This window comes from Candidatus Zixiibacteriota bacterium (assembly GCA_016933955.1).
Classification (GTDB): domain Bacteria; phylum Zixibacteria; class MSB-5A5; order GN15; family PGXB01; genus JAFGTT01.
In genome coordinates this window covers 57,672-115,342 of the sequence record JAFGTT010000018.1, presented here as the reverse complement: position 1 = coordinate 115,342, position 57,671 = coordinate 57,672, and the positions used below count along the sequence as shown (strand labels likewise).

48 protein-coding genes and 1 tRNA gene (1 of these 49 only partly in view) are annotated in these 57,671 nt (G+C 50.0%); 9 read left to right on the top strand and 40 right to left on the bottom strand.

What is annotated here, in order from left to right; genetic code table 11:
* The 3 genes from hprK to JXQ28_06630 form a co-directional block, all read right to left on the bottom strand.
* Nucleotides 1-308 carry the start of an HPr(Ser) kinase/phosphatase gene (hprK, locus tag JXQ28_06640; protein ID MBN2277406.1) on the bottom strand. Its footprint begins 661 nt before the window's first position, so 308 of the gene's 969 nt are visible here — the first part of the coding sequence; the start codon lies at nucleotides 306-308; its stop codon lies beyond the left edge, outside the window.
* 145 nt (nucleotides 309-453) lie between these two features.
* A complete protein-coding gene (locus JXQ28_06635; protein MBN2277405.1) occupies nucleotides 454-1,428 on the bottom strand; it encodes a PDZ domain-containing protein in 975 nt (324 codons plus the stop codon).
* A 141-nt stretch (nucleotides 1,429-1,569) separates the two neighbouring features.
* Nucleotides 1,570-2,358 (bottom strand): hypothetical protein, encoded by a 789-nt coding sequence (locus JXQ28_06630; protein ID MBN2277404.1) that lies wholly within the window; start codon nucleotides 2,356-2,358, stop codon nucleotides 1,570-1,572.
* 231 nt (nucleotides 2,359-2,589) lie between these two features.
* Here JXQ28_06630 and JXQ28_06625 point away from each other — a divergent pair.
* Nucleotides 2,590-2,665, top strand: a tRNA-Asn gene (locus JXQ28_06625).
* Nucleotides 2,666-2,773: 108 nt separating this feature from the next.
* On the top strand, nucleotides 2,774-3,691 hold the full coding sequence (locus JXQ28_06620; protein ID MBN2277403.1) for an abortive infection family protein: 918 nt from the start codon (nucleotides 2,774-2,776) through the stop codon (nucleotides 3,689-3,691).
* Nucleotides 3,692-3,997: 306 nt separating this feature from the next.
* Here the strand turns inward: JXQ28_06620 and JXQ28_06615 are convergent, their stop codons facing one another.
* The 3 genes from JXQ28_06615 to JXQ28_06605 all read right to left on the bottom strand — a co-directional run bounded on the left by JXQ28_06615 (nucleotide 3,998) and on the right by JXQ28_06605 (nucleotide 8,606).
* Nucleotides 3,998-5,191, bottom strand: coding sequence for an ATP-binding protein (locus tag JXQ28_06615; GenBank protein MBN2277402.1), 1,194 nt, complete (start codon nucleotides 5,189-5,191; stop codon nucleotides 3,998-4,000).
* Nucleotides 5,192-5,799: 608 nt separating this feature from the next.
* Entirely contained in the window at nucleotides 5,800-6,513 is a 714-nt protein-coding gene (locus JXQ28_06610; protein MBN2277401.1) for an anaerobic ribonucleoside-triphosphate reductase activating protein, read from the bottom strand.
* A complete protein-coding gene (locus JXQ28_06605; GenBank protein ID MBN2277400.1) occupies nucleotides 6,510-8,606 on the bottom strand; it encodes a ribonucleoside triphosphate reductase in 2,097 nt (698 codons plus the stop codon). Before JXQ28_06605 ends, JXQ28_06610 begins: the two co-directional genes overlap by 4 nt.
* Before the next feature lie 795 nt (nucleotides 8,607-9,401).
* On the opposite strand from JXQ28_06605, the gene JXQ28_06600 reads away from it, so the two are divergent.
* Both JXQ28_06600 and JXQ28_06595 read left to right on the top strand, forming a co-directional pair.
* Complete coding sequence (locus JXQ28_06600; protein ID MBN2277399.1) at nucleotides 9,402-9,752, top strand: hypothetical protein; 351 nt, start codon at nucleotides 9,402-9,404, stop codon at nucleotides 9,750-9,752.
* A 201-nt stretch (nucleotides 9,753-9,953) separates the two neighbouring features.
* The gene (locus JXQ28_06595; GenBank protein MBN2277398.1) at nucleotides 9,954-11,651 is read left to right on the top strand and encodes a cation:proton antiporter; all 1,698 of its coding nucleotides are present in this window, start codon (nucleotides 9,954-9,956) and stop codon (nucleotides 11,649-11,651) included.
* Nucleotides 11,652-11,769: 118 nt separating this feature from the next.
* Here the strand turns inward: JXQ28_06595 and JXQ28_06590 are convergent, their stop codons facing one another.
* From JXQ28_06590 to JXQ28_06465, 26 genes are all read right to left on the bottom strand, one after another.
* Nucleotides 11,770-12,429, bottom strand: a complete 660-nt coding sequence (locus tag JXQ28_06590; protein MBN2277397.1) for a hypothetical protein — start codon at nucleotides 12,427-12,429, stop codon at nucleotides 11,770-11,772.
* 390 nt (nucleotides 12,430-12,819) lie between these two features.
* The gene (locus tag JXQ28_06585; protein MBN2277396.1) at nucleotides 12,820-13,212 is read right to left on the bottom strand and encodes a NifB/NifX family molybdenum-iron cluster-binding protein; all 393 of its coding nucleotides are present in this window, start codon (nucleotides 13,210-13,212) and stop codon (nucleotides 12,820-12,822) included.
* 18 nt (nucleotides 13,213-13,230) lie between these two features.
* The gene (locus JXQ28_06580) at nucleotides 13,231-14,157 is read right to left on the bottom strand and encodes a 4Fe-4S binding protein (protein MBN2277395.1); all 927 of its coding nucleotides are present in this window, start codon (nucleotides 14,155-14,157) and stop codon (nucleotides 13,231-13,233) included.
* Nucleotides 14,132-15,016, bottom strand: coding sequence for an ATP-binding protein (locus tag JXQ28_06575; protein MBN2277394.1), 885 nt, complete (start codon nucleotides 15,014-15,016; stop codon nucleotides 14,132-14,134). The genes JXQ28_06580 and JXQ28_06575 overlap by 26 nt, the downstream gene beginning before the upstream one ends.
* Before the next feature lie 6 nt (nucleotides 15,017-15,022).
* Complete coding sequence (locus JXQ28_06570; protein MBN2277393.1) at nucleotides 15,023-15,268, bottom strand: hypothetical protein; 246 nt, start codon at nucleotides 15,266-15,268, stop codon at nucleotides 15,023-15,025.
* Nucleotides 15,268-15,654, bottom strand: coding sequence for a DUF5320 domain-containing protein (locus tag JXQ28_06565; GenBank protein MBN2277392.1), 387 nt, complete (start codon nucleotides 15,652-15,654; stop codon nucleotides 15,268-15,270). Before JXQ28_06565 ends, JXQ28_06570 begins: the two co-directional genes overlap by 1 nt.
* Nucleotides 15,655-15,703: 49 nt before the next feature.
* Nucleotides 15,704-16,066, bottom strand: a complete 363-nt coding sequence (locus tag JXQ28_06560; protein MBN2277391.1) for a NifB/NifX family molybdenum-iron cluster-binding protein — start codon at nucleotides 16,064-16,066, stop codon at nucleotides 15,704-15,706.
* A gap of 10 nt (nucleotides 16,067-16,076) precedes the next feature.
* On the bottom strand, nucleotides 16,077-16,490 hold the full coding sequence (locus JXQ28_06555; GenBank protein ID MBN2277390.1) for a hypothetical protein: 414 nt from the start codon (nucleotides 16,488-16,490) through the stop codon (nucleotides 16,077-16,079).
* 156 nt (nucleotides 16,491-16,646) lie between these two features.
* Nucleotides 16,647-17,987: a sigma 54-interacting transcriptional regulator gene (locus tag JXQ28_06550; protein MBN2277389.1), complete on the bottom strand. Its 1,341-nt coding sequence runs from the start codon at nucleotides 17,985-17,987 to the stop codon at nucleotides 16,647-16,649.
* 151 nt (nucleotides 17,988-18,138) lie between these two features.
* Nucleotides 18,139-18,810, bottom strand: coding sequence for a porin family protein (locus JXQ28_06545; protein MBN2277388.1), 672 nt, complete (start codon nucleotides 18,808-18,810; stop codon nucleotides 18,139-18,141).
* A gap of 239 nt (nucleotides 18,811-19,049) precedes the next feature.
* Nucleotides 19,050-20,378 (bottom strand): TolC family protein, encoded by a 1,329-nt coding sequence (locus tag JXQ28_06540; protein ID MBN2277387.1) that lies wholly within the window; start codon nucleotides 20,376-20,378, stop codon nucleotides 19,050-19,052.
* A gap of 4 nt (nucleotides 20,379-20,382) precedes the next feature.
* Nucleotides 20,383-23,496, bottom strand: coding sequence for an efflux RND transporter permease subunit (locus JXQ28_06535; protein MBN2277386.1), 3,114 nt, complete (start codon nucleotides 23,494-23,496; stop codon nucleotides 20,383-20,385).
* A gap of 55 nt (nucleotides 23,497-23,551) precedes the next feature.
* A complete protein-coding gene (locus JXQ28_06530; GenBank protein MBN2277385.1) occupies nucleotides 23,552-24,604 on the bottom strand; it encodes an efflux RND transporter periplasmic adaptor subunit in 1,053 nt (350 codons plus the stop codon).
* An 80-nt stretch (nucleotides 24,605-24,684) separates the two neighbouring features.
* Nucleotides 24,685-25,116 carry a MarR family transcriptional regulator gene (locus tag JXQ28_06525; GenBank protein ID MBN2277384.1) on the bottom strand — a complete coding sequence of 144 codons (432 nt, stop codon included), beginning with the start codon at nucleotides 25,114-25,116 and terminating at the stop codon, nucleotides 24,685-24,687.
* 226 nt (nucleotides 25,117-25,342) lie between these two features.
* The gene (locus tag JXQ28_06520) at nucleotides 25,343-25,723 is read right to left on the bottom strand and encodes a response regulator (protein MBN2277383.1); all 381 of its coding nucleotides are present in this window, start codon (nucleotides 25,721-25,723) and stop codon (nucleotides 25,343-25,345) included.
* 42 nt (nucleotides 25,724-25,765) lie between these two features.
* Nucleotides 25,766-26,284 carry a response regulator gene (locus JXQ28_06515; protein ID MBN2277382.1) on the bottom strand — a complete coding sequence of 173 codons (519 nt, stop codon included), beginning with the start codon at nucleotides 26,282-26,284 and terminating at the stop codon, nucleotides 25,766-25,768.
* Between the two features lie 22 nt (nucleotides 26,285-26,306).
* Nucleotides 26,307-27,764 (bottom strand): PAS domain-containing protein, encoded by a 1,458-nt coding sequence (locus tag JXQ28_06510; protein MBN2277381.1) that lies wholly within the window; start codon nucleotides 27,762-27,764, stop codon nucleotides 26,307-26,309.
* Between the two features lies 1 nt (nucleotide 27,765).
* On the bottom strand, nucleotides 27,766-28,176 hold the full coding sequence (locus JXQ28_06505) for a response regulator (GenBank protein ID MBN2277380.1): 411 nt from the start codon (nucleotides 28,174-28,176) through the stop codon (nucleotides 27,766-27,768).
* A 16-nt stretch (nucleotides 28,177-28,192) separates the two neighbouring features.
* Complete coding sequence (gene hybB / locus JXQ28_06500) at nucleotides 28,193-30,049, bottom strand: Ni/Fe-hydrogenase cytochrome b subunit (protein ID MBN2277379.1); 1,857 nt, start codon at nucleotides 30,047-30,049, stop codon at nucleotides 28,193-28,195.
* Nucleotides 30,042-30,806 carry a 4Fe-4S dicluster domain-containing protein gene (locus JXQ28_06495; protein ID MBN2277378.1) on the bottom strand — a complete coding sequence of 255 codons (765 nt, stop codon included), beginning with the start codon at nucleotides 30,804-30,806 and terminating at the stop codon, nucleotides 30,042-30,044. Before JXQ28_06495 ends, hybB begins: the two co-directional genes overlap by 8 nt.
* Nucleotides 30,803-31,507: a hypothetical protein gene (locus JXQ28_06490; protein MBN2277377.1), complete on the bottom strand. Its 705-nt coding sequence runs from the start codon at nucleotides 31,505-31,507 to the stop codon at nucleotides 30,803-30,805. The genes JXQ28_06495 and JXQ28_06490 overlap by 4 nt, the downstream gene beginning before the upstream one ends.
* A gap of 2 nt (nucleotides 31,508-31,509) precedes the next feature.
* Nucleotides 31,510-32,982: a (Fe-S)-binding protein gene (locus JXQ28_06485; protein MBN2277376.1), complete on the bottom strand. Its 1,473-nt coding sequence runs from the start codon at nucleotides 32,980-32,982 to the stop codon at nucleotides 31,510-31,512.
* 63 nt (nucleotides 32,983-33,045) lie between these two features.
* Nucleotides 33,046-33,813, bottom strand: coding sequence for a hypothetical protein (locus JXQ28_06480; protein ID MBN2277375.1), 768 nt, complete (start codon nucleotides 33,811-33,813; stop codon nucleotides 33,046-33,048).
* A 173-nt stretch (nucleotides 33,814-33,986) separates the two neighbouring features.
* Nucleotides 33,987-35,339 carry a sigma 54-interacting transcriptional regulator gene (locus tag JXQ28_06475; GenBank protein ID MBN2277374.1) on the bottom strand — a complete coding sequence of 451 codons (1,353 nt, stop codon included), beginning with the start codon at nucleotides 35,337-35,339 and terminating at the stop codon, nucleotides 33,987-33,989.
* Nucleotides 35,340-35,502: 163 nt separating this feature from the next.
* Entirely contained in the window at nucleotides 35,503-37,296 is a 1,794-nt protein-coding gene (gene bamA / locus JXQ28_06470; GenBank protein MBN2277373.1) for an outer membrane protein assembly factor BamA, read from the bottom strand.
* Nucleotides 37,293-41,366, bottom strand: coding sequence for a translocation/assembly module TamB domain-containing protein (locus tag JXQ28_06465; GenBank protein MBN2277372.1), 4,074 nt, complete (start codon nucleotides 41,364-41,366; stop codon nucleotides 37,293-37,295). The genes bamA and JXQ28_06465 overlap by 4 nt, the downstream gene beginning before the upstream one ends.
* Before the next feature lie 679 nt (nucleotides 41,367-42,045).
* On the opposite strand from JXQ28_06465, the gene JXQ28_06460 reads away from it, so the two are divergent.
* The 3 genes from JXQ28_06460 to JXQ28_06450 are packed head-to-tail and all read left to right on the top strand — an operon-like array spanning nucleotide 42,046 to nucleotide 45,637.
* On the top strand, nucleotides 42,046-42,996 hold the full coding sequence (locus JXQ28_06460) for a cytochrome c3 family protein (GenBank protein MBN2277371.1): 951 nt from the start codon (nucleotides 42,046-42,048) through the stop codon (nucleotides 42,994-42,996).
* A gap of 10 nt (nucleotides 42,997-43,006) precedes the next feature.
* Entirely contained in the window at nucleotides 43,007-44,563 is a 1,557-nt protein-coding gene (locus JXQ28_06455) for a hypothetical protein (protein MBN2277370.1), read from the top strand.
* A 12-nt stretch (nucleotides 44,564-44,575) separates the two neighbouring features.
* The gene (locus JXQ28_06450) at nucleotides 44,576-45,637 is read left to right on the top strand and encodes a hypothetical protein (protein MBN2277369.1); all 1,062 of its coding nucleotides are present in this window, start codon (nucleotides 44,576-44,578) and stop codon (nucleotides 45,635-45,637) included.
* A gap of 96 nt (nucleotides 45,638-45,733) precedes the next feature.
* On the opposite strand, the gene JXQ28_06445 is transcribed toward JXQ28_06450, so the two are convergent.
* From JXQ28_06445 to JXQ28_06435, 3 genes are all read right to left on the bottom strand, one after another.
* Nucleotides 45,734-46,132 carry a hypothetical protein gene (locus JXQ28_06445; protein ID MBN2277368.1) on the bottom strand — a complete coding sequence of 133 codons (399 nt, stop codon included), beginning with the start codon at nucleotides 46,130-46,132 and terminating at the stop codon, nucleotides 45,734-45,736.
* Between the two features lie 78 nt (nucleotides 46,133-46,210).
* On the bottom strand, nucleotides 46,211-47,920 hold the full coding sequence (locus tag JXQ28_06440; protein ID MBN2277367.1) for a hypothetical protein: 1,710 nt from the start codon (nucleotides 47,918-47,920) through the stop codon (nucleotides 46,211-46,213).
* A gap of 11 nt (nucleotides 47,921-47,931) precedes the next feature.
* Nucleotides 47,932-48,900, bottom strand: a complete 969-nt coding sequence (locus tag JXQ28_06435; GenBank protein MBN2277366.1) for a DmsE family decaheme c-type cytochrome — start codon at nucleotides 48,898-48,900, stop codon at nucleotides 47,932-47,934.
* A gap of 570 nt (nucleotides 48,901-49,470) precedes the next feature.
* On the opposite strand from JXQ28_06435, the gene JXQ28_06430 reads away from it, so the two are divergent.
* The gene (locus JXQ28_06430; GenBank protein MBN2277365.1) at nucleotides 49,471-49,986 is read left to right on the top strand and encodes a cytochrome c3 family protein; all 516 of its coding nucleotides are present in this window, start codon (nucleotides 49,471-49,473) and stop codon (nucleotides 49,984-49,986) included.
* Nucleotides 49,987-50,128: 142 nt separating this feature from the next.
* Complete coding sequence (locus JXQ28_06425) at nucleotides 50,129-51,616, top strand: hydroxylamine oxidase (protein MBN2277364.1); 1,488 nt, start codon at nucleotides 50,129-50,131, stop codon at nucleotides 51,614-51,616.
* 41 nt (nucleotides 51,617-51,657) lie between these two features.
* On the opposite strand, the gene JXQ28_06420 is transcribed toward JXQ28_06425, so the two are convergent.
* The 5 genes from JXQ28_06420 to JXQ28_06400 all read right to left on the bottom strand — a co-directional run bounded on the left by JXQ28_06420 (nucleotide 51,658) and on the right by JXQ28_06400 (nucleotide 57,668).
* Complete coding sequence (locus JXQ28_06420) at nucleotides 51,658-53,169, bottom strand: NapC/NirT family cytochrome c (GenBank protein MBN2277363.1); 1,512 nt, start codon at nucleotides 53,167-53,169, stop codon at nucleotides 51,658-51,660.
* Nucleotides 53,166-53,807: a cytochrome c3 family protein gene (locus JXQ28_06415; protein MBN2277362.1), complete on the bottom strand. Its 642-nt coding sequence runs from the start codon at nucleotides 53,805-53,807 to the stop codon at nucleotides 53,166-53,168. Before JXQ28_06415 ends, JXQ28_06420 begins: the two co-directional genes overlap by 4 nt.
* Before the next feature lie 11 nt (nucleotides 53,808-53,818).
* Nucleotides 53,819-55,669, bottom strand: coding sequence for a cytochrome c3 family protein (locus JXQ28_06410; protein ID MBN2277361.1), 1,851 nt, complete (start codon nucleotides 55,667-55,669; stop codon nucleotides 53,819-53,821).
* Between the two features lie 366 nt (nucleotides 55,670-56,035).
* Nucleotides 56,036-57,358 (bottom strand): DUF4397 domain-containing protein, encoded by a 1,323-nt coding sequence (locus JXQ28_06405; GenBank protein MBN2277360.1) that lies wholly within the window; start codon nucleotides 57,356-57,358, stop codon nucleotides 56,036-56,038.
* An 88-nt stretch (nucleotides 57,359-57,446) separates the two neighbouring features.
* Nucleotides 57,447-57,668 carry a DUF378 domain-containing protein gene (locus JXQ28_06400; GenBank protein ID MBN2277359.1) on the bottom strand — a complete coding sequence of 74 codons (222 nt, stop codon included), beginning with the start codon at nucleotides 57,666-57,668 and terminating at the stop codon, nucleotides 57,447-57,449.
* Nucleotides 57,669-57,671: the final 3 nt, after the last annotated feature.

Sequence of the window (57,671 nt, the reverse complement as noted above, 5' to 3'; positions counted from 1 at the left end):
AGAAAATCGATCGGCGGGGTGATCCCCTTGGCGATTATCACCATCGGGATATTACTGCCGAAAATCCGCTCGCCGGTTTCGATCAGATGATTATGATCCAGTTGATTGATAAAAGTCATTTCGGTTTCACCCAGAATCTGGGTCCGCTGGCTGGGATAACGATCCATAAAACCGGTCAAAGCCAGGCCCGGGCGGTGGATTTCGGCATTGGGAATTTTTCTCTTCAGACCGGCCTCGGAATTAAGCAGGGTCAAATCAAAGAAATCTTTGCGGTCTTTGTACAGCTTTTCGACAGTAAGTTCCGACATATCGACTCCTTGGGTTCACCGTGCAATTAAAATAAACCCCGGTGATCATTTTTGCAAATAAAAAAACCCGGCGGAATTACCGCCGGGGTTGAGGTAGAGAGAGATTGGATTGCTAAACCAAAGGAAGAAATTTATTGGTCTTGTTTTAGTCCATTTTTTCCTGCATTTCTTTCATTTGTTCCCGAAGCTGATCCAACTGTTCCCGGAGTTGCTCCATCTGCTCCTTGAAATCACGGGAATCGAACAAATCATTATCGGTGTTGCCGCGAAAGAGCCCTTTCATACGGGGCATGAACAGAAAATCCTGATCGAATCCGGGGAGACCGTCCAGGCGGCCCAACGAATGGCCGGCGGGAGATTCATCGACTTCGAGACTGAATTCCTGCTCCTTCTTGTCCCGCAGAACGGTCAGCTTGATTTTGTCGCCTTTCTCTTTTTCCCAGACCGCCTGCTGAACATCGGACAATTCCCCGACCAGGTTGCCGTCGATTTTGACAATAACATCACCGGCTTTAAGACCGGCCTTTTCAGCCGGAGATTCCGGGATTACTTCGGCAATCAATGCCCCGGTCCCATCGCCAACCCCGAAATATTCGGCCAGTTGCGGGCCGAGATCCTGCAGATTGACCCCGATATAGGTATCGGCCATGGAGGAATTTGAAAATTTATAGGATTTGCTATATGTCTTGGGCAGATTGTTTAATCCGTACCATTGATACAGCTGATCGGCTTTATCCTGATCGAGGCGCCTCCCCAAAACGATTTCCACTTGTTTTTCCTTTCCCTTCCGGAAGATATCCAGGGTCACCTTGTCGCCATCCTTGTGCTGTTTCATGGCCGCAATCAGCTGGTCGGCATCAGCCAGTTTTTCGCCGTCAAAGCTAAGAATGATATCGCCCTGTTTCAGCCCGGCCTTATCGGCGGGCGAATCGGGTATAAGCATTTTAATCACAACCCCGTGGTCGGTGTCGAGATTGAAGGCTTCTTTTAGATTATTATCTATGGTCTGGGTATAAATTCCCAGCCAGGCTCCGGGGTTTTCCGTGGCCAGAGCGGCCGATGAAAACAGCGGCAGGGCCAAGAAAAAGGCCAGCAAAATAATCAGTTTGTTGTTCCTCATAGGTTTATCCTTTCCATTAATCATTGCCGCAAATCTTATTCACAATTTTCTACTCAAAAGGAAAAGAGGATGTTCCAAATCTTTTTTTGAGAAGGATTCAGAGAGATGGATTATGATCGGGGAAATAATGAGCCGGATTGGTTAACGGCCGGGATAATAATTAATCCTGATACCGATTCGGGCGGAACGGGTATAGGGTGATGGGGTCCGTTGTCCCCTGAGGTTTAAAACCAGGGTCAAGTTCTGTTTCAGGGGCATCAGGATATCCATTTGCCCGAAAAAACCATCAGAGGAACCGCCGGCCCGAAGATAAAACGATGGCGTCCCCTCGACACCATCGGGATTGCTGTATTCTTCGCCCGGAAGATAGCTTCCGGTAAAGAAATTCACCATTCCGTAATATTCATCCACCTGGACAAGCTCACGGTCCTGGTAATAATTCCCTCCGATTCCCAACGACAGCGATTTCATCACCGGTACCAGGGCCGATCCGCTTATAACATATTGGTGGTTATCAACATGGCGGTCGGGCACGCGCCCTCCGTACCCCAGTGAAAAAACCGGGAGACCAATAACCCCATCGGGATTGGCATGTCCGCGTGTCACCAGCGGATTTCCCGGATAAACTTTCAAAGCCACAAAATAATGATGAAATACAGAATCGACATTTTCCAATTGATATCCGGCCATAACGGTCAGGAGGTTTGCGGCGGGAATGGCCAGATCAAGACCGAATTGAAAGCGATCGGTATGGGGAACATTATTTTCGGCCGCAACCGAGGTGAAGGCCGCCTCGAATGAACCATTAATCTGCCCCACCAAACCGTCGGGATGCTTCTCGGCGGCTTCAACTCCAAGGGGCAAGAAAATAGACACCATTAGAGAGAGAACAACAAGAAGATATCGTTGAGGTTTTTTGAATCTGATCATAAGCATCCCTGCAGGTCTATCCGTGATTAATAAAATATACGGCCCTCAGATAATCAAGAGGCGGACTTAATTTTAATGGTAAATATGAGGGTTTGAAGAATGCTGAGCGGTGTTCAATTCGATTATTTCGGCTTGACAAAGGCGGAAAAATGTTTATAATAGTTGCCTGAATTTGCCTGCTAAGGGCAGGTTTATTCGGGGATTTTGACGATATAGAGTGGAAAGATACACTCCCCTGTAGCTCAGTTGGTAGAGCAGCTGACTGTTAATCAGCGGGTCGCAGGTTCGAGTCCTGCCGGGGGAGCCAAATTTACAGCTACGAACTTCCTGAAGCTCGTTGGTTAACTGTAAAGCCAGTGGAAACAGGAGGTGTGAAGCGGCCGTTCCCCCTGACTTGTTTGAGGATTACGATTCGGTGGATATTTCCGAACTCACTCGTCGCAATATCTTTGGTGCCCTTCGGGCTAGCAATGTCGTTTGGTCTGGCCGATTATCAGAGACTGACTTCCTCTTGCGGCTTTACGATCTTGACAACCTACCTTCTCAAGACCACCGGTTTGAATCCGCCGCAGATGATATCTGGCAGCATTGTGAAAATAACCCGGGCGATTGGCCCATTGATTGGGTATATGACGATTCACGCTTTGACCTCCTGAATGCCCCCGACGAGGTATTTCTGCGATTCCTTTGCGAGATGATCCATCCTATCGTGCGAACCGACAACAAGGAAGTCCAGAATCTGCTCGGGATTTTCAATAAAAATCTGGCCGTCGACGGATGGGAGATCGCTGCCCGTACTCAGTTATCCGGCATGCCGGTATTCGCCGCACGACACCGAATAGTAAAGGGTAATCCCGCGTTGGGGACCGCCATACAGCTTGTTAAAGTACCGGATGCCGGGTACGTGACACAGCAAATTACGCGGATGGAGGCGGCCGTCGAATCGGACCCGGAACTTGCGATAGGAACAGCGAAGGAACTCGTAGAAACCATCTGCAAAACTATACTCTGCGAATGTGGAGAGAAAGTGTCCAATAGCGCTAACCTTCCGCAACTGGTGAAGATGGTGCGTGAGAGACTCGAACTCCTCCCTCAAGACATACCGGATAGAGCAAAAGGCGTTGACACTATCAGGCGGTTGCTTAGCAATCTTGGGACGGTGGCTCAAAATCTGGCAGAACTCCGCGGTCTATATGGCTCCGGGCACGGAAAACAGGCGAGAGTCAAAGGTCTGCAACCAAGACATGCTCGGTTGGCAGTCAACGCAGCGAGTACACTCGCCGTGTTCCTCTTTGAAACCTACCAAGAGCGTCACCACAGACATCTACACTGATTCTCCATTCCGAAACGTTCCTTCCGGGGTTCGAAACAAACTGGTCCCTTTGCGTCCGATACCCCTGAATATCCTCTCCTGATTCTCCGTTTATCCGTTTCCAGATTCCCACTGGTTAACAGGTCGATGGCCTCAGGCGAACCCGCCTCGACGGTTCTCGAAAACCTCCGGTAGGTATCTGTCGCATGCCTTCACGAATTCATACTGCCAGATATTCATACGCACGGTTCCTCCAGTTCCCGGGTGAAACCAGCCAGTTTCTCTGCTGGTGACCTCTGACAATACCTGAGGGTAATGGGCCGGAAATCAAGAGTCCCCATTCTCTCCTGGTGAAGTCAGGGTCTCCCAGATGTCATCAACAGAGAACGGATTGAAAGTGAGAGTGCCTCTGACTTTGAACCGTTGCTCCCCGTTATAAAGAACCGCGCCGGCATTAACATGTTTGAGGCCCAGGTTTCGGAATCGCTCCAGAGCTTTCACAAAGTCCACGGAGAAGGTCCCGGCCGATTTGATCTCCACCGGCGTGAGCTGACCCTTCTCCCTGATGAGCAGGTCTACCTCATTGCCATACGTATCGCGATAAAAATATAGCTCTGGCCTTATTCCTTTGTTGAGAGCGCCCTTGGCGACGTCCGCGATCACGAGGTTCTCATACAGATTGCCGCGTAAGGGATCGCGAGATGCCTGTTCCTCAGTGTGAATACCCAGTAGAAATGCGGCCAAACCAACATCCGTGAAATATATCTTGGGGGATTTCACTACACGCTTCCGGATGTTTTCAAAGAATGGCGGCAATTCAAACACGACATACGACGCCTTCAGCACACTTATCCAGTTCTTGATGGTTGTGCCGGATACGCCGACATCGTTCGAGAGCGAGGAAAGGTTGACGATCTGTCCCACTCGACCGGCCAACAGGGTGAGGAATTTCTGGAATTGCGCCAAGTCACGCAACTGAATCAACGCACGCACATCGCGCTCGACATAAGTCTGCAGGTAACCGTTGTAGAACCGTCGCGGCTCGAGCCTTTCTTCGTGAAGCCGAGGATAACATCCCCGGACTATCAACTCGAAAGGTGTCCACTTCGATTTGTAGTTGCGGAGTTCGCTGAGTGAGAAAGGCCACAATGTCAGCATGGCGGTTCGGCCCGCCAGCGACTGGCTGATCGCCTCGTGCAAGTGCGGCTGGTGACTTCCTGTAAGAATGAACCGGCCCGACTGCCTGGACTTGTCGACGATTTCCTGGAGATATGAGAGCAGGGCCGGAAGCCGCTGTATTTCATCCAGGATACCGCCATTTTCCATCTGGCCAAGAAATCCCCTGGGGTCGGCTTCGGCCGCGGTTCGGACGTCCGGGTTTTCCAGGGAGGAGTATGGCTTGTCCGGAAATGTCATTTGAACAAGGGTGGTCTTGCCTGATTGGCGGGGTCCCACGACGGTCACCACGGGATACTCAGCAACGGACTGAACCAGTTCTTTTGTGATATTTCGAGTAATCATGGCATGATAATACTCAATTGTCGTGTAAATCGCAAGTTAAACTTTTGATTTTCACGATATCACTCAACAGATATCGGGATTTCAGGCATTTCAAATACAAAATTGCGGGATTCTGTCTTCATGTAACCTGACTCCATGCCTGCTCATTCGATCCGACACCTCGGCCAGCGCGCCGGACGATTGAAAACCACAGAAGTCGCTACGTCTTAATGGGATAAGCGATGCTGAGGGAACCGGAATTGAAGTCATTTCTTGCCCTATTCGAGTGACCTCTCGCCACATACTGCTGATATGCTGTTGATATTAGAGAGCTTGCAGTTAACGGCGGGAGAATGAGAGCACATGAAAGCCGTCATGTCCGTCGTTGCGTTCGGGGAGCTTTTTAATTTTCCAAAAAAATAGGCAGGAGCGCAGGGCTCCTGCCCTACCTAAATTTACTAAAATCGAATTAATTCTAGATATGCAGTTTATTTACAAATTCTTGAGTATTTTTCAGTAAATCCTCTGTTGGCGCATGAAATAGCGTTCTATATTCTTCCAAAAAGGGGGCTTTTTATTGTACTGGACGAAATATTTTCATAAATGCAAGCTCATTCAACAGATTCCTGCTATGGATAAAACTGGTCAGCCGTTTTTCTGACACCGCAATATTCCACATATTGTTTCAATTCTCCGGCTATTTCCGCCAGTTCCTCATCGGAATAAGACGGTTCATGATGTAGAGTCTCATCCAGCAGTTTTGTGGAACCAAAGTTCTGCAGGATATACCTTCTCGCACCGCGAATCGAGCGGGCGATTTTGTGGATATCATCCGGACTTATAAAACATCTAACAACGGTCGTCCTGAATTCATAATCAACCTCAGATGACATCACAAGGGCGATGCTTTTTGTCAGCCGTTCCGCCGGAAAGCGCACGCCGACGATTTTTCCATAATCCCGCCAAGGGGCTTTAATATCAATAGCAACATAATCCAGCAGTTTTCTACCAATGGCTTCTTTCAGTATCCCGGGTTGGCTGCCGTTGCTGTCAAGTTTTACCAAATAGCCCATTTCCTTTATCCGGCTCAGCATGCTTAAAAGGTCCGGATGTACGGCAGGTTCCCCGCCGGAGATACATACCGCCTGCAGTAATCCCGAGCGTCGATGCAAAAAATCATAAACATCCCGGAGCGGAATGGCCGGCGAAAATTTTTCGGGTACAACCAGTTCCGGATTGTGACAATAGCGACACCGAAAATTACAGCCTCGGGTGAATACAACGGCGCATATTTTACCGGGGTAGTCTATGAGCGAAAGGCGCTGTAATCCTCCGATGATCATGCGGGTACTTCAGTTCGGTATTGCCGGCGCATGACGAATTCCGCCTGCTTGCCGTCGTTCCACTGGTTTACCGGGCGTAAATATCCCACAATACGGGAATATATCTCGCACGGACTACCGCATCTTTTACAGACCGACACCTCACCGGCCAGATAACCGTGTTGCGGGCAAATACTGAAAGTCGGTGTCAGTGTGAAATACGGTAATTTATATCGTTCACATATGGTTTGCACCAGAACTTTAACCGACTCCGTTTCATTAATTCTCTCCCCGAGGAACAGGTGCATCACGGTGCCTCCGGTGTACTTGGACTGAAGGTCATCCTGCATATCAAGCGCTTCGAAAAAATCATCGGTAAAATCAACCGGAAGGTGGGTTGAGTTGGTATAAAACGGATTGTCGACATTTCGGCCGCATCCATTGGCAAACACTGCTTTCTCGAATTCGGCCTGATCCAGTAACGCCAGCCGGTATGATGTTCCCTCCGCCGGAGTCGCTTCCAGATTGTAGTTATTGCCCGTTTCGTCCTGATAATCCAGGAGCCGATCCCTCATGAAATCCATCACGGTCATGGCAAATGATAGTCCCTGGAGAGCCGCGATATTAACTCCCAGCAGGTTGCGGAGAGCTTCATTCATTCCCACAATCCCGATAGTGGAGAAATGGTTTTGCCAGTAAGCACCGTAATGCTCTTTTATGTTTCGAAGATAAAACTTGGTGTAGGGATAGAGGTCGGCATCCGTGAAACGTTCGAGGGTTTTACGCTTGATTTCCAGGCTTTCTTTTGCCTGATCCATGATCCGCTCGAGTTGATTCAAAAATCGCTCTTTGGACCCGGCTATAAGTCCGAGGCGGGGCAGGTTAATCGTCACAACGCCGATCGAACCGGTCAGCGGATTGGCTCCGAAAAGTCCGCCCCCGCGCTGATATAATTGCCTGTTATCGATTCTCAGCCGGCAACACATCGACCGCGTATCCTCGGGATCCATATCTGAATTGATAAAATTGGAAAAATACGGCAGGCCGTACTTGCCGGTTACCTTCCACAACAGATTGCTGACCTCCCCATCCCAGTTAAAATCCCCGGTAATGTTGTAGGTTGGAATAGGGAAGGTGAAAACCCGGCCGCTTGCATCACCATCCGCCATAACCTCAAGAAAAGCCCTGTTGAACCAATCCATTTCGGTTTGGAATTCGCCATACGTTTCAGACCGTGGTTGTCCACCGATAATAACCGGCTGATTCGCATAATGTTTCGGCGCTTTCAGATCCAGAGTGACATTCGTAAACGGAGTCTGGAAGCCGACACGGGTCGGGACGTTTACATTGAAGAGAAACTCCTGGAGAGCCTGCTTGACTTCGTTGAATGTCAGCTTATCGTAACGGATGAACGGAGCCAGAAGCGTATCGAAATTGCTGAAGGCCTGGGCTCCGGCCGTCTCCCCCTGCAAAGTATAGAAGAAATTGACCACCTGGCCGAGGGCGGCTCGAAAATGCCGGGGAGCTCTGCTCGACACCTTTCCCTCGACCCCTGTAAATCCGTGGATCAAAAGGTCGTAAAGATCCCAGCCGACACAGTATACCGAGAGAATATTCAAATCATGTATATGAAAATCACCTCTCAGGTGCGAAAGCCGAATCGATTCCGGATATATCTTATTCAGCCAATAATTCTTACTGATTTCGCTGGAGATATAATTATTCAGTCCCTGAAGGGAATAGGACATATTGCTGTTTTCTTTAACCTTCCAGTCGGATTGTAAAAGGTATTTCTCGACCAATCCGTTATTTACGGCGTTGGCAATGTTCCTGAGTTGTTTGTGCTGATCACGATAAAGAATATAGGCATTAGCGGTCTTCTTGAAATCCGAATGCAGGAGAACATCCTCGACCAGGTCTTGAATCTGCTCGACCTGAGGAATCCGGCCTCCCAACTGGTGTTCGGCCCTCATCAAAACCATCCTCATCAGGGTGACTGCCTCCCGGTCGCCGAATTCACCCGTGGCTTGCCCGGCCTTGGCCAGAGCGGTGGATATTTTTTCTTCCTGAAAAGGGACTTTCCGTCCGTTTCGTTTGAGAATGTACATAAACATAAGCCTGCTCCAAAAAAAAGCCTGGGTTTGGCCGCCCAAGCCATCGAACAGACTCTGCAGGTGGCTTGTCGCGAGCCGGACGCGGGTCTATACAAGACTAATTGTATGAGGTCGGACTATAACCGTTGCGCGACAGTGAGGGATTTTCACCCTGCTTCATCATACAAACCGCTGGATCAGTTATAATATTTTCCAAACCGCCGCGCAATAAAAAACTGCGCCGGATATCATCTTTTTCTTTTTTTATGATATGGCCATACGAATTTCAAGCTTGGCCGTCGGCATATATGCTTTTCCCCGATAAACCGTTTATTTAAACGGAATATATTTATGACAATCCGTCGAAGGCCAAGTTTGTGGCAAGGCCGGGAGGCTGGCTATTTTCGAGAGCCGCAGAATGGTTGGCAGGCATATTAGAAATATCTGAGATTGATAAACAACGTGTAAACCGAATGAAGATCAATAAGGGGAACAAACGAAGGCCTCTGCCCCTGTTTATTATGTTTCCATTTCTCCATACCGAATGGGCAGAAATGCATGGTTCGCCCGCCATAATTGCCAAGGAATGGTTATTTCAAAAACCATATTAGTTAAGACAAAAGTATGGGAGAAACATTGATAAGATGCGGCTGTTTTTTATTAGCGTGGCTGAGGAGAAAAACGGCGGTTATTTTCCGGGTTGATTTATATGCTTTTTTTGATTTTATTGGTTACGGTAATCTGCCGTTTCGTAATATATTCGTAAAATTGGCGTAAGAGCATCAGCGGATCAAACTTACGAACAAGGAGAAAGTCATGATCGAAAAAGCCGTGTACACTTCGAAATCCACCATGAAAAGTCTCTGGCAGGAGTACCGGATTTATAAGGATCATGTCGAGTTCGCCACCCATGTCGGAGTGGTGTCGATTCCTTTTGATGTGATAGTAAAAGTCGAGGTAAAGGAATCCGATTTAAAAGGCCTCTTAAAAGGTGATCTCCAGCTTAAGGGATTCAAGCCCGCCATAAAACTGGATTGGGCCAACTTCAAGGAACATGTGGTGCTGGACAAGAAAGAAGGATTTTGCAAGCGGTTTCTGTTTACGCCGGAAGATTCCCATGAATTCAAAAAGGTTCTTGAAAAGGAACTCCAGGGATACAAGAAATAGCTGAATATCTGTTGTCATATTATTTCATATTTCCCGATAATGCCGACAATGGGGGGAATTCATCTCTCTCTCCCGTCATTGATATTGACCCCGGTATCAGCCGGGGTTATATTTTGCGCGTAAAAATGTGTCGAAATCTATTCGGGAGTTACGGAGGGTATATCATCGGCAGGCGCATGGCCCTCCCGGAGATAAAGTATTATGCATGAACTGGCCTTTCTCACGGATCTTCTAATAATTCTTGCAGTTGCCGTTATAGTCGTGGTCGTTTTTTATCGACTCAAATTGCCGTCTATAGCCGGATTCATTCTCTCGGGTGTTTTGGTCGGGCCGCGAGGCTTGGGATTGATTCATGATAGCCACCAGGTCGAAATCCTGGCCGAGATCGGGGTGGCCCTGCTACTGTTCGGCATTGGCCTGGAACTGGCCCTTAAAAAACTGCGACGATTATGGAAACTTGCGGTTATCGGAGGTGTTCTCCAGGTCGGACTGACTGCCTCGGCCGCATATCTGATATGTAAAATGTTCGGATTTGAGGGCAATTCGGCGATATTTATCGGTTTTGTCTTGGCCTTATCCAGCACCGCTATCGTATTGAGGGGGCTTCAGCAACGAGGTGAGGTCGATGCCCCGCACGGGCGATTGATACTGGGGATTCTCGTTTTCCAGGATTTCAGTGTGGTCCCGATCATGCTGATTATTCCGTTATTGATTGGTTCCGATTTGGGAGTCGGAACCTTTACCGTTACCCTGGTCAAATCGCTGGGTCTTGTCCTGGCGGTGTTGCTTGCCGCCATTCTGATTGTCCCGCGGGTTCTCAGACTTGTTGCTCGAACCAGACAAAGGCAGTTATTCATCCTCGCGGTTTTCGTTGTCTGCCTGGGCACGGCCTGGCTGGTAACCCGATCCGGGGCGTCACTGGCAATCGGCGCCTTTCTGGCCGGGCTGGTTGTGGCCGGATCCGAATACCGCCAGCAGGCCATGGCCGAAATAATATCTTTCAGAGAGGTTTTCGCCAGCCTGTTTTTCGTATCGGTCGGAATGCTGTTATCACCGAATGCGATTCTTTATAATCTGATCCCTATCCTGACTATCCTGGCGGGTATTTTAATCGGCAAATCCCTGATTGTCTTTTTGACGGCGTTGATAATGCGAATGCCCTTCCGGGTATGTTTGATTGCCGCTTTCGCGCTGGCCCAGGTGGGGGAGTTCTCTTTCGTTTTGCTTTACGCCATTCAAGGAACAGGTCTGGTGTCCGGTGCGGTCGAAAACAACGTGGTTTCGGCCGCGATCTTGTCCATGTTCATTACGCCTTTTGTCATGTCCTACGGACCCCGGCTGACGGCCGGTCTCGGCAGGTTTGCCAGACTTAAAGGAATGGCCGAGATCGATTCTGCCGAGGATGTTTCGGGAGAGGTCTGTAAGATCTGTAATCATATAATCATCGCCGGGTACGGTTTTGCCGGACGGGAGTTATCGCAGGTCCTCAATGACTCGGGGTTACCATACATCATTGTCGATTTGAATATAGAAAATGTCGAGAGAGCATCGAGGGAAACCGGCAAAGCGGTGTTCGGCGATATCACCAGCGAGGATGTCTTAAGTCAACTGGGGATTGAAAATGCCCGTGAGCTGGTTATTCTGATAAACGATCCGGGGGCATCGGAGCTGGCTGTAAGAACGGCCCGCGGACTGGCGCCGAAGTTGCATATAACCGTCAGGACCACCTATTTGCTGGATATCGAAACCCTGCTGGCGGCAGGTGCCGATGATGTTATTCCGGCGGAACGTGAGGCCGCGGTCAGGGTCGTTTCTCAGGTATTGAAACGAAATCGGGTCGATCCCGACAGAATTTCCGGACAAGTATCCGAAATCCGGGATCATTCTGAAACGAACTGAAAAACGATGATTCGCCTGATGGAGAGACCTTCCTGAGGATGGGCATAAACTCGAATCAGCAACCGGGAGCCGGAGGCTGTCGTCATATTTTCAGCGCGGCTCCCGGATTGTTATTAAATCAATGAAGATTCCGGTTGGCGGCGGTATTACCGGTCGTCAATTTTATTCCGGGCGTGTGAACGGCCACGGAGCTGGGCGGATCGGTCAGATCCCAGTTATCGGGATCGGCCGGATCACCGCCGGTATAAACCATACGCCAGTAGAATTCCAGCGGATAATAACCGGACCAGTCGGGTGTCCAGTAATCGATATAGCCATAAATATCATACACGCCGGAGGACTGCCGGGTCAGATCAAGCTGGAAGGATGACAGGTAGAAAACCCAACCGTCATCATACCCGAATTCATCGTAAATAAAATCGATAACCATTGGGTCGGTGTAGTACTGAAGAGCCGCAATAGCCAGATATTCATTGGGACTGTACTGTGTTACCTGGATCGTATCATAATGGTTCTCGATAACGGTTACGGTATCGTGGATATAAGTCACCTGGGTAACGGTATCGATTATCAGAACGGTGTCGGTGGTATTGACGGTTGTCGAATCATGGTTGTACACGGTATCAATCATAAAAACCGTATCGGGAGGCGATTCGACATATTCGATATCATGGATGTACTCGGTCGATTCGACTATTCTTTCCTTATCACAGCCGCTGACCAGCAGAAAGAGTAAGAAACCGGCCAGAAGAACGGCAATAATCAGTGTTTTTTTCATATCATCTCCTTACGGCCCAAAAGGATATTTTTCTCCTGACATCAGCGCAAACGCTGTACCCGGCGGCAGGAAACCGCGGCCACACCATTAACATCTTACAGTTCAGAAAGTTATATGGCGTTTTGGCCTTCTGCCGGGATTAATTCTGGATATTTCCCCGGACAAAATTCTGCAAAAGGACGTCAATAGAAGACCCAAACAAATATTGACTATGTTATTGGGTTCATTGGTAAAAATATGGAGGAATGGGAGAGCGATATGTACGGTGTATATTCAATACGATGAGAATGATTCCGGCAGGCAACCGCTATTGATCCTTATCCCGGCCGAAACCGGAGGAAATCGACAATTTCCTCCGGCTATCAATTGCATTTATTCCCTCAGATTCACTCATGATTCATTCTGATGGGAGCGGCAACGGCCATCTTCGCCATGATGATGCGTCGGATTATCACAAGTATTTTCACCGGCAATAAGCTGTCCGTTCAGGTAGGACATGACTATTTCCTCCGGTTTCAAGGCCATGGCTCCGGTCACGACACTTATCCCGTTCTGGTTAAACATACTGATAGCCCGATGGCCCATCCCACCAGCGATAATCAGGTTACAATCCATTTGGGCCAGCCACCCGGGAAGGACACCCGGTTCGTGAGGCGGTGGTACCAGTCTTTCGGATTTCATGATTTTCTTATTATCGGTATCGACATCGATCAGGGCGAATTCCTGACAGTGACCGAAATGAGCTGACAGCCTCCCTTCGGCCATTGGTATTGCGATTCGCATATATTTGTCTCCCTCGTTTTATAGTAGTTTCAATGGTTTGGATATGTCTTTTTTTCGGCCATTGTTATATTTCAAATTTCCAAGGATTTTTTCCCAGATCTGTCTTATCAGTCGGCCGGTCTCATTATCAACAAATTCAATCACCGGTTTTCCGGCAATCTGGGCTCTGGTGATTTCGGGATCATAGGGAATCCGGCCCAGAAGTACAATTCCCTTTTGGATTGCGAAATTTTCGATTTCCTGTGTCAGCGCCGGGTTTATGTCGAATTTGTTGATGCATATTCCGAGCGGTAATCTAAAATGAGACACCAGGCTTATAATCCGTTCCAGATCATGGAAGGCGGATTTAGATGGTTCCGTAACCAGAACTACATAATCGGCTCCCGTCAGCGAGGCTATGACCGGGCAACCGATTCCCGGCGGTCCATCGACAATTATCAATTCTCTTCCCTCGCTTTCAGCCAGATCCCGGGCGGTCTTCCTTAACAGCGATACCAGCCGACCGGAGTTTCCCTGGGCAATACCCAGGTTGGCATGAATCAGAGGGCCGTAATCGGTTTTCGAGAGAAACCATTGCCCGCTGACCACCGGATGAAGTCCAATGGCTTTATCCGGGCATAGATAAACGCACAGGCCGCATCCCTCACACGCCAGCGGATCAATCCGATAACTTCCACCTGTACCGGTATCATTGTATTCAATGGCATTAAATCGACAATGTTCCCGACAGATACCGCAATCGGTACAGAGCTCGGAATCGATAATGGCCTTTTTGGAAGCAGTAAACTCATTGGGCTGGCCCTTTTCCCCCTGGATAATCAAATCCAGATCGGCGGCATCGACATCGCAATCGACCAGTATCTTATTTTCCGCCAGCACCGCCAGGGAACCCACCAGGCTGGTCTTTCCGGTTCCACCTTTACCGCTGAGAATCACCAGTTCCATTTTTCTCAATCCTCTTCTTGATATCATTCATCAGTGTCACCAATCCCCCGGCATACTCCGGATTACTGATCAGAGTCATACTGCCCTCGGAATATTCCTCGGCCAGCCGGCGGTCGAACGGTATTTTCAGTAGAATATCGACCCTTTCACTCTTACAATATTTCTCGACCCGATCATCGCCCATATCGGCCCGGTTTATCACCACCCCGAACGGCAAATTCATGGCCCGGACCATTTCCACCGCCAGTTTCAGGTCATGGAGTCCGAACGGGGTCGGTTCGGTAACGAGAACGACAAAATCGGTATTCCTAACCGCTTCAATAACGGGACAGGAGGTTCCGGGCGGTGCATCTATTATGGTGATTCGGGATCCGTTTGGTACTGATCTCAATACCTTAATTACAGGAGGTGAGAGCGCCTCACCGATATTCAGCCGCCCTTCGAAGAATTTGACCCCCTGCCCGTTTCCGTAATTTATGGTTCCAATCTCCCGCGGGATTTCCTCGATCGCTTTTTCGGGGCAAATATGATAGCAGGCGCCGCAACTATGGCAGAGCGAGGGAAAAACCATCACCCGGTCGGCCAGGACCGCCAGAGCATTGAATTGGCATGCATCGCCGCAGGCCCCGCAAAAGTTGCACTTTTCCGGAATGATTCGCGGAATCATAACATTAACCGGCTGACTCTGGATGCCTTGCGGCTTTAAAAAGATATGACCGTCCGGCTCCTCAACATCACAATCGAGAAAAACCACATCTTCACCCCTCTCCACCAGAATCGCCGCCAGGCTGGTGGAAAGGGTGGTTTTGCCTGTCCCCCCTTTACCGCTGGCAATAGCAATAGTTAATTTACGCGGCATGAACGATTACTTTCTGGTCATTGGCTGACCGCATTTGGGGCATTTGATTTCATAGCATGGGACACCCTGCTGGTGCTTAACCTTCTCGCCGCATGACGGGCAATAGCATTCCCCGCCCGGACCCAAAGCTCTTCCGCCGCCGCGGCCCATTCCACGACCTTTGCCCTGACCGCCGCCTTGACCGCCTCCGCGGCCGCCGCCCTGACCGCCACCGCGACCGCCGCCTTGACCACCGCCACCTTGCATACTCATTATGACTCCTTCCTTGATTTCTCAAGTTGTTCTATTCTCCGGTTAATATCTTCAAGCGTGCTCTTTAGATAGCCAGCCTGGTCCTTCAATTCAGCCAGTTCATCCTGACCGGTTGCGGCGGGTGCATACCCCGTCGCCGCATACCCGGCCGGATAATAGGGTCGATTCCACCCGGGTAGTCCGGTAGCATAGTACATATTTCGCCAACCCCGGCCGCCGCCGCCGAAACCTCTACCGCCACCACGGCCCATCCCCCGGCCGGAGCCGAATCCGCCACCCAAAAAGCGGTTCATGTATCCTGGCCTTCCATATCCGGCACAGAAGCCGGCTCCTCGTCCGGTCATAGGCCCCTGGCCCATCGGACCGGTTCTGTCTCCACCCGGCATAATATCCTCCTTTGTCTATTAATTCTACGCGCCAATAAAGCGTCCGGCATTACATCCAATGTCCTTCGACATTGGCACCGGTGCTTACTTTCAATTCGTTGTTGCGGGCCATTTCAATCGCCTGAGCCACCGTCCCATCGGCCCATTGGGCCGCCTTGATCCCGGCCGCATTCAGAGTTGCAAAAGCTTTCGGGCCGAAATTTCCCGAAACTACCAGGTCAACCTTCCGGCCGGCCACATTCCGGGCGGCCTGGATTCCCGCCCCCTGGGCGGCATTGACATTCTGACTGTTTTCGACGGCCTCGACACTGCTGTCGGATGTATCAAAGATAATAAAGTACGCGGCCCTGCCGAACCTTGGATCGACCCGGCTGGAAAGCTCTTTACCCTGCGATGAAACCGCTATTCTCATAAATCCTCCTTTATTCCCGGCCGCCGCGCCTTCCGCGTCGACAACCATATCCGCGATGTCCCCGGCGACGCCGACAACCGGGTAGCCAGAAATCCTCATTTTCAAGATTGCCCCGGGTATGAGCCGCGATGATATCATCAACCTGCCCGCCGAACCAGGGGCTGATCGGCACGCCGGCACCCGAAAGCATTTGTTCCAGTTGATGAGAAATCGCCCCGCAAATCAAACGATCGATCTTCAACCCGGAAATAAAACGGGCCCGACCGACCAAATTCATCGGCGGTATCGGGATAATTCGGCGAGATACTTCATGTCCCCCGACTATCTCGACCACCAGCAGATTACCGGCGGTATCCATGGTCGGTGAAATCCGACCTTCCCATTCTGGAATGGCAACTCTCATACTGATGATACCATTAAGCATAGACCGTGCCATTCCCGGTCAATGATCTAAAGATTGAAATAATTTATTGTAATACAATAAGATAGTGGTTGTATCAGTAATTATTGACAGGACTGAGCGCGAATGAAAAGATTGCGATATTGCAACCATTGAAGAAATGTTATTGCAATTATGCAGTTATTTTTGATTGGGTGGTTTAATCCTCAGCCGGTTCATTTTACGCCACAAAGTGGTTTTGTGTATTCCCAGTTCGCGGGCCGTTCGGGCCCGATTCCAGTTGTTGCGACGGAGAGCCTCGGTGATATAGACGGCACTGAGCTCTTCCAGCGAGGCCGATGGAACAGCCGGACCTTCATCTTTTGGCCGGACATTTTCAGGCAGATCGGAAAGATTAATAATCGTTCCTCGACACATGACAAACCCGTGCTCGATGATATTTTCCAGTTCGCGGATATTACCGGGATAATCATAACTCATCAGCCGGGCCAGGGCATCGGGAGCGATATCGGAGATCAGCTTTTTTTTAAGATGATTGAAGCGGCGGATAAAATGATCGATCAACAGCGGTATATCTTCGCGGCGTTCGCAGAGCGGGGGCAGTTTAATTTTGATGACATTCAACCGATAGTACAAGTCATCCCGGAATTTTCCGGCGCGTACCAGCTTCTCCAAACTCCTATTGGAGGCGGCGATAATCCGGACATCGGTTTTAATCGATTCAGTCGCCCCCAGGGGTTCATAAGTACGCTCCTGGATTACCCTGAGTAACCGCACCTGAAGGGCCGGCGAGATATCCCCGATTTCATCCAGAAAAATGGTCCCGCCTTCGGCAAGAGCAAAACGGCCCGGTTTGTCTTTCCGGGCATCGGTAAAAGCCCCGGCCCGATATCCGAACAATTCTGATTCCAGAAGGGTATCCGGGAGAGCCCCGCAGTTGACCACCACCAGGGGCTTTCCCTGGCGGCCGGAAAGATCATGCAAGGCCATGGCGATCAATTCCTTACCGGTCCCGCTGGCCCCCTCGATTAAAACCGTGCTGTCGCTTTCGGCCACACCCGGCAGGATATCGAATATTTTAAGCATTTCGTTATTCTTACTGATAATGTCATGGAAAGAATATTTTTTCTCGAGTTCCCGCCGCAGTTCCTCGATAACACTCAGGTTTCGGAAGGTTTCCACCCCACCGATAACATTACCCTTCTTGTCTTTCAAAACCGCCGTGGATATGCTTATCGGAATCCGGTTACCCGAGGAGTCGATAACATAAACCGCCCGGTTTACCGCCGGACGCCCGGTTTTGAATGACTCTCTCAGGGCACAGCTTGATTCACAGATCGAGGCATGAAAAACATCGCAACATCGTTGCCCGATCGCTTCCTCTTTTGATATTCCGGTTATTTCCTCGGCGGCCCGGTTAAAGGAGGTAATCCGCCAGTCTTTATCAACCGTGAAAACCCCATCGGCAATGGAATCAAGGATAATCTCGGTAGTCTGATCGTTTTTGGTTTTTCCGGCCATATTCAAACATCCATTAACATCTTTCAAGATTATACGGCCGTAGTTGCAAAAATGCAACCATTTTATTTGTTTCCGGCATTTATCAATTCAATCGTGGTTTAATAAGATCGGGAGACGGCCAAAGCCGTCTCCCGCCAGGAAGGACCGGCAATTACATGCCGGTGAGAGGAATGTAATAGGTTAATCCGACATTAATATTGATATCCCCGAGATTGCCGAATTCTTCCCCGAATTTATCTTTATCCTCGCTGAAGATCATCAGATACTGCCCTTCGGCGAAAAGCGACAGGTTCGGGGTAGCATAGACTTCAAGACCGGCGCCGAAATTTAAACCGAAACTGGTTTTTTTGAATTCCTCGCCGTTTTCCATAATTATAGCATCGCCACCGGGACCGTCATCGGTGGCTTTCCACGGCACCAGTGCCACCCCCGCCTTAACAAAAGGATTGAGCCGGTTTTCGGGATTATTGAAGAACGATCCTAAATTCAATATGCCGTTAAGGTATATCTGTGGAACCACGACATTGGGTTCATTTTCCGGATCATCATTGACATCATCCTTCATTTTCATAAAGGCGTAACGGAAACCGGTCTCGATCGAGACCTCCTTGATGATACCATAGTTAACATGGACTCCGAAAGCCGGTCCGAGATCAAAGAAATCGCTGAAAGTGCTGTCGGTGGTAATATCACCCCCGGCCGGGATAGACAGTCCACCGTTAAATCCCAGTCCCAGTTTTCCGGTGGCCTCGAAGGCATTGGCCGGCACGGTGAAGAACATCAAGACAATGACTGTGACACTCAATAATGTGACACGTTTCATGATTAATCTCCTTATGCTGTTATAAGACTTCCCTTTTTCATTAATGTTAAAATCGCCAGTCTATTTTTCCCTTCTTTCGCCCCCCTTTTAAATTAAGTGCATATACACTTATGTTGTCGAAAAAAACGATAACGTTTTTACAGCTATCAACCTCCTTTCCTTTTTGTACATGTTCCCGTTCTATAAAAAATGAACCGTGAAAAAATATTGAACCCGTCATCTTTAGCAGTCCCTCCCTATTACCGGTGGTCTGTTTGCACGGCACCGGTGGCTTTCTCCCAATCAAAGTAGGCATCCAGATATTCGTACACCGCCGCATAGTACCCGTTCGTGGCCTGATCCAGAACAACCCGGCTGTCTTTCAATTCGAGCTGGGTTGCCAGTCCGGATTTTGAAGTCGCTTCAGCTATGGCAAAGGCCTTCTCGGCCGTTTTCAAAGTCGCCTCGGCCGCGACAATACGCTTATTGGCTTCTTCAAGGCGGAGCCGGATACTTTCAATCTGTTTCTCGATATTTTCCCGGGTGCGATCGATATTGATTCGGGTTTTGTCCAGTTCGATCCGTGCTTTCTGGACTTTGGCCCGGGTGGAACCACCGGTGAAAATCGGGATCGAGAGATTCAATCCCGCTATAAAACCGTCGTTTTCCTCGTCCAGACTCCATTCATCCGACTGCGCCGAATAAGCATATGTCAAGCTACCGGTCAACGTCGGCAGATAGGCTGACTTCTCGGCCCTGACACCTGTTTCGCGAAGTTTCTCCTCCCATAACAGGGCATTGAAATCCGGACGGCTTTGCAGGATCGACTCCAGGGTCGCCATCTTCGGAAGTTGGGGATATTCATCGAGATTGCCGTCGAGCACCATATCCTCTTCAACCGGGATACCGGCCAGATTTTTCAGATTGATCAGGGCGATGTTGTAATTCTTTTCCGCTTCGGTGGTTCGGGGAACGTAATCTTTATAGCGGACCTCTGCCTGAAGCAGTTCGAATTCTGAAACCAGTCCATTGTCGAAAGCCCTTTTGACATCAAGATAATTCTCATAGGCATTGTGCTCCGATGCCTGCGAAACATCTAAAACCACTTTGAGAAGCAGGGTCTGATAAAAGGCTTTTTTGGAATAAGTCATGATTTCCTGGTATGAAGCATCATACACAAAATCAGATAATTTTTGATACTGCCGGGCCGCTTTAACGGCATTATACACTGCCCCGTTGAACAGCGTTTGGCTGATCACCACATTGGCGCTGTACTCATTATTTCTGGTGATGGGGAATTTCGAAATCCCGGCCTCCTCCTCACCCGTCAGCGCGGCCATATCCATGTACATATACATTTCTGACAGATTACGAGTGTAACCGGCGCTGGCCGAAACATGCGGCAAAGCCCCGGCCATCGCTTCTTTCTTGTTGGCACCGGCGATACGAAGTTCCTGCCGGGCCAGTTTCAGATCTTTGCTGTGCCTCTCAGCCAGATCGAGGAATTGTTCGAAGTTATATTCCCCGGCTTCAATGGTCGGAGTCAGGAGTAGAATCAGATATATCAATAAAAGTGACAGCCTTTTCATTTCTTTATCCCCTATCAGCAATTGCAGTTGTGGTCATGGGTTTTTTGGATCTTGACACAAAACTCATCAGGGCCGGGATTATAAACAGAGTCAGGATGGTCGATACCACCAGCCCGCCGATAGTGACAATACCCATGGGCTGGCGGAATTCGCGGCCGGAAGCACCCAATCCCAGAGCCATCGGCAGCATACCGAGGATAATGGCCACCGCCGCCATAATAATGGGACGCAGTTTGACCGGACAGGCTTCCAGAAGGGCCTCGTTAACGGACATGCCTTTCTCGCGCATCAGAATATTGGCATAATCCAGTATTAAAATGGCGGTATTGACGACAATTCCGACCAGCATGACAATTGCCATCATGGCCAGAATATTCATTGTCATCCCGGTCAGGATCATGGCCCAGATAACTCCGATCAGGGCAAGCGGGAATGTCCCCAAAACTAAAAGGGGTTGGACCAGATCTTCCAGAATGGCCGCCAGAAGCATATATGTCAGTACAATTGCCAGTATCAGGGCCGTAAACATTTCCACGATAGCTTCCTTCATCATTTCCGCCGTACTGCCCCAGCTGATTTTGTATCCCGGCCTAAAGTCGATGCCTTCAATCCGGCGTTCGATTTCAGCGGTAACATCTCCAAGAGGCACCCCCACCGCCGGGGAACCCTCGAATTGAATGGCCTTGAACTTATCGATATGAAGTATTTTATTCACTCCGATATCGAAATCAATATCGGCCAGCTGGGATAGAGTATAATTCCTTTCTTTGCCCGCTATCGCAAGATTGGCGACTTCCTCGGGGGTATTCAGCGAGGCATCTTCAATCATCACGCGGACATCATATTCCTCGCCGGCATCCCGGTACTGCGTGGCTACCAGCCCGGTAAGCGCCCCGCGAAGCTGCATGGCGATATCATACACCGTCAGCCCGGCATCGGCGATTTTTCTTCGATCCGGGATAATACTGATCTCCGGCTGACCGGAACGAGAACTGGTATTCAAATTTACCAACCCGGGGATGTCTTTAATCATAGAGGTAATTTCATTCTTATATTCTTCAAGCTTATCAAGATCCTGTCCTTTCAGATAGAATGATATCGGCGCCTGACTGCCCATGTCCATGGATGAAACGGCGCTGATGCGAAGAATAATATTCGGCATATCGGACAATTCGCGGATAAACAAATCGGCCGTCTGCCGGGTAGTCAATTCCCTGTCGCCGATTTTAGCCAGCTTAATTTTCATGAGAGCCAGATTTGTCCCCTGCGTCAACATATTGATCTGCCCCAGCTGAGTGAGGATAGTACTGACACTGGGGTCGTGCCTCAGGCGATTTTCGATCTTTTGCAAAACGTCAGCCGTCTCATTCAGGCTGTATCCGACCGGAAGTTCGGCCTGAATCTGGATATCGCCTTCATCCATATTGGGTGTAAATTCAAAGCCTATTTTTCCGGCAAACATTAAGGTTACGAGAAACATCAAAACGCCGGCGGCAACGACAAGTCCCGAACGCTTCTTTGAGTGCAGGACTTTCTCGAGAAGTCTTTTGTACTTTTGTTCGAACATTTTATTCAAGGATTCGAAATAATCGCCGATACGATGGGCTTTTTTATTCCCGTTACCGTTGGCTTCCGGAAGTACAATGGAAGCCAGCATCGGCGTCAGCGTAAACGAAATCAGGAGCGAAAAGAGAGTGGCAAAGGTCACCGTCAGGGCAAAGGCCTCGAAAATCTTGCCGAGTATTCCCGCCATATTGGCAATGGGAAGGAAAACCGCAATATTGGTGGCGGTCGAAGCCAGAACCGCCACGACGACTTCCGAAGTTCCGACGGCGGCCGCTTCTTTCCGGTTTTTACCCATGAATTTATGCCTGAAGATATTCTCGATGACGACGACCGAATTACTGACCAGAATACCGACCGAGGTGGATAAGGCCATAAGTGTTATGATATTCTTGCTGTAATCCATCATATTCATCAGCAGAAAGGCCGAGAGAATCGACATCGGCATGGCCAGCGCGATAATAATGCTTGATCTCATATCGTGCAGAAATATGAGCAGTACCAAACCAGTCAAAAGAATACCGAGGATAATATTGGTGATCGTATCATCCACGGTATCGCCTATAAAGATCGACTTATCGGTGACGATATCCAGATGGCAGCCGGCCGGAATAATTTGCTCAAACTCGGGCATCATTTCCCGAACCGACTTTGAAATATCGACGGTATTGCCATCGGGAGTTTTTATAAGACTGATCAGAACAACATCGGGATTACCGATTTTATCCAGATTATTGTAGAATGATGTTCGCTCCCGGACTTCGGTTCCAGCATCTTTAATTTCCGCGATATCTTTTAACGGCTTGTTACCGTAAGCGGTCGGTATTTCCAATTCCGAGATTTCATCGATACCTTCGAATTGCCCGGTCATACGAACCGTATATTCCTGACTGCTGTTTTCAAAATGACCGCCGGGCATATCGAGATTCTGGGCGCCGAGCACCTGTGTCAGTTGCGTCATGGATATATTATTTTGAAAGACCGCCCGGTCGTTCAAAATAACCTGAATTTCGCGTTCCCTGCCCCCGGTTACATCTGCCCTGGCAACACCTTCGATCTGGGAGAATCTGTCCTTGAGTGTTTTGTCGGCTACATCCCAGAGGTTGGTTATCGGAATATCACCCGACAGGACAATATCGATAATGGGAAATTCCTGGAGGTCGATTTTCTCGATGGTCGGCGCTTCGGCATCATCGGGAAGATCGTTTATAATAGCATCGACCTTGTCTTTAACCTCCTGATTGGCGATGTCGACATCCTTATCCAGCTCGAATTTGATGATTACGAACGAAAGCCCTTCCATTGAATAGGAAATTATCTGATCGATTTTACTGACGGATGAAACCGCATCTTCTATTTTCTTGGTAATCTGCGTTTCAATTTCCTTCGGTCCCGCACCGGCATAAATAGTCTGGACGGAAACATATGGAATATCTATATCCGGCATAAGATTCAGGGGCATTTTGAAGAAAGCCAGCGCACCGAAGAGAAGGAAGACGATCAGGAACATGCTCATCATGATTGGCCGCTTGATTGATATATTGGATAAAAACACTAATTATCTCCTTGCTATGATACCTTGTCGCCTAAAATGATCATGACTGCCATATTCAATTGTTCAAGGCGGTTTGTCCGGATTCGATAATACGAATCTTCTTGCCTTCTTCAAGATGGATCTGCCCTTCGGTTATAAGCATCTCTCCCATCATTAAGCCATCAATTATCTCGACCTCAAGTCCACCGCTGCCGCCCAGCGTCACTTTTCTTTTATGAGCAGTATTATCTTCAGCAACAAAGACATAATTGACATTATCCTGAGTGACTATGTTTTTTCTCTCAACCACGACCGCTTGCGAATCATGATAAATCGAAACCATGATCCCGGCCGTAACACCGCACCTGATAGCTTTTTCGGGATTGTCGAATTCAATTACCACGCCGAAAGCCTGGCGGTTCTGATTCATCGACATATCCACCTGCACCACCCGGCCCTTGAGGGTTGCGCCGTTCCAGCGAGCGGTGGCCTCCTGCCCGAGTTTGAAACTGCAGATATGCTTATCTGAAACCCATATCCTGGCCTTAAGATGATCTATCTGAGAGATAGCAAAAAGCTCATCATCCTTATGGACATTGTCGGATTCGACCACATTCATCCGGGTTAAAATCCCGCCGATCGGAGCCTTAACCAGAACCGACTGCCTGACCGCGTCCCAGTTGGCCGCGGCCACTTCATAGGCCGCCTGGGCATTGTCAAAATCCTGTTTTGACAGCCCGCCGGTTTCGAAATAACTCCTCATCCGAGCGAAGGTTGTTTCGGCATTCTCAAAGGCCACCTTGGCCTGAAAATACTTGGCCGAGGGGTTATCGGTCGGGAAAGTCAACACCACTGCATCTTTCTCGATATAGTCGCCGACTTTGTAATTGATGCGATCGATTTTATCGGCGATAGCGGCATAGGCCGATGATTCCTTTATACCGGTCAGGACGGCATTATATTCCAGTTCGCTGGAGAATCCGGTCGGAACAACCGGCTCCACACAAACCGGGATGCCTTCCTCGGCATATATCTGCTCCATGCTCTTAGACTCGACTTCACGCCCGCAACCGACCAACAGGCCTGCGGCCAAAACCAGCCCAATCGAACCAATCCAAAAGTTTCTCATATTTCTCTCCTTTTTTATTCCCTGTTCAAAAGTCATACTGTATCTACATTATATGCATATGCATATATATTGTTAAAAAATTATCCCCTCCCAATATTATCGGCGATTTTATGCAGAATTTCAGCGGCCTTGAGAATATCTTTTTTGCCGATATCCCTGAAGACTTCCGCGGCAAACTGCTTTCTCAGTGTATCCATAGAGGTCATTTGGTCTTTAGCCTGGCGTGTCAAATATATCAATTTCTGCCGGCTGTCATTCTGGTCGGGGACTCTGACAACCAGATTTTTCTTCTCCAAACCGTTTATCATTCTTGAGGTTGTGGTTCTATCACGATCTGTTCGTTCGGCAATCTCACCGATTTTCAAACCTTCTTCCATACGAAGGATAAATAAGACCATAGCCTGTTCGAAAGTGAAATCGAAATTGATCTCGGAAAACCGTTTCCGCCCGTATCGTTTCAACAACAACCAGACCCGGCCGACTCCATCCATTATGTCCTGCCTGTTTTCCATTGCCGACCTCTTAATTCTTATTCTTTCTATCTGATACGTGTCAATTTTACATTTGTTGTATATGCATATAATATTTTCGGCACAATGTCAAACGCTTTTTAATGTTTTTTGAAAATAAATTATAATCACTTGAAAGCTAATTAATTAACAAATGGAAAAATATGGCTCGATTGTTTGAATAGCGGCAGGCAATAGCCCCAATCCCATTGATAACAGGTAAGTCCAATCAGCCGATCAGATTACGGATTGTCTCCAGAAGGTTGTCGCGATTGACCGGTTTTTCAAGGTAGCCGGCAGGTGCCGGAAACGATTTAACTTTGGCTATGAAATTTTTAAGATCGCCCGGGGCCCCGGTAATGATGACGACCGGAATGTCTTTGGCCTTCTCCGACTTAATCAGTTTATGATACATTTTGACGCCTGATTCACCCGGCATGGAAATGTCGAGAGTAATCAGATCCGGGGCCTGGTCTTCCGCCTTTTCGAAACCATCCCGCCCGTTGTCGGCCGATATAACATCATAGCCGTTCTCGCTGAAAAACAGAGTCAGCCATTCAACCTGGTCGGCTTCATCCTCGACAATCAAAATTCTCTTTTTATCGGCCATAGTCCTGCGCTCTCCTGTCTATGGGCGGCGGTGAGACCCCGCTCATTTTTTCTTATTTATAATCTTGCGGAGTTTTTTCAGGGTTTCCGGATCGGCTTCATCAATGAGGTTTTTCAGTTCATTTTGAAGTTCCACCTGATCCGCCATTTCTTTTTCCTCGTCCGTGGAGTCGAGCCCCAGAATGCGTTTAACGGCGGCCACGTATTTATCCGGCCTGATCGGTTTTTCGAGGTAAATTCCCGGGCCCGACATGGTCAGCTCTTTCAGGTCGGCCTTTCCGAGATCATCCCGGGCATGACCCGTCACGATAATAATCGGAATATTGGCCCAGGCTTTATTTTTGGTCAAATCGCGATGGAATTTGGCCCCTGATTTTTTAGGCATAACCAGATCGAGCGAAATCAGATCGGGCACCTGCTTTTTAACCTCTTCCAAAGCTTCGAACCCATCGGCGGCGGTCCGGACTTTGAAGCCGGCCTCGACCAGAGCCAGTTCCAGAAAATTCCTGACATCATCCTCATCATCGACGACCAGAATCGTCTTTTCGGCCGGGTCGGTCATATACATCTCCTTTTTATATATTCTAACTCTCTTTATAGAGCATTTCAAGTCGTTTTCGGGGAAATTCCATTCTAAAACGGGTTCCTTTCCCCTTTTCCGATTCAACAATGATGGCTCCGCCATGCTCCTGGACCAGTTTTCGGGTAGTGAGAAGCCCCAGTCCGGTCCCGCCTCCTCCTTTGGTGGTGAAGAAGGTCGTAAAGATTTTTTTCTTTATTTCATAATCCATACCACTTCCGTTGTCGGTCACCTCGATAACCAGTTTGCCCTGCTCGCCGCGGGTGGCAATAACCACTTCCGATCCTTTCTGGTCGCCCATCAGGCAAGCATCGATGGCATTCGAGACAAGATTGGTCAGGCAGGTGTGAATGGCATCGGGATCAAGCGGGGCCGGGGCAATTTTCGGATCGAGATTGCCTTTGAGCTCGATCCCTGATTTGGCGGCGATATCCTTATAGAGATCAAGTATTTCCCGGACGAGAACATTGGGATCGGTCATTTTCAGTTTCGGCAGACGCCCTTTGGAAAAACTTAAAAAGTCCTTCACCAGTGAGGTCGTCTTGTCGAAATTGCGGTCGAGCATTTCACTGCCGCGGTCGATTAATGAACGGTCGTCCTTCTGGAGTCCCAGGCTGATCATGTATTTACCGCCCTCGAGCCCCATTAAAATATTCTTGATGCTGTGGGCCAGCCCGGCCACAGTTTGACCGACGGCCGCCAGCCGCTCGGCCTCGAGCACTTCTTTTTCGAGTTTCTTGATTCTGGTGATATCATTGGAGATTTCGATTACATGAGCAATTCGTTCCCCGCCGCGGACCAGGGGCGAAGTGGTGACGGCATAGTCGATCTCCTGTCCCCGTTTCCCGATCCCGGTTTGCTCCAGCCGGTGAATTTTGCCGTCGCGGAAAGTCCGTGTAGCCGGGCAACGGGGGCATTTTTTGTCGCGCCGTTTATACACTTCGTAGCAGTACCGCCCGAGAACATCACCGAAACTGTTGCGAAAGCTTTCATTGGCCCGAACAATGCGGTAGTTTTCATCGATGACGGTTATATAACAGGGAACGCGGTCGAAGAGGACATTATACTCCTGTTGCCAGTTGCCAGTGTCGGTCACGACCGACGAGATTTCGACAATAAAATCGACCGGACCATCGGGATCGAGCCGCAAAGGGGCGCTCTGGATGACATGGTGAACCCAACGGTCGTTTTTATCGGCTACCACCGTGTCGACCACACGGGTTCGGCCGTCTTTAAAAATATCATGATGGGAGCAAACCGCGCATGGTGTTTTCTGTTTCTTGTAAACACTGAAACACTTTTTACCCTGCCAGTCGCCGAAATATTCCCGAAAATTATTGTTGGCCTCAATAATATTATAGTCACGGTCAATTATGGCGACATTAAACGGCACCTGCTGGAAAAACTGATCATACAGCAGCTCGTTAAGGGCCTTCGATTTTTTGCTCTTGCCGGACGGCATATTATTCTTCCTTTCCGGCGGTTTTACCCGCTGAGGTCAGGATGGCGATGGTCTCGAGAAAATCATCGACCATGATCGGCTTTTCGATAAAGCGTTCCGGCGGGGGGATCGAGCGATCGGGAACATAGGCCCGAAAATCAAATTCCCCCTGTTGAATCGCACCGCTGATCATGACCACCGGTATATTTCTGAAAGTATCCATTGCTTTCAACCGAACATAAAAAGATAGCCCGGTTTCACGGGGCATCATGATATCGAGACAGATAAGATCGGGCCGATGTTTTTTGATCATGTCCGCGGCACTCCGGGTGTCGCCGCAAACCACCGTCTCATAGCCGTTAGCGGTCAGGACGGTATTGAGATATTCGATCACATCCGGTTCGTCCTCGATTATCATCACCTTTATACTCATGGCATCCCTGTCGACATTACTGGACTTTCATCTGCGGCAGAACTACCGGATTGATACCCGGTTTGACCGCTTCATTTCGAAGCAATTCAATCCTATTCTCGGGCGGCACCTGACCGTGACAACCACCGCATTGGGCCAGCATCGGTTTTTCAGGGTGAGCCGCCGCCGCCTGCTGGTGGCAGGGGATACAAAGATCATGCATGGCATCGACATATGAAACGGCCAGGTAATTATCGAAGGTTATGGTGGAATTGGGCGCTACCAGATCCTTGTGACAGTCGGCACACTGCTTCACGGTCGCCGTTGTACGCAGTTGCCCGGCCGGGTGACATTTATCGCAGGCGATATTAGCGCCGCTGGGCGATGAATGCCAGGTATGATCGAAAATATCGGCCCTCGTAAACATTTCTTTATGACATTTCCAGCAACCGCTGTTCTTGTCAAAGGGAATATTCATATGGTGGCAGGTGACACAACCACGGCCGCTCCTGGCTTCCTCGGCATGACGGGTATGATCAAACGAAACACCGTAGTTATTAAGATTGCCATCGATATAAAGCGTATCCCCGCCGCGGGCGGACGTCACCGGCACCTCATCCATGCCTTCGCTGTGAATCTTATTATCCGGAATCATGGCGAAACCGATCGCAAAGCTGAAAATAAAAGCCAGGGAGTAACGGGTGCGGGCGGCAATGCTCGGAGATCCCAGCCAGACACCGGAAGCTCGGTCAAAAGTCGGCAGGGCAAAAGGATCGGTCCGCGGATCTTTCGGCTTTTTCTCCCAAACATGAAATTTCTCGATAGCAAACATAAAGGCCAGCGCGGCCGCCGAAACCACCCCGAAACTGATGGCGAATTCCATCCATGACGGGAAATAGGTATCGCCGGTAGCGCGAATCATGGTCAGGCCGCCGATATTGATGCGATTAAAAATCATCCCGAAAACGACCATGGTAGCCCCGATCCACTGCCAGTTACGATTGTACTGCAGACGGCGGACGGAGAAGATCACCATCGGAATGATAGTTGAAATCAAAATTTCAGCAAGGAATAATACCGATTCCCGGCTGGAAGTAAATATCAGGCCGAATTTGCCATTGGCGATAATATCTATCATCCGGACAACCAGATAAATACCCAGAACCCAGACGGCAATCCCACCCAGCTTGGCCGTTCGGGCCGTATCCGAATCCTTACGGTACACCCAGTGCGTGGTCAGGCTTTCGAATATAATCATCATGAATCCGAGAGCCACCGCCGAGATGAAAAAGAGAATCGGCAGGATATTAGTGTACCACAGGGGGTACAGCTTGTACGGCATAATCAGAAAGAGCGAACCAAGCGATGACTGGTGCAGGGTCGAAAGCATAATTCCCAACATGACCAGCGGGAAACGGAGTTTCATCAGGAAACTCCTGATTTTCGCATACCGGCTTTGTTCCTCGAGCGGCACCGGACTGAATTCCAGAAGCAGGACAGTGGTGTACATCATCACGCACCAGCCGACCTCGAACAGCGGGGAATGGGGATTCCAGAAAATAATCATATGCCAGATATTCCAGGGCAATCCAAGATCGAACAACAGCCCGACCACGACGGCAATATAGCCCAGGAAGGCGGTCAGGACAGCCGGCTTGACAAAGTTGTGGAATTCCTCGCGCCTCATGATATAAAAGAGGGCGGTGATAACAAAACCGCCGGCGGCCAGAGCCACCCCGCTCATGACATCAAAACCGATCCACAGCCCCCACGGCGTGGCATCGGTCAAATTGGTGGCGGCTCCCAGCCCGAACAGGAACCGGGTGATCCCAACGGCTGAGGCCAGACCAACAATGATCCACAGTATGGTTTTGGTGATCTGCACTCTATTCATCTGTCTTACCCTCATTTTCATCTTTCCGGAGTTTCATGCGGCGGCGAACGACCCAATTGATTCCGTACATCACCGCCCCCATACCGACAAAGGCGATGGGAACGGCGTTCATGGCCGGGGCTGTGGTTCTGGACAGAGCCACCGACCCCAGTTTGGGCTGATAGGCCAGAAATCCCAGATCGATGTCGGAGATATAAAGTACCGAGGTTCCTCCGACTTCGTGTTCACCCCAGATATGGTCGACATACAAATTCGGATTATCCTGGATTCTCTGGCGGGCGATTTTAATTAGTTCTTCCCGCTCTCCGAAAATAGTCGCTTCCTTGGGACAGATTTCGGTACAGGCCGGTTGCTTACCTTCTTTTATCCGGTCATAACAGAGAATACATTTACGGATATATGGCACGGTATCGTCCCAGTCGTAGCGCGGTATCCCGTACGGACAGGCCATCATGCAGTACCGGCAGCCCAGGCACTTATCATTATCGTAGACCACCGCACCCTCGGGGGTGGTATGCAGGGCCCCGACCGGACAGGCCGAAGCACAGGCCGGGTCGATACAGTGGCGGCACTGCTTGCGGACATAATGGTTTTCCGGCAACTGCAGAATCGAAGTCCAGTTCCTTGCCGAGAGACCGTCCATTTTCTGCCACTCCCGGGGCACATCGGTTTCCAGATGGTTGACTTTCTTGCAAGCGGTCACGCATTCCAGACAACCGATACATCGGGTAATATCAGTCAGAATGGCTTTGCTCATACCGGTTCCCCTTTCTTGTTCAGAGTGGTGCAAACCTTGTCATCGGTATCCGGCGGGAATTTCCAGGCCACCGCGGCGACATACTGCGACAGGGGCATCAGCACGCAATGAGCGATTTTGGTGAAAGGCATCAAAACGAAAATCAACTCGCCCGCCAGAATATGAATTAGCATCAGGGCCTGGTAAGCCTTGGGGCCGACCCCGAGATGAGCGCAGATGAAACCGGTCACGAAGGGAATCAGAAGGGCTATCGGCCAGAGATAATCCTGTTTACGGCTGAGGAAACTCGAGGTGCGGTTGGCGATCCGGCCGACAATCAGGGCTAATCCGGTGATTATGGTCAGAAGTGTCAAACCGTAGGCCCATTTGTACGACAGGGTGAGCCATGGCAGCCCAAGATCATCCTGCCATAGTTTCACATGAGCGTAAAGAAAAATCGGGACCAGGAGCAGACCGATATGAAACAGAATTGAAAAAACAGAATAGACCGGCCGGTTAACAAACACCTTACGAATCGGCACCAGCCATTCCAGCGCCTTGAGAGTGGTTTTGCCCCACGGAACGGTTTTATCACCAGCTTGCCGATAGGCGCGATACAGCTCGAACAGGTCCAGCGCCAGGATGCGGAGTAAGCCGAGTACCATGAGAGCAAAAGACAGGCGAAAAAGCGGTCCCCTGGCAAATTCCAGTAAATGTTCCATGCCTATTTCCCCTCCTCACCGGTACCGGCCTCAGCCGGTATTTTCTTCACTTTGAGTGAATCATCGAAAATGATTGCCTTGTATATCAGATCATGCAAACCGACCACCTCGACCGGTATTTTCTGATCCTCAACCAGTTCCCGCAACTGCTTTTTGCAGTTGGCGCACGGCGCCACCAGATAATGGCAACCCGATCTGCGGATCTGGTCAGCCTTGAGTTTGCCGCCGATAGTCGTGCGGTATGGGCGGATCTCATCAATCGAAACCGTGCCGCCGCCGCCGCCGCAACAGATGTTGTTCGATCCGCTGGGGGTCATCTCAACATAGTTCTTGCAGAATGCCTTGAGGATTTCGCGAGGCTTATCGATAATCCAGCCCTGCCGGGCGATATTGCACGGATCGTGATAGGCCACTTTCTCGGTTACGATATTGGGATCGAGTTTCAATCGGCCATTCTTGAAAACCTCATAGGTATATTCCATGATATTGATAACCGGATAAGCGTCTTTACCACCGCAATAGGTCGGCAGAAAATACTTGGCCGAACGGGAGGCATGCCCGCATTCTCCAATCAGGACTTTCTTGCCTTTCAGTCGTCTTGTTTCGGCATCGATCTTCTTGACAATCCTTTCCAGCATTCTGTCACTGTAAAACAAACCATAGTTGATGCCATCGAAATAGCCGGTCCCGGTGGTCCAGGAATCGCCGGTGGCGGTAAAAACGGCCGCGATCCCCATCAGCGTCTCTGCCTCCATCAAAAAGTCGCTGACAGCCGGAAAAAAAACATATTCACTTCCCTCGACATCAATAGGAAACTTTATCTCCACCTGCTTTTCCTCAAGCATATCCTCTTCGAGAAATTCGAGAGTATCGGTCAGGGCCGGAACGGGGATGGCGGAGGTGTTACCGGTGGCACCCTCGAGTTGTTCCCGGGTACTGACTACCAGCGCCCGCGGGGCAATCCCGATCTCACTGAGGATATATCGTCCCAGGTGGGTGATCAGGCCGTGATCGATTCCCGAAGGACAATCAATTGAACAGCGCCGGCAGGCGGTGCAATTCCAGAAGCTCTCGGCCATTTCCTGGATTTTTTCATCGGTCAATCCCGGATCTCCCAGCAGGCGCCCTTTGAGCATACCGCCGTAGGTAAAATGGCGGCGATAAACGCTCAACAGCAGTTCCGAGCGATAACAGGGTATATCTTTGAGGTCGCCGGTCGCCTGGTAAACCTGGCAACTGACGGCACATCTTGAACACTTGGCGCTCATGCGGATAAAGTGTTCCAGCGCCATGCGGTAGTTGGAATGTTTGAGAATCGCCGCAAAAGCCTCAAGAAACCGGCGGGGCCGGTCGTTCACATCGAAATCCTCGACATGATAACGAACATGGAGCCTCTGCTTCTCCTCCACATCGGGCTTCCGTAAAGATTTGAAAGCCCGCTCTCGTTCTTCGGGTGTGATTCGTTTGGTTCTCATTGGCACTCTTTATATGTTAATTTATTTCTTTGCATCCTGTTCGAGCGATTCATGATATATCTCCTAAACCTGATTTATTCCCGACGAAGCCTGTTCATGACCCTCAACCGGGAATTTTAAAAGCGGAATTTTATCGGAATCCATTTGCGTCGGTCCTGCCGCCATGGCATCGGGACTGATCAATTCGATCCCGTATTCCCGGCATTGCCGGGCGATATTTTCATCACTTGGGAAAACGAAGACGCGCGAATTGTAATCGGTTTTGGCGCAGTAATTGAACTCCCGGATTTCCTGGTCGGTCCGGTAAGTGTGCGCGCCGCAGCAAATGGCCACCCTGATGGTTTTCCGACAAACCGGGCAGGTGATTTCCGCTACCAGATCTATCAGGAAGGAATCGTGCCCGGGGCCGGTCCGGATCTGGTAGCCGTGGCTTTCAAAATGCTTTCTGGTCCAATTGACCAACTCGGTCAGGGTCGGACCGGGTGTGGCCCCGGCCGGAACGGTTGTCTGCTCCGGCGGAAGAATCTGACCCGATAGGTACTGCCTGAGGATATGGCTGGTCAATCCGCTGATGTCGGGGATAACGGTGACTCCCATGGTCGGTAATAAATCCCGGTAAAACCCCTTGATACCGTTGCATATTAAAACATCAATGTCATGAACTTTAAGAAGTCGAACCCGTCGAAAACCTTCTTCATCGCCGCATTTTACCGTCTTTTGAGAGATCAACTCCCGGTTTTCAGTATTCACAATAAGGAAATTACTGGCCGCTTCGAAACAAGGAGCGACACGATTGTTTAAAATCGGGATTGCAACATTTATCTTCATCATTAATGTTGCAATACATATTCCATGCCAAAATCGCAATTACGACCTAATATATTGATATATAATATGTTATAATATTGATAAATAAAGGGCGGGATGCATAAAACGCAACAAATTATCCCCGGTGCAACAATATTGCGTTGCAATTGGTAATTATGCAACGCTAATTTGGAAAGTCAGGCTGTCTTGTGATTGATATTATAGCGTTTTATTTTACGCCACAAAGTGGTCCGATGCATGCCCAGTTCCTCGGCCGCCTTCGAGAGGATACCACCGTGGCGTTTCAGGGCCGAAAGGATACGGGTTTGCTCATCGATTTTCTCGGCGATGGGTGAAATATCATCGGCCATCCCGTAAAGATCATCCTTATGGGCTGTTAAAAGTTCGGTGGGCAGGTGTTCTTTCTGGATAATGCTCCCTTTGCATACTACGAAGGCATATTCGATAATATTTTCAAGTTCTCGAATATTGCCGGGGAAATCGTGACGCAGTAACAGGCTCATGACATCGGGGCTGACGCTTATAATCTTCCGGCCTTTGCGGGCGTTAAATCGCCGGATGAAGTGATCTACAAGGTAGGGAATATCTTCGCGGCGCTCGCGCAGTGACGGCAGTGCGAATTTGACCACGGCCAGACGGAAATAGAGATCCTCGCGGAATTTCCCGGTCGCCACCTGCTGTTTTAAATCACGATTGGTAGCTGCCACCACCCGGATATCGGTCTTGACCGGCGTTGTACCCCCGACCGGCTCGTATTCCCTTTGCTGGAGTAATCGGAGGAGTTTGACCTGGGTGGATAACGGCAAATCACCGATTTCATCGAAAAAAACCGTCCCCCTTTCGGCGGTAGCCAGTTTGCCTTTCTTATCCTGTTTCGCGTCGGTGAAAGCGCCCTTTTTATAACCAAACAATTCCGATTCGAAAAGCTGGTGCGGCAGAGTCCCGCAATTGATAATGACATAAGGATTATCCCGCCGCAGGCTGAGATTATGAATCGCCCGGGCGAATAATTCTTTGCCCGAACCGGACGGCCCCTCAATTAAAACCGTGCTTTCACTCTCGGCAATATCGGGCAGAATGGCAAATAATTTGTGTATTTTGGGGCTTTTGGAGATAATATCCTCAACCGAATATTTCTTGTCGAGTTCCTTACGGAGATGTTCAATCGCAGTCAGATCGCGGAAAGTCTCGACAGCACCCAGGATATTGCCTTTTTCGTCGCGCAGGATGGCAGTGGAGATACTGATCGGGATTTTATCACCGCGGCTGTTGATTATATTGACCGGCCGATCGATCGCCTCGGACCCGGTTTTCAGGGTTTCCTGAAGCAGGCAATTTTCGCAGATATCGGAATGAAAGACATCGGAACAAAATTTACCGATCGCCTTCGAGGCCGGAATACCGGTGATTTTCTCGGCGGCCCGGTTGAAACTGGTAATAATTTTCCGGCTGTCGACCGTGAAAACACCATCGGCAATCGAACTTAGGATTACCTTGAAAAATTTCAGGTTTTCATTTTTGCTATTCATCACGCCATATACGCCAATCAGGCGTTGTCTTAAAACAATTATTTGAATGTAATCCATAAAGGCAATACTGTCAAGGCGTTCGGTAGGATAATCGAGTCATCGACCAGATTTGACGCCAATATTGACTATGGACCTGCAGGATTATTTTGCTGATGCCGGTCGACTAAAAGGTGTTACCCATGCTGAAATAAAGCCGGCCCGATGGCTCTTTACCCTTATGATCGACATTGATTCCATAATCGAGCCGGATAATCCCGATCGGGGTGCTGGCTCTCAGTCCCGCCCCGATTGAGGCACGCATATCACCGAAACGGAAATCAGCGGCCCGCCGCCAGACACTACCGTAATCGATAAAAACCGCCGCCCCGATCATTTTATAGATCACCCGCCGCACTTCGGCAACATTCCAGACCACCATAAACTTGCCGCCGAGTGGGACCCCGGCGCTGTCGAGCGGACCCAGCCGCTGATATTTGAAACCCCGGACCGAGTTCGGACCACCGGTATAAAACCGCTCACTCAGCGGTATCTGATCGCTGGCCCCGAAATAATCCATCCACCCGATTTCCAGCGCCGAGCCGACAACGGTGGCCCGGTTGACAGTTAGAAAATACTTGCCACGGATAATCGAGCGAGCGAAAGTATTATTACCTTTTAAGAAAGCACCGGCGATTTCGTTACTCCACTCGGTGTATATTCCCCTGCTCGGATTAAAAAGATTGTCGCGGGTATCGCGGATCAGCGAGAGGGCAAAACTGCGGATCCGGGAATCAAAATCATCGGGCAGTTCGGTAACCTCGATATGTCTTAATCGAGCATCCTCGGAACGAAAAGCCAGAGAAATATTGGCTTTTTCTCCCAGATTTCGCCCGATGGTCAAACGGCCGCCATAGCGGCTGAGATCGTAACCCGGTTCGACCAGAAATTCGAACAGGAGATTGAGATCGGTCCGCCAGCGGGTCCCGAAGGTCCAGGGTTCGCTGAATGAAGCTTCGGCCCCTCGCTTGATGGCACTGCCGTTGATATTCGTTCCGACCTGCCAGGCCCGGCCGCTGAGATTATGTGAAAGGAGTTCAATCCGGCCGCGTAACTTTTCGACCGAACCGTAGCCTGCGGAAATATTGAATTCGCTGGCCAGGCTTTCTTTCACCTCAACCAGGATATCCCGGGCGGTAGAATCCGGATCGCCCGCCTCCTGAGGCCGGATAAAAACGCTTTCGAACAGGCCGGTCAAATACAGCCGCCGCTGGGCCGTCATCAATTTGGAATACCGGACGATTTCGCCGGGCGCGAAATCCAGTTCCCGCCGGATTACATAGGGGCGGGTTTTTACATTTCCGCTCAGGTTGATTTTGGCGATATTCGCCCGGGATCGTTCGATAACAGTGAAATCGATGATGGCCAGATAAGTATCGCTGTTGATCCGAATATCGGGCTTGATTACGGCATTAAGATAACCCTGCTCAGCATAAAGGTACACCATCGCCACCATTCCATCCTGAACCAGATTGCGCCGAAAAGGATCACCTTCATGGATTTTCAACTCATGCAACAATACCGAATCGGAAAATACGGTATTACCGAAGATCGTCACGCCGGCCACCCGGGTCAATTTGCCTTCTTCGATCTTGAGATTTAGATCGACCCGGGCCGATGATGAATCGTAGTGGATGACGGTATCGACCATTTTCATTTCAAGGTAGCCATTTTGATGGTAGAAGGTCACCAGATTATCGAGATCATTGTAAAGAACATCGGGATAAAAATTCGAAGAACTTAAAAAAGACGAAGGGCGGGTGAGCATCAACCGTTTCAAACGTTCGGGCCTGAAAGCCCTGGTTCCGCTTATTTCCAGACGGCGGACTTTGAATCTCAGGTCGGAATCCGCGTTAGTGGCAACAGCCATCATTACCATCGCCAGTGCAACCTGAATGACAAACATCATCGGTCTTTTCATCGGAATTTCACTCCGTACTTAAGGCCGATCGAGGATTTGCCGAGTTGGTCGGTCTGGCCCTCTAGCGAAAAATGACGGGTCAGGCGATAATCGAGCCGGATACTCTGTTCGTTCAAATAACCGACCGTGGTCGTGTACGTGACCCGGGCCCGTCCGGAAATCTGTTTGGCGGCGATCAATTGCGGCCCGCCCGATTGATTGAAATCGAACAGGTTACCCTCGACCGACACCTGATCGAGCCCGAAAACGGCTCCGAGCCGTCGCGAAACATAACCCGAAATTTTCTGGCTTGACAGCATCTGGGCCCGCTCCATAAGCGCATTTTTTGTCCCCTGGTCTCGGCCGATCAACTGGCCGCTGGTCACCCCGAAAGTCAGCAGGGAAATTATATCGGTTTTATCGAGAACCGGTTCCGAGATCAGGCCATACTGCAATTCATTGAGTTGCCCGGAAGCCGAAAATTTAATGGTATACGCTGTTGCTTCCAGAGCCTGGTAATTGGTCACTTTGGCTTCGGCGGCCAGATCGACTTCCGGATTAAAACGATTTGGATCATAGAAAAAGACCACCCCCTTCTTAACCTGAAATTTCCGGTCGAGATAGAGCAAATACCCTTCCTCGATCGTTACTCTTCCGGAAAAATTGGGTTTAATGGGGCTGCCGATAACCCCCAGTTCGGTATGAATCCTGATTCGCGCCAGGTTATTATCCACCCAGAGGCGGCTGGATTCCCGGATGCGAATATCGATCCGGGTTTGATCCATGAAAGCCGGTAGTTCCGGGGCGGTCTGTTCCACTGACCGAGCCCAGGGCAGGATGGACTGGGGTTTGAAATTGACCGTCAACCGCGACTCACCCAATTCGATATCACCATCAAGCAGATAATGGTCGTCGTTCCCGGTGTAATTAAGGCGGGCCGATGTTAAATCAATACTATACTGCTGGTTCCGCGATACCCGAACACTGTCAATTGCGGCTTTAAGGTTAATTGCCTTTACTTGCTCCTGTTCATGTACCAGATCACCGTTTATAAAGATTGACCCGCCTCCAGGACTAAGATACAGAGTGTCGAGTCGGATATTGTTATCAATAAAAGTAATCGCGATTATACCATTTTGAAGGGGCTGATCCAGCATGACATGCCGGAATGCCAGATCTCTGATTCCGAGATGTCCGGTTATTTCCGGCCCGGAGGCAGGACCGAAAACAGATAGCTGACCATCCACCAATCCGGACAATTCTCTGATATCGGGCATCAGCGGAAGAACGGTCTCAAGGTCGAAATGCTCAATTGATGCTTCGAAATCAAGGGAATCAGCCGAAATATGGCCATCGCAACGAACCCGGCCATAATCGGAGAAATTGAAATAAAGGCTGGTATTCAGCCGTTTCCATTCCGAAACAGTCAGGAACCCCTCGATTGAAAGCGGGTTTTCGAGAATGACCGCGGTTGCCTTCTCAAAAGAAATTAAAGAATCCCGAATTGTGGTTTTAATTTCAATCCGGCTGACAGGTCGGTCTTCCGGGCCCGGTGTCAGTTGTCCGTCATGAATCTCGCACCATCCCCACAGATTCGGTGACAGCGCGGTTCCGTTCCATTTAAGTTCCAGTGACATGCGGCCTGACGGCTTCATGCCTTCAGGGAGTAAAGACTCCAGAGCCTGAAGTTGAAAATCCGAGGCGCTGATTTTCCCCCGAATTATGGCATTATCATCCAGAATTAAATCGCCGGCGCTGTCGAATTCAAGAGGTATGACGGCCGCGACCGATAGCTTTTGTCCCTTACCGATGAGTTGCAGGTCATTTAATTCCAGGATGTTATCAGCCAGCCTCAGTCTTGCAGTCGCGGAATCGAAGGTCATACCCCGGTAATTAATTTCCTCCGCCCGGAACCTGAAAAGCCCCAGAGGTCGGCCGGGCAGACCATTCATATCGAAAACAAATTCCGCCGTACCCTTCAGATCAAGCGAATCATGCAGAAGACCGGTTAATTCGTCAAGCGCCAGATTCTCGCCAATGCCGCGGCAGGTCCAGTTGAGACTGTCGGAAAGATCAAATGAGGTGGAAATATTTCCGATCGGGGATACCTGTCTCGTTATCTGATCTGAAATAGCGGCAGTATCCTGCGAAGGCGACTTCAGGGTCTGAAGATCTATATTCAGATGTCCTTTTAAATCCGTCAGACTGAATTCCGCCTGCGGGATAATCACCAGGGAATCGCGATACATCGCCCCCTTGTTAATCGTCGCCTGCCGGTCGGCCAGAGATATTTCAAGGAAACCCGAATCAAGAGCCCAACCGGCGTAACCCGGCTGATACAATTCAATGGCAATATTCCCCGTCGGATTGTCGATAGTTCCGCTCACCCGCCCTTGATAGCCATATTGACCGGAGAAGGATTCGAGATAAAAGGGCGCCCCGGACGAAGAATCGGAAGCTCCCGCGAAGGACAGATTTTCAATATTTAAAACATTGTCTTTATAAATCATCCCGGCGACAAGAGTATCAATCGGGAAATTTCGGTAACGTAAACCCTTTCCGTTGATTTGGGCATCAAATGATGGTGAATCAAGAGGCCCATCAATCAGACCCGAAGCATTCAGTTGCCCGATTAAGTCCGGTTGGTTGAAGAGCCCGGCCATCGGTTCGAGATTTTTAATGGAGGCCGCAAAATCCCCTTTAAGAAATCGATCCCGAATCCGGATATGAGATGTTATATCGAAATTTTCCTGATGGACGTTAAGTGAAGTCAATCCATTCTCGAAATTAACCCGGGCATAAAAATCGGGCAACGGCTGTCCCCGATAGCTGGCTTTTAAAACATCCAAATCCGCCTTAACCGACCAACTTTCGATTTCCCGGCCATAACCCTCGAAAGCCAGGGATCCGGTCAATGTTCCCAGATAGGGAGCCGTTTCTTTGTAGACAGCCGTCCATAACCGGGGTAAAGAGATTTTATTAAGATTAATCCAAAGGCCGGTGGCCAGACTGCTATCCAGAACAGTATAGCCATGGCCGGCCAGAGATCCGCCCAGAGTCCGGATATTCATGGAATCAAGAGCCAGAGTATCACCTTCAAGGCGGGAGACAATCAGACCCTCACTGGCTGCCACATTGAGAAACGAAACATCGGAAAAGGCCAGGCGGGCGGAAAGCTCGGGTTGTTGAAGAGACCCGTCGACAGCCACATTCAAATCAATATCGCCGATATGATCCGGAGATGATAGCTGATAGATTTCAGACGCTCTCCGTATCAGGGAACCGGGTCGACCGCTCAGATGCAAATCGCCATTCACGTTGGTCTGTTCACCGAATTTGAGCGCGGCGCGGGCTTCCAGACGCAGGCTGTCGGTTTCGGCACAGGTCATTTCCATTGTCAAACCTGAATCGTCGATTATTCCTCCGGTTTCGATATCGGTCAGGAGGAACGGCAGGTTTTCATAGACTGCGGCAAGACTGTCGATTGCTATCCGATAATCATATTCATCGGTGCCGTCTTTTTTAATATGGCCATGAACATTATGGATGCCGGCTTGAATCTCAAGAAATTCATCAAGATAATTCAATGCCATGTTATTCAGGGAAATATCGCCCGGAACCACGGAAAAGCCGGAGGATGATTCGACCGTGTCGGCGGTTAGTTCGGAATTCATCAGTGTATCCAGAAAAGCTATATTGAAACGGCCGGTTGAATCACGATACAGATTAATCGCGGCGGAATCGAGATAGACAGTGCCGATAACAATTTTCCGTCTCCAGATTTCAGCCAGGCTGAATTTAACCCGCAGGTTCTTCAGGAGCAAAAGCGGGTGGTCGCGGTCGTCGTTATTTCCGGCGATTTCCAGATTCTCGATTTGGAGACGCGAAAACAGGTTGGTTTCCAGCCGGCCAATAGAAACCGCCCGGCCGGTATAATCACTCAACCATGCCGCCAGTCTATTTTTGATCAGACTTTCCCCCGGGGGAAGAATCGCCAATGTAACAGCCAGAATCAGCAGAATGGCCGCCACCATGGCGGACCAAAAAAGCCCTTTAAGAAATCGACGGGTTATATTCCGGTTTTCATACATGAGAGGGTCTATGCCGTTTTTGGAATTTACACCGGTCAGTCGATTCGGCGCGGCCGTTTTCTCCTCGTTATCAATCGGTCTTATGGTACTATATAGGTAATAAGCCTTCTTCGCACCAGACAATATTGTACAAAATTGAAGAGATTAAATTACCGAATCGCCTGTTCCATTACCCCATATAATCGGTAATCCTGTTCGACCATGGGGGAATTGGCCGTCACACCGCAATTTAAAATCCGGGAAATATGAGGCCCCGCAATGACATACGGGACAATAGAATAATATGACATGGAAATGGTATCCGGCGCAACGGGAAGAAAATTCTCAAATCGGCTTGACGCGACTCGGGGATACGTGTATTTTCAAGACACAGGAGTAAACAGCAGGGGTAGTTTTAATCACATTTTCAGATGATTGTTAAAGAGCATTATCTATACCCTTAAGTACATTTTAAAAACCGAAATAATACAGGATAAAATGGATTATTTCTATTGATTTTTGTCGATTAGTAAATTAAATTCGGGTGTGATTTATGACTAACTGCACAATAAGTAAACAAACCAACCGGGTAGAGAGAATCATGGAATTACTGCTGACAGGGGCAGACTGCATCTGCAAACCGACATATGGCTCTTTGTCCGGCAACCTACTTAAATAAACGACCAACCTTGGAGTTACAATGTCGGGCAAAAATTTCAGAATTCTATCTGGGGCGATGGTCCTTCTGCTGACCGGCATATCGATTGCATCGACGGTAGAAATATACACCAGTCAGGATATGATCAAAAAATCACAATCATGTCTCGACTGTCATGAAGATAAGTCGGCCTCGCTGTCCGGAACGGTGCATCAATTGAGCCGTACGACCGATTTAAATTCACCCGTGACGGTCGGCTGTATCGGTTGCCACGACGGCTGGGAGGCACATCTCGAGGAACCATCCAGAGAAACCGTCGCCGATCCGCGCAGTTATTCGGCAGTCGATCTGGCCGAGGTTTGCAGTCGTTGTCACACGACGGCTCATCAGGCGGCAATGATATCGACCAATCCTCACAATCGAACCGATGTCAACTGCTTATCCTGCCACACCATTCACCGGATGAATGAGGCGAAAACCGGTAGGGATGATATGCCGGACAAATGTCTGTCGTGTCATACCGGGGTGGCCGCGGAATTCAACGCGCGATCGGCTCACCCGCTGGCTTCGGGCAATATCAGTTGTATCGACTGCCACAGCCTTGAGGGAACGAAAGATCCCGAATTGGCGGTCGGGCTCGACTGGACCTGCCAGAGCTGTCACAGCGATAAGGCCGGACCGTTCGTGCACGAACATCCGGTTGCCTACACTCACCTGGTCAATGGCGGCGGTTGTACCGAATGTCACCGGCCGCATGGATCGCCGAATGATCGCCTGCTCAATCAGCCCGGTAACGGAACCTGTTTGCAGTGCCACGGGACGCCTCCCGGGCATCGGATCGAACACAGCGGGTTGGGAACAAAACTGGCCTGTGTCGACTGCCATACGGATATTCATGGTTCCTATGATAATCGTTTTTTTCTGGATCCCGATCTGGGTACGAAATTATTCCCGGATTGTTATCAATCCGGCTGTCATATAATGAACAGGTAAGGAGGTGAGAATGCACAGATCTAAAGCCTTATGTTTTTCCCTCCTGCTCTGGATCGTAACCGGTGCGCCAACCTTGGCCGGAAGCGGCGTCGGTCAGGTTAAGATAGGCTATACCATCATGGACGAGGAGGGCAACCTGTCGGTTAACCAATCCACCTTCAATTGCTACGAGGGATTCGACCTGTCCCTGGAAAAATTCCGATATGGTTTCGACAACGGGATGCGCCTGTCGGCCGATTTGCAGAGGTTGACGCTCAACAACCGGAATCTGAATTTCGGCCTGGAAAAATCCGGGCTGTTCGGGGTCCGGATGTTCAACAACCAGTACCGCCGGATTTACGATTTCGACGGCGGCAGTTATGTCCGGCGTCACCGCACCGGAACATCGGTCTGGATTAACCCCCACCGGTATATCCGGCTTTTCAGCGGGGGTGAATGGATCGGCCGCAACGGCCGGGTAGCGGAATTGTTCGATGCCGCCGGAGCAGCCCCGCCCGAGGACCTCGATTACGATCAGCACGCCTATAATTTCGGTTTGAGAGTGAACTATTATGGACGGATGGTCCAGGCAGAGTACAAAACCGGCAGTTATACCGACAACAACGATGCAACCAGAGATCAAAAACTGAGCCGGGTCAATCTGGTCGGTATTGTCCCGGTCCCCCGTTATGAGTGGGCCGTTCTCAGCGGCGGATTCCGGCATTTCGAAACCAAATACAAAACCACCGATTTCGCTATCAGCTCTAATAATGTCTGGGGCGGTATCAGGCTGAAACTACCTGAAAATTTCGATGTCAATTATTATGTCGTCTTTGATCGGAGTCTTTCCGACAGCGATTATGTGGCGACCGATAACATCTCCAACACCTTTTACGTGACTCACACCTGGCCGGGAATGGCCGGATTGACCGCCGGATACCAGCATGATATCAATGACGATTTCGAGGATGAAGTCCAAGCCAATTCGATGTATTCATCAGGCTGGCTGATGCCGTTACCGGTACTGGAATTCCGGGGTGAGTACGGTTACCGGTCCGAAACGGTTGAAGATGGAAGCCGTCTGCTGGGAGATGCGGACCGCAACCGATTTAAAATCAGCGGGCGCTATTCTCTGCCCGAAACGGGCTCCCTGACACTCAAATTCGAAAACAAAATACGGAAAAACGATCAACTCGGGAGTAAGGTCGATTTCTCCCGCGTCACGGTCGACAATGTCTTGACGGCGCTGGAATACGCCGACCTGACCTGCGGCTATTCTTTCTCCAAAGGCAAATACCGCAACGAGGAACAGGTTTTCGAATTCCGCGATCACCTGGTTCATGGCGATATCACTTTCGAAGAATATCATGGCCTGACGACGGGATTTGGAGCCGTATATTATCGCAGCCACCGGGATCTCGATGTCGAGCATTTCACCCTGCGGTTCAGCGGCAGTTATCGGATTAAAAAAGACTACCTCTTGGCGGTTGTTTATAATGTCGACAATTTCGATGATTTTCTGGTCAGGGATCAATATTACACGGCCAATATAGTGGAAATAAGTTTAACAAAAATTCTATCCTATTAGGAGAGAACTACTATGAGAGCAACTAAAGTAATGTCAGCCATCCTGACTCTGGCGGCGCTTGTGATTTTCGGTGGCGGCTGCGAGCGAAAGGTTGTCAACGAAGATGGCGGCGACCAGGCTTCCTTGAGCAGTTGTTTCACCTGTCACGGAGATGACGGGTATATTCTGGCGGCCCAGGGTGAATGGCAGAATTCTGTCCACGCTTCCGGCAACAATGTCGATTACACCAACCGGGAGGGAGCCAACTGCACCCAGTGTCACGATCATCAGGGATTTCTGGATTACTTGAGTACGGGTGAGACCAATGCGCCGTACGACCAGGTCAGTTCCATTCACTGTTTCACCTGTCATGCCCCGCATACCCGAGGTAACCTGTCCCTCCGCGCGGATGACGCCTATACCCTGGCCAACGGCGATACCTTCGACCATGGTCCGGCCAACCTCTGTGTCAATTGCCACCATTCCTTTATCGATGCCGCATCGATTACCTCTGGCATAGAGGTCAGCAGGTACTGGGGACCGCATCACGGTCCGCAGGGCGACCTGCTCAATGCCAGCAACGGCTACGAATATGCCGGATACGATTATCGCAATACCGGCCATGCCAATATCTCAGATAACAGCGGCTGTATAGGCTGCCATATGGGTAATCCGCAGACCCATATCAGTTACAAAATCGGCGGCCACAGTTTTAATATGGTCGATGAAGAATCCGGGACCACTCTGGTCGGGGTTTGCCAGACCTGCCATACCGAAGCGGCCAATTTCGATTATGAAGGCATTCAGACCGAGGTCGAGGAATTGCTGGCGGATTTGGAAGAATTGCTCTATGATGCCGGTGTCGTGGGTGCCGACGGTTACCCGGTTACCACGACCATTTCCGACGTGGGTACGGCCGGGGCCCTGTACAACTATGTGATGATCGAGGAAGATCGCTCCATGGGCGTGCATAATCCCTGGTATATCGTTGATCTTCTGGAAAGTTCCATCGAATATATGGAAGGCATAGTGGTCGGTAAAGTAGTTGCCGGCGGGACAACCGGGATTAATACGGAGCTGGTCAAGGCTCATTAAAACCTTCCATAAAATGTAGTATACGATACAAAAAGGCCGCCGGTTGGTCCGGCGGCCTTTTCTCGTCAGCGACGATACTCGACTAAGTCTTACCGGTTATAAATCATAATTGAATCCGGTCCGGATAATAAACAGCGATCCGGATTCGTCTCCATACACGTACCCCTGGTCATCGATCAGATCATAATACTGACCGTCAGCCGTCCAGGTCAGACCGGCCGAGATCTCATATTCCAGCCCGAGTGACAGACCCAGCAAACGGTAATCCAGGTTTGAGTACTCATGCATCTCATCGAACGAGAAATCCTGATGGGTCAGGTCGGTCCCGCCGATGAAATCGTTGTAGAGTCGTTCTGTTATACTGGGCATGATAACCTGGTCGAGTTCCGCCTTCGACTGGCTGAATGTCAGGGTGGCGAACAGTTGCAGTCGGGGCGAATAGGTGTACGATGAATTGAGATAAAGATTCAGAGAATTGGTTTTGTAATCGACCATGGCATACTCGGAGCCGTAATGTTTGGCTAAGACGGTAAGCGGACCGACACCCACGGTGTCGGTAGAAATATGGCCCGCTCAGCCGTCGAACAGCGCCACTGTCACCGGCCCGCGCGATTTGAAATAGGCGTGGGTCCCGCCGAGGGTGACCGCCCATTTCGGACTGGGGATCAGATTAACCGCCAGGTTGGGCTGAAGCGACAGGTGGTTGACATCCAGGGAATCAAGATCGCCGTTCTTGTCGTATTTCCCTTTCAGTCCGACCGTCAGGTTGATCTTCTTATCCGGCCGCCAGGTGGAACTCCATTCGAAGATGTGTTCGTCGGTCGGCAGGCTGGTGATAGTCTGATACCGGAGGTCCTCCCTCTGGAAATAGAAAATAAAGGCAAAGCCCGGCACCAGTTGCTCCAGTTCATCGCGTCCCGGCCGCTCGAACAGACCGCGACCCGAGACAAACGGATCGGATGTTTTTTCGAACCGGTACTTGACAGTCGTGGCATATTTCAGTCCCTTGCGGTACTGCATCTTGACCTGGCCGATAAACCGGTTGGTGGTCAGGCCGTCGGCCTCGGGGTAATCATAACGATCAATCCGATCATATTCCAGCATGACCGAGGCGGTCGTCTTTTTGGTCAAGCGGGAAATAAGTTCCAGCGATCCGCGGGCATCGGCCCGGTCGAGTGATGACCAGCGCGTGAAACTGAAGTCTATCTGCGGCCCGCCGCGTCCGGCCCGAAACAGGGGCAGATCGATAAACGGATCATCGGCCCGCAACCTGGTACCCGTTACCCGGGCGATCAGCCGGGTTTTCTGATTGAGCGGCCAGGCGTAGTTAAACGAGCCCACCCACGCGGTGCTTGAAAGATCCGTTTTCCGGTTGGTCGCCTCGCTGTAGCTGAGCGAACCGGCGTACTTTCCTTTCCCCAGATCACCCTTAATCCGCACCTTATGTGACATTTTCTCCGTTTTCGGATAGGTTCCGATCGGCAAAATAGTATCACTGTATATCATGCGGGAGCTGAATTCCGCTCCCGAAGCACCGGTCACCGGATGGACCGCGGGATCGAAATACGCCCCGACTTCGGGCGCCTTCGATTCGAAAATCCGGTACCCGAATTCATAACCGACCGTATTCCGTCCAATCTCACCCTGGAGAGCGGCGATAATCTGGTGGCTCACCTTGTCAACCGTGGCACTCTGCGAGGTGACATGACAGCTGAAACAATGGGTGGCCCCGATCTTTTGCTCCGTCCCGGTTTGCAGGATGGTTCGATGCGCCGCTATCAGTTTGAGATTATGTTCCCGCGCCAGGAGTATCTCGACATCGGTCTGGATCTCCTTGCGATGAACATTATAGTCGGCCCGGGGATCGAGAATCTCATGGGTGAGAATTTTCCCTCCGCCGGCCTCGCGCGTTTCCAGGTTGGTCAGGAGATCCTGTCCTTTCCGGTGCAACATGGAACGGTAACGGATATCGGCTTTGAAACGGTCGCCCACGATCGTCGATAACTCGCCCCGGGCGTTTTTCTCATCGTAGTAGTGACCGTATAACGAGAAAATCTGCCCGTTCCCGCGCATGTAATAATCAAATTTCAATTCCGGCACGAATTCATCCTTGTCGAGATTGTACTCACCGACTTTTTTGGCATAGTCGGTCAGATCGGTATAATGTCCGCCCACCCAGAGCGAGTATTTCTCTTCAGTCACGCCTGTTTGTCCGAATACCATCAGGGCCGGGACAATAATAAGCAGGAGACTGAGAACGATCATCGGTAGTCCTTTTCTCATTTTCCCCCCTCCTATCTTGTCAGGGCGTTGCCTGAGGTTGAAATTGCCTGAGATGGCAAATCGGAACCGTGAATCTCAGTGTGACACTGGGTGCATTTGGTCAGCATGCCTTTTTTCCAGCCGTCGGGAGTCGAGTAACCCGCCCGTTCGGGAGCCAGAGGCACGGTGAAATTGCCGTCCCACCCCTCGATCGTGGCATGGAAATGCATGGCATGGCAGTTAAGGCAGAGAGCCGGTTCGGTCTGGATCAACAGGTTATCCGCCACCGAACCATGAGGCGTATGGCAAACCATGCAATCCTCATTGACCGGAGCATGCTCGTAAACAAACGGCCCTTCCTTCTCCGGATGACAGCTGAAACACAGTTCCCGGCCGGTATTCTCCATTGTCAGGGTCGCCTGACCGCCATGCGGATTGTGACAATCGAGGCAGGTCATCTTGCCCTCCCGCACCGGGTGGTGCGACGGCATGAACGACGCCGCTCTGACATCACTGTGACAGCCGTAGCACTTTTCCTGGATGTTGTCAGCCGATCGGGGCCGGTGTTCGGCATGAATGGTATGACAACTGGAGCAGTTGACATCAGCCGTATTATGCTGAGCAAACGTCCAGTCATCAAACTTTTCGCCGCTGTGGCAACCGAGACAGGTCACTGAACCGAACTGATCGCCTTTGGCGGGATTAATAATTTTCTCCGGATCGGATTCATCGGCATGAACCGATCCCGGACCGTGACATGATTCGCAGGTGATCGCCCGATTCGATGATTGCAATTCCGCAATCGTACCATGAAGCGTTTTGGCGAATTCCTCGCCGATTTGATCATGGCAACTCAGGCAGGTTTCATCTCCGACCAGAAGGGCTCCGGGAGGCGTGGACATGGCTAATGCCGATGCCGAAAACATCCAGATTATGCCAAGCGTCAGCATAACCCTAAAGACCCTTACCGGCAAAGCCGCGAGTCCTATCTTTTTTTTCATAGGCATTCCTCTCAAATCAGTTGACTTAGCCGAGCAGTTTATTTAAATCCCTTTATTCACAATATCTGAAAAAGAAAACCAAATTTGATCGGTTCCAATATGAATTCTTTCACCATTTCCGACCGGGAAATTCTTTCGGCCCGAGTGATAAAGGCTATATTATTTCCATTATCTCCGGCAGATTCCATTACCTGAAGGTACAGATTTCCTTTGAAGGGCGAGTTACAATTCAAAGCGGGCGGGTTAAAACGATGGGCAATCGCCGTTCGATACACAGATACAGGATTGAATTCATATTTGGATAAAAGCAACCTTGCCCCGAACACCATTTGCCGCCGCCGATCGGCGGCGGTAAGTCTCTCTCTACAGCCCATTTGTCCCTGGAGTAGTTGTAATTAACTAACTTGTAAGGAGTCTAATAAATAGGAGTCATCCAGTCAAGGTTAAACTTGACCTGAATAATAAATATCTAAAAAAATGTTGCTCCGGTCGGATCCGTTTTGTATAATGATCATGAGGAAATTACAGGGAAATATTAAAACCGCATAATACAATCCAGGAGGCTGAACAGTGAAAAATCTGGCAATTTTAATGATGGCGGTAAGCCTGTTGTTCGTTTTCACCATGGTCTGGGCATCCGAGGAAAAACCGAAACACGATTTTGCCGGGGTGGACAAGTGCAAAATATGCCACAAGAAAGACGGCGTTTATCCCTCATGGCTGGAGACCAAACATGCCAAGGCCTGGGAAAGTCTCGACGAGAAGGCGCAGAAGAATGAGAAGTGCATCGGCTGTCATTCCACCGGTACCACCACCGAGGGTGAACTGCTGACCGGGGTGCAGTGTGAAGCCTGTCATGGTGCGGGAAATGATTACAAGAAAATGAGCATTATGAAGGATCGTGAGCAGGCCATTGCCAATGGGCTGTTGATTCCCGATGAAAACACCTGCAAGAAATGCCATAATGAAAATGTCCCGGAGGAATTCCGACCCAAAGAGGCTTATAATTTCGCCGAGATGATGAAAACCGGCATTCACGCTAAACCGGTCAAAGAGGAAAAGAAAGAGGCCACGGAAGGCAAATAATTCTTTTTCGACAGAATTTTAAGCGCTCCGCGACGGGGTGCTTTTTTATTGGAACAACTTGACTAAAAGCGTGTGATTTTTTAGCTTTCCCTCATAATTTTTGACGGAAAGTGAATAAATGTTTTTCTTATTTTATGGCATCATGAAAAAATTTCACATAACCATCGGTACAGCTGTTATCGGATTTTTGCTTCTGGCGGGCGTCAGAGCGGGCGATATCAGTCCGGCCACTCAGGCCTGCCTCGACTGTCACGCCGACCTGATGCCGGGACTGGTGGAGGATTGGTACCACAGTCGTCATGCCCGGATGACTCCGGCCGAAGCGCTCCTGTTGCCCGAGATTGAGCGCCGGGTTTCGATCAGTGATTCGCCCGGGTACCTGACCGGGACGGTGGTCGGGTGTGCCGAATGCCATACTCTTCTGCCCGGCGAACATGAGGATACCTTCGAGCATTTCGATTACCCGGTCCATGCGGTGGTATCGCCCAATGATTGCGCCGTCTGCCATCCCGCCGAGTGGGAACAGTATTCGAAAAACATCATGTCCTTCGCTAATATCAATCTGACGCAGAATGACCTTTATCAAACCATGGTCAATGAAATCAATGGTCTTCCGGAACTGATCGACAATCAACTGACCACCGGTGAATCAGATCCGCTCACCGATATGTCGTCGTGCCTGTCCTGCCATGGCACCGAAATCCGGGTAACCGGAACGGCCAAACGTGAAACCGATTTGGGGACCCTGGAATTCCCGGTGCTGGAGGGTTGGCCCAATCAGGGGGTGGGACGGATCAATCCCGATGGTTCTTTCGGGGCTTGTACCGCCTGTCACACGCGCCATGTTTTTTCCATTGAAACCGCCCGCAAGCCGTACACTTGCGCCCAGTGCCATAAGGGACCCGATGTCCCGGCCTACCCGGTTTACCAGGTCAGCAAACATGGAAATGTATTCTTTTCTCAAAACAGCCACTGGGATTTTGAACCGGTTCCCTGGACCGCCGGCCGTGATTTCGCCGCCCCCACCTGCGCCGTCTGTCATATCAGCCTGGTTACCGATAAGGATGGAACAATCATATCCGAACGGACCCACCGCATGAACGATCGCCTGCCACAGCGGTTGTTCGGGTTGATTTATTCTCATCCTCACCCGGCCACACCCAATACCTCCATTATCACCAATAAGGCCGGTTTTCCGCTACCGACGGAATTAACCGGTGAACCGGTCGAGGAATTTTTGATTGACCGGAAGGAACAGGAAAAAAGATTGCATAATATGCAGAAGGTTTGTCGGGCGTGTCATTCAACAACCTGGACCGAGGGGCATTTCGCCGCCCTGGATCGGGCGGTGGAGACGACCAATGAAATGACCTGGCAGGCCACCGATCTGATGACCACCATCTGGACCGAGGGATTAGCCCTGGGTTTACCCCAGGGATCGATTATTTTCGATGAGGCTATCGAGAAACAATGGACCGAGCAGTGGTTGTTCTATGTCAATTCCACCCGGTTCGCGGCGGCCATGATGGGAGCCGATTATGGCGTTTTTGCCAACGGCCGCTGGTACATGGCTAAAAATGTCCGGGAGATGCGCGACTGGCTGGAGCTTCACAATCGTTTGAAGAAATAAAATCCGACCGCGAAATCAAACCACCTCAAGACCAATAATCACTATGGTTGAGTGCCGCTGTGGCACTCGTTGCAATTCATTTCTTTCCAGGCTTCGTCAATATCTTCCGGGTGAACAAACTCAAGACCATCGGGCGAAGTCGCCATAACGGTTGCACCGTCTTTTCCCTGCGAAATAATCGTATGACAGATAGTACAGTCACGGGAAAGGATATGGCCGTCCTCGGTGGTCAGGCTACCGGTGTGACAGCGCATACATCCGGGACTGATAAAATGGCCGATATTATCGGGATAAACCTCCCAGCGGACTTTCATCTCCGGGAAAATACTCTGTGCATACTTATCCTGCACCGCGGCGATAGCATCGTTGATATCATCCGGACGGGTTTTAATTATTTCCGGATAATGATCGCGGTAATATTCGGTAATGGCTCCCGCGATACCGTTGGTAGCGGCCGTATCATTCTCATATTTGGCCGCCATCGCTTTGACCGCAACTTGCTTGATATCCGGTAGAGTCGTATTGATCCGTCCGGCCTCCATGGCTATATCGGCGTCATAATCCGGAGAATGATATATATGACTGGGGCGATTGTGGCAATCCATGCAGTCGAACCGGCGCGGAGTTGCGGCCGCGATTTCCTCATCACTCAACGGATTCTCCTTGTCCCGGTAAACCGTTGCTTTCCCGGTTTCGATATTGGTGGCCCTGACCCAGGGGATATTCTGCAATTGCCGGTCACGGGCGATGTACTCGATATTATTGGTCAGGAAGGTATGCCAGTGGATACCGGAGGGACGACCGACTTCGGGGTTACCACCGCCGGTTTTAACCAGCAGATTGATCGACCAGCGGGTATTATCATGATCATACATGTAATGGTTGAAAACGCGTTGCTGGCCTCCGAAAAACTTGGCCGGCCAATGACACTGCTCGCAGGTTTCCCGGGCCGGACGAAGATTTCTAATCGGGGTTTCAATCGGCCTCGGGTAAACATTCGCTATGACGGCATAAACCTGATAAAGCCCCGATATTTTCGATTTTGCGAACCAGTCCGCCCCCGGACCGACATGACAGGCCACGCAGGCCACCCGGGCATGAGGTGAATTCTGGTATGCTGTGAACTCCGGTTTCATGACCGTATGGCAAGTCTTACCGCAAAAAGCGACCGATTCGGAATAATGATAGGCTTCGTATCCCCCCACGGCGCTGACCAGGACAAACAATCCGGTGCCGAGAATGAATACCAGGGCGGCATTACGGTGGCTTTTCTGATTCAGGTCCACATAGGGCCAGCTGGGATAGCTGACCTCCCCGGTTTTCCGGACCCGTCGCCAGGTTCGAAACATCCCCAGAGGAATAAGCAACAGCGAGACCACCAGGATCGGAGGCAGAACCATGTAAAGAAATATCCCCAGATAAGGATTGGTAACCCGGGTAAATATCCCGATCACATAAAGAAAAGTCATCAGGAGAATGGTTATGACGGCGCCGACAATCCCTATTCCGCTCAACCAGTTATAGGCCAGTCGCGGGAATTTCAATTTTTTCATAGTATTTTTCTTTCATATACAGAAACTAAACATACTGCCGTTACCGTCAAACCCTGCTTAAACAGCCCCACCCCATGAATCAACTCCGAATAATGGATGAGGATACTGTCCTGCGGGATATCATACGTTTCCGAAACGGCCGTTCCTTCCTTGTGACAGCGACTGCAGACAAAAGGTATATTGAATTTGGTCACCCGGGAATCGGGTGAAGAAACGGCCAGAATATCATGGGCGCCGTGACAATCGGCGCATCTCGGGGCCAGCCTGCCCCCCTCTTTCACCGCCCGGCCGTGGAGACTGCCGTTGTATATTTCCGCGATTTCAACATGACAAAGACCGCAATCGACCGGTTCCAGTCGTTCGGTATGGGAAAAATCCTCTACCCCGTCAAGGTCGCTGTGGCAGTCGATACATTCCATTTCACCATGCATCGACTTCCGGTATTTTCCGATATCGAGATAAACGGAAATCTGCCGGCCATCCCGCTCGCCGGTGAGGTTGGGGTCTTCATGACAGGTCAGACAATCATTGATCAATTGCCCCGCGGCCGGCAAAACCGGGAGCCATATCCAGCCAACAAGCAGAGCCGCCGCCATTATCCCGGCCGGAATCAACTGCCGCCTGTTATTCCCGCCCATATCTATTACGATCAGCCTTTATGATCGGGCATATCCCCGCTTTTATTTTCATCCGGGGTAATTGTCGGTGTTCCCGTCAGTTTCAAATCTTCGGCATGTTCATGTTCGTACATTCTCCTGGGCATCTTGCCGGTGTACCAGGAAGGATTCATGGGGTATACATCGGGATTGAAGATGGTCGAATACATATGCCAGATGAGAATGGCCAGGAAAGCGAGCCAGGCTTCATAATAATGAATCACCAGGACCACATCCAGAAATCCCTTGGGGAACCATTCCACCGCGAAATTGTCGAACCAGAGGAAAAAGCCGCTGATGATCATAATCACTGTCCCCCAGACCAGGGCCCAGTATTCCGCTTTCTCGACATAGCTGAAACGCCCGAATCCCGGCTTAATTTTGCCGATACCGATATTGTACAGAATAGTTTTCACAAAGCCGTGAAAATCTCTCAAACCCGGCATCATATCCTTCAGGAATTGCTTGCCCCGCGGTGAGAATAAATATACCACATGCCAGATAGCGGTTAAGACAAAAACCACGGCCGCGACCCGATGTATGATTCCCCGCAAAGGAAATCCGCCCTCCCAGCCGAACAGGGTATTGACCCACCAGGAATTATAAAACCGGAGAGCGAATCCGGAAATGACCAGAACAATAAAGGAAACCATCAGGAACGTATGCTGCCAGACCTCGCCGATCGTCATCCGCCTGACCTGATCGCCTTCGCTGACCTGTTTGAGCTTCTTGCGCAAATCAAGTAGCCAGTGAACCACCATCAGACCGATTATCAGAGTAATTACCACGATATAAATACTCTTGACAATACCGGCCACCGGCGTCTGGGATATTCCGGGGGTACTATGAATGGGTGTTTTGGCCATTTCCGCCGTAATTCCGGGATGGCAGTGGCCGCAAGTTTCCTGGAGATTGGCCGGGTAAATCGAGGACGTCGGATCGGTGTGCGGCAGAATGCGATGGGCCCCGTGACAGGAGGCGCAGTTGGCCACGGTCAGGTCGCCCGCCTTGCTTTTCAAGCCATGGTAGCTGTCCACATAGGTTTGCAACCGTCCCGATGGAATACCGTATTTTTCGTTGAGACGGGCCGACTCATGGCACGGAGAACAGGTTGCCTCGGCCACCCGTGAGGGACTCACCCGGGATTCCGGGTTGCTCGGTGAAATGATACCGTGCTCGCCGTGGCAATCGGTACAGACCGGGGAATCCGTTTCCCCCCGCTTGACCAGCTTGCCGTGGATACCTTCCCAATAGTCGTTTTCCACATTCTGGTGGCACTTGCCGCAGGTTTTCGGAATATTAAAATGATTGATCGACGATTCCGGGTTACCGGGGCCGAGAATCCGGTGGGCCGTGCCCCCGGTGGAATGACAGTCGTTGCAGGTGGCCGCCACATACACCCCGCCCAGCGCGGCCTGACCATGAACACTGCTTTTATAAAGCTCCACCGCTTTGCCGTACAGAATATCATGACGTTTGGTCAGATCGATATCATCATGACAGCGGCCGCAGGTTTCGGGAAGGTTGATTGGATTCACTCTCGAGTTTTTATCGGCCGCTGGAAGGATATCATGTTTGCCGTGGCAATCAATACATTCGGGAATATCGTAGCCGTCCTTCAGGCTCATCCGCCCGTGCTGGGTGTAAATCCTGGCGGCCTCATCATGACAGGTACCGCAATCAACTTTCGGCAGGTCTTCATCATGCGGCAGATCGCTGATCCCGGTATGGCAATCGATGCACTCCAGGCCGTCATGGATCGACATGGCCATGGCGCGGTCGTAACCGCTCTCTTTCTCACCGGTGGTCTTTTCATGACATTCAAGACAATCGGCGCTTTCCACGGCCATCGCCGGACCTGACACAAATACTAAAAAAATCAATAAAACAGAAATTGCTGAATATAATTTTATGACTCCCATGACCTTTATTAACCCCAAAGCAAGTTTTTCATGTTGGCAAACATCGACAAATTCGCTCTAAATAATAAAAAATTTAATCGGCCGGCGCAAGTGAATCTTTTCACATTACACGATAATTTTGATCGTAATAACCCACAATCACAAAACTCGCCGAAATACGGAGATGGTCCAATATAGACAATTGCCCCGGGGATTCGACTTCGTGGTGTCGATTACCATCAAAGCAAACGACCGATCCGAAATCAGATCGGCCATTTGCCATCTACACTAAAAATTGAAGATAAAATATCAGTTATTGACAATGATCGCCGCCCCGATGGCTGTGTCACCACTGCCAGCCAGAAATCCTTTGGCAAAAACAGTATAAATCTTGCCATCCTCAAGATTGATTCCGGGCAGATTCAGGATGACCATTGAAGTCCCGGCGGCTCTTACCTGTAAATCATACAAGCCGGCATTAAGCGGTGTAAAAGAAGTATAATCTCTGAAAGCCTTGTTTCCAAAAACCACCGTATCGTCAGTCAGGGTAATATCTACCGCCGGAGCATCGGGAGAAAGATGCAGGAAGCGAATATGAGCCATGCCGGCCGCCGGAGTCGTCAGATCATCAACCAGAACCAGCGGCTCAATATTGGATACGCTGTTCACTGCAAAAATGGAGTAGGCCATACCGGCATCAAGATTAAGTCCGGCATTAATAACCGTTGTCATGCTTCCGCTGACATTAACTTTAACTCCCCGATCACCGGCATTTACATCGAGATAGCCGGTATTGTTGGGAAAGGTCAGAGAGGTATTGTTTATCACTAGGTCGTCAATCAATAAATCCACCCCCGGTGCATCAGGGGAAGCATGGGCCACCAGGACTTTGGTGACAGCCGGCTTCAAATCCACAAACAGGTCGCCATCGTTGTTGTCCACGAAAATGCGGACTGCCAAATCATAAAGGTCGGTATTGTCCAGTGTCCCATGAGCCACCGCAGTGTAGATCACACCGGCAGTGACATTAATTGGTTCAAAAATAAGAACTTCGGAATTGTCTCCGGACGGGGTTACCACAAAAGTATAAGAACCGGGATCTACCTCGGCATACTCGGTAATATCCTTGAAGGCCTTATTGACAAACACGGTCGGACCGTCGCCGCTGTTCAATTTAATATCCACCGCCGGGGCATCAGGCGAAGCATGAAGAAAACGAACCTTGGCCTTGCTCTGCACTTGCGACCGATCATCAACCGCCACCACCGGCTCAATCGAACCGAGATTGTTAACTGCGAAGACAGTGTATGAGGTGTTTACCTCAAGATCCAGATCGGCTTCAATCACAACCGGTGAGTTGGCACCAGCCGGAGTCACCGAAATATTGCGCACACCATCAGAAATTTCGGCATATCCTGATGATTGCCCGTAACCAAGTCCTCCGATGGCCACGGTTCCGTCAACCCGAATATCAACCTCGGGCGCATCATAGCTGGCATGAATTACACGAATGGATGAAGTCATCTTAGAAACAGATTTCATGGGATTATTGTCATCATCACTGCATCCGGCGACAAAGATCAAACCTAAAACGATGGCTGTAAATCCTGCAATAATTCTTTTGCTTAACATCTTTCCATACCTCTTAATAATAAATTGATTTTCCTCTTTTCGGGGCGGGCTGATTGCCCGCCCCTTTTGATTACCACAGCCCTACGGATTAATTACTTTCTGAAACAACGTTTGTGCGCTGCTGAATTGACTTGAATTGGATTATCTGATACAGGGCACTGAGACCGACCAGGCCATAAACAATGCGACTGAGTGCAGTCATGTCGCCAAAAATGCTTTCGACCAGATCAAAATTGAAAAGCCCAACCAGCCCCCAATTCAGACCGCCAATCACCAGAAGCGCCGCCACGATAATGTTAAACGATTTCATCTT

Coding starts and splice junctions, on each gene's coding strand:
- JXQ28_06615 (MBN2277402.1), bottom strand. CDS start 5,191: ATGATTACTCGAAATATCACAAAAGAACTGGTTCAGTCCGTTGCTGAG.
- JXQ28_06445 (MBN2277368.1), bottom strand. CDS start 46,132: ATGGTCGATTACAAAACCAATTCTCTGAATCTTTATCTCAATTCATCG.
- JXQ28_06460 (MBN2277371.1), top strand. CDS start 42,046: ATGTCGGGCAAAAATTTCAGAATTCTATCTGGGGCGATGGTCCTTCTG.
- JXQ28_06505 (MBN2277380.1), bottom strand. CDS start 28,176: ATGAGTATAAAGGTGATGATAATCGAGGACGAACCGGATGTGATCGAA.
- JXQ28_06490 (MBN2277377.1), bottom strand. CDS start 31,507: ATGGAACATTTACTGGAATTTGCCAGGGGACCGCTTTTTCGCCTGTCT.
- JXQ28_06475 (MBN2277374.1), bottom strand. CDS start 35,339: ATGAATAGCAAAAATGAAAACCTGAAATTTTTCAAGGTAATCCTAAGT.
- JXQ28_06425 (MBN2277364.1), top strand. CDS start 50,129: ATGAAAAAATTTCACATAACCATCGGTACAGCTGTTATCGGATTTTTG.
- JXQ28_06525 (MBN2277384.1), bottom strand. CDS start 25,116: ATGGAAAACAGGCAGGACATAATGGATGGAGTCGGCCGGGTCTGGTTG.
- JXQ28_06565 (MBN2277392.1), bottom strand. CDS start 15,654: ATGCCGGGTGGAGACAGAACCGGTCCGATGGGCCAGGGGCCTATGACC.
- JXQ28_06455 (MBN2277370.1), top strand. CDS start 43,007: ATGCACAGATCTAAAGCCTTATGTTTTTCCCTCCTGCTCTGGATCGTA.
- JXQ28_06575 (MBN2277394.1), bottom strand. CDS start 15,016: ATGCCGCGTAAATTAACTATTGCTATTGCCAGCGGTAAAGGGGGGACA.
- JXQ28_06610 (MBN2277401.1), bottom strand. CDS start 6,513: ATGATCATCGGAGGATTACAGCGCCTTTCGCTCATAGACTACCCCGGT.
- JXQ28_06550 (MBN2277389.1), bottom strand. CDS start 17,987: ATGGCCGGAAAAACCAAAAACGATCAGACTACCGAGATTATCCTTGAT.
- JXQ28_06450 (MBN2277369.1), top strand. CDS start 44,576: ATGAGAGCAACTAAAGTAATGTCAGCCATCCTGACTCTGGCGGCGCTT.
- JXQ28_06530 (MBN2277385.1), bottom strand. CDS start 24,604: ATGAGAAACTTTTGGATTGGTTCGATTGGGCTGGTTTTGGCCGCAGGC.
- JXQ28_06555 (MBN2277390.1), bottom strand. CDS start 16,490: ATGCTTAATGGTATCATCAGTATGAGAGTTGCCATTCCAGAATGGGAA.
- JXQ28_06585 (MBN2277396.1), bottom strand. CDS start 13,212: ATGCGAATCGCAATACCAATGGCCGAAGGGAGGCTGTCAGCTCATTTC.
- JXQ28_06415 (MBN2277362.1), bottom strand. CDS start 53,807: ATGGGCGGGAATAACAGGCGGCAGTTGATTCCGGCCGGGATAATGGCG.
- JXQ28_06605 (MBN2277400.1), bottom strand. CDS start 8,606: ATGTTTATGTACATTCTCAAACGAAACGGACGGAAAGTCCCTTTTCAG.
- JXQ28_06405 (MBN2277360.1), bottom strand. CDS start 57,358: ATGTTAAGCAAAAGAATTATTGCAGGATTTACAGCCATCGTTTTAGGT.
- hybB (MBN2277379.1), bottom strand. CDS start 30,049: ATGAATAGAGTGCAGATCACCAAAACCATACTGTGGATCATTGTTGGT.
- JXQ28_06520 (MBN2277383.1), bottom strand. CDS start 25,723: ATGGCCGATAAAAAGAGAATTTTGATTGTCGAGGATGAAGCCGACCAG.
- JXQ28_06560 (MBN2277391.1), bottom strand. CDS start 16,066: ATGAGAATAGCGGTTTCATCGCAGGGTAAAGAGCTTTCCAGCCGGGTC.
- JXQ28_06465 (MBN2277372.1), bottom strand. CDS start 41,366: ATGTATGAAAACCGGAATATAACCCGTCGATTTCTTAAAGGGCTTTTT.
- JXQ28_06570 (MBN2277393.1), bottom strand. CDS start 15,268: ATGAGTATGCAAGGTGGCGGTGGTCAAGGCGGCGGTCGCGGTGGCGGT.
- JXQ28_06595 (MBN2277398.1), top strand. CDS start 9,954: ATGCATGAACTGGCCTTTCTCACGGATCTTCTAATAATTCTTGCAGTT.
- JXQ28_06545 (MBN2277388.1), bottom strand. CDS start 18,810: ATGAAACGTGTCACATTATTGAGTGTCACAGTCATTGTCTTGATGTTC.
- JXQ28_06630 (MBN2277404.1), bottom strand. CDS start 2,358: ATGATCAGATTCAAAAAACCTCAACGATATCTTCTTGTTGTTCTCTCT.
- bamA (MBN2277373.1), bottom strand. CDS start 37,296: ATGAAAAGACCGATGATGTTTGTCATTCAGGTTGCACTGGCGATGGTA.
- JXQ28_06420 (MBN2277363.1), bottom strand. CDS start 53,169: ATGAAAAAATTGAAATTCCCGCGACTGGCCTATAACTGGTTGAGCGGA.
- JXQ28_06480 (MBN2277375.1), bottom strand. CDS start 33,813: ATGATGAAGATAAATGTTGCAATCCCGATTTTAAACAATCGTGTCGCT.
- JXQ28_06495 (MBN2277378.1), bottom strand. CDS start 30,806: ATGAGCAAAGCCATTCTGACTGATATTACCCGATGTATCGGTTGTCTG.
- JXQ28_06400 (MBN2277359.1), bottom strand. CDS start 57,668: ATGAAATCGTTTAACATTATCGTGGCGGCGCTTCTGGTGATTGGCGGT.
- JXQ28_06540 (MBN2277387.1), bottom strand. CDS start 20,378: ATGAAAAGGCTGTCACTTTTATTGATATATCTGATTCTACTCCTGACT.
- JXQ28_06580 (MBN2277395.1), bottom strand. CDS start 14,157: ATGGAACTGGTGATTCTCAGCGGTAAAGGTGGAACCGGAAAGACCAGC.
- JXQ28_06600 (MBN2277399.1), top strand. CDS start 9,402: ATGATCGAAAAAGCCGTGTACACTTCGAAATCCACCATGAAAAGTCTC.
- JXQ28_06510 (MBN2277381.1), bottom strand. CDS start 27,764: ATGCCGTCCGGCAAGAGCAAAAAATCGAAGGCCCTTAACGAGCTGCTG.
- JXQ28_06485 (MBN2277376.1), bottom strand. CDS start 32,982: ATGAGAACCAAACGAATCACACCCGAAGAACGAGAGCGGGCTTTCAAA.
- JXQ28_06635 (MBN2277405.1), bottom strand. CDS start 1,428: ATGAGGAACAACAAACTGATTATTTTGCTGGCCTTTTTCTTGGCCCTG.
- JXQ28_06515 (MBN2277382.1), bottom strand. CDS start 26,284: ATGACCGACCCGGCCGAAAAGACGATTCTGGTCGTCGATGATGAGGAT.
- JXQ28_06435 (MBN2277366.1), bottom strand. CDS start 48,900: ATGAAAAAAAAGATAGGACTCGCGGCTTTGCCGGTAAGGGTCTTTAGG.
- JXQ28_06440 (MBN2277367.1), bottom strand. CDS start 47,920: ATGAGAAAAGGACTACCGATGATCGTTCTCAGTCTCCTGCTTATTATT.
- JXQ28_06590 (MBN2277397.1), bottom strand. CDS start 12,429: ATGAAAAAAACACTGATTATTGCCGTTCTTCTGGCCGGTTTCTTACTC.